This window comes from Streptomyces sp. CA-250714 (assembly GCF_050936705.1).
Taxonomy (GTDB): Bacteria; Actinomycetota; Actinomycetes; order Streptomycetales; family Streptomycetaceae; genus Streptomyces.
This window is the reverse complement of sequence record NZ_JBNJMI010000001.1, coordinates 623662-680529: the sequence shown is the minus strand read 5'-3', so window position 1 is coordinate 680529 and position 56868 is coordinate 623662. Positions and strand designations below refer to the sequence as shown.

Annotated in this window: 48 protein-coding genes and 4 pseudogenes (2 of these 52 cut by a window edge); 31 read left to right on the top strand and 21 right to left on the bottom strand. The window is 70.5% G+C overall.

Translation table 11 applies throughout. The features are described from left to right. The 8 genes and pseudogenes from ACQEU8_RS03245 to ACQEU8_RS03210 form a co-directional block, all read left to right on the top strand. Positions 1 to 629, top strand: partial view of a PIG-L deacetylase family protein gene (locus ACQEU8_RS03245; protein ID WP_433096569.1) — the 3' portion only. Its footprint begins 19 nt before the window's first position; the window shows 629 of its 648 coding nt (coding positions 20-648); the start codon falls outside the window, past its left edge; its stop codon occupies positions 627 to 629. A gap of 3 nt (positions 630 to 632) precedes the next feature. Further along, positions 633 to 1658: an NAD-dependent epimerase/dehydratase family protein gene (locus ACQEU8_RS03240; protein WP_433096567.1), complete on the top strand. Its 1026-nt coding sequence runs from the start codon at positions 633 to 635 to the stop codon at positions 1656 to 1658. Further along, positions 1655 to 2953: pseudogene (locus tag ACQEU8_RS03235) on the top strand (DUF4910 domain-containing protein); the annotation flags it as partial. The gene ACQEU8_RS03240 and the pseudogene ACQEU8_RS03235, both read left to right, overlap by 4 nt. A gap of 95 nt (positions 2954 to 3048) precedes the next feature. Then, complete coding sequence (locus ACQEU8_RS03230; protein ID WP_433096565.1) at positions 3049 to 4344, top strand: hypothetical protein; 1296 nt, start codon at positions 3049 to 3051, stop codon at positions 4342 to 4344. Further along, on the top strand, positions 4341 to 5288 hold the full coding sequence (locus tag ACQEU8_RS03225) for a glycosyltransferase family 2 protein (RefSeq protein WP_433096563.1): 948 nt from the start codon (positions 4341 to 4343) through the stop codon (positions 5286 to 5288). Before ACQEU8_RS03230 ends, ACQEU8_RS03225 begins: the two co-directional genes overlap by 4 nt. Next, positions 5285 to 6511 (top strand): polysaccharide pyruvyl transferase family protein, encoded by a 1227-nt coding sequence (locus ACQEU8_RS03220; protein WP_433096561.1) that lies wholly within the window; start codon positions 5285 to 5287, stop codon positions 6509 to 6511. The genes ACQEU8_RS03225 and ACQEU8_RS03220 overlap by 4 nt, the downstream gene beginning before the upstream one ends. Continuing rightward, positions 6508 to 7059, top strand: coding sequence for a dTDP-4-dehydrorhamnose 3,5-epimerase (rfbC, locus tag ACQEU8_RS03215; protein WP_433096559.1), 552 nt, complete (start codon positions 6508 to 6510; stop codon positions 7057 to 7059). Before ACQEU8_RS03220 ends, rfbC begins: the two co-directional genes overlap by 4 nt. A gap of 8 nt (positions 7060 to 7067) precedes the next feature. Beyond that, a complete protein-coding gene (locus ACQEU8_RS03210; protein WP_433096557.1) occupies positions 7068 to 8411 on the top strand; it encodes a glutamate-1-semialdehyde 2,1-aminomutase in 1344 nt (447 codons plus the stop codon). A gap of 7 nt (positions 8412 to 8418) precedes the next feature. Here the strand turns inward: ACQEU8_RS03210 and ACQEU8_RS03205 are convergent, their stop codons facing one another. Both ACQEU8_RS03205 and ACQEU8_RS03200 read right to left on the bottom strand, forming a co-directional pair. Continuing rightward, the gene (locus tag ACQEU8_RS03205) at positions 8419 to 9102 is read right to left on the bottom strand and encodes a phosphatase PAP2 family protein (protein WP_433096555.1); all 684 of its coding nucleotides are present in this window, start codon (positions 9100 to 9102) and stop codon (positions 8419 to 8421) included. A gap of 292 nt (positions 9103 to 9394) precedes the next feature. Then, a pseudogene (locus tag ACQEU8_RS03200) lies at positions 9395 to 9532 on the bottom strand (IS5/IS1182 family transposase); the annotation flags it as partial. A 562-nt stretch (positions 9533 to 10094) separates the two neighbouring features. On the opposite strand from ACQEU8_RS03200, the gene ACQEU8_RS03195 reads away from it, so the two are divergent. From ACQEU8_RS03195 to ACQEU8_RS03155, 9 genes are all read left to right on the top strand, one after another. Next, positions 10095 to 11114 (top strand): SagB/ThcOx family dehydrogenase, encoded by a 1020-nt coding sequence (locus ACQEU8_RS03195; protein ID WP_433096553.1) that lies wholly within the window; start codon positions 10095 to 10097, stop codon positions 11112 to 11114. 180 nt (positions 11115 to 11294) lie between these two features. Further along, on the top strand, positions 11295 to 12614 hold the full coding sequence (locus ACQEU8_RS03190; protein WP_433096551.1) for a cytochrome P450 family protein: 1320 nt from the start codon (positions 11295 to 11297) through the stop codon (positions 12612 to 12614). Between the two features lie 392 nt (positions 12615 to 13006). Then, positions 13007 to 14071, top strand: a complete 1065-nt coding sequence (locus ACQEU8_RS03185) for an ABC transporter substrate-binding protein (RefSeq protein ID WP_433096548.1) — start codon at positions 13007 to 13009, stop codon at positions 14069 to 14071. An 11-nt stretch (positions 14072 to 14082) separates the two neighbouring features. After that, positions 14083 to 15159, top strand: a complete 1077-nt coding sequence (locus ACQEU8_RS03180) for a FecCD family ABC transporter permease (RefSeq protein ID WP_433096546.1) — start codon at positions 14083 to 14085, stop codon at positions 15157 to 15159. Further along, on the top strand, positions 15156 to 15983 hold the full coding sequence (locus ACQEU8_RS03175) for an ABC transporter ATP-binding protein (RefSeq protein ID WP_433096544.1): 828 nt from the start codon (positions 15156 to 15158) through the stop codon (positions 15981 to 15983). The genes ACQEU8_RS03180 and ACQEU8_RS03175 overlap by 4 nt, the downstream gene beginning before the upstream one ends. Before the next feature lie 176 nt (positions 15984 to 16159). Beyond that, positions 16160 to 17578: an MFS transporter gene (locus ACQEU8_RS03170; protein ID WP_433096542.1), complete on the top strand. Its 1419-nt coding sequence runs from the start codon at positions 16160 to 16162 to the stop codon at positions 17576 to 17578. A 14-nt stretch (positions 17579 to 17592) separates the two neighbouring features. Beyond that, on the top strand, positions 17593 to 19419 hold the full coding sequence (gene asnB / locus ACQEU8_RS03165; protein ID WP_433096540.1) for an asparagine synthase (glutamine-hydrolyzing): 1827 nt from the start codon (positions 17593 to 17595) through the stop codon (positions 19417 to 19419). Positions 19420 to 19431: 12 nt separating this feature from the next. Continuing rightward, positions 19432 to 20676 carry a cytochrome P450 family protein gene (locus tag ACQEU8_RS03160; protein WP_433096538.1) on the top strand — a complete coding sequence of 415 codons (1245 nt, stop codon included), beginning with the start codon at positions 19432 to 19434 and terminating at the stop codon, positions 20674 to 20676. 144 nt (positions 20677 to 20820) lie between these two features. Beyond that, entirely contained in the window at positions 20821 to 21804 is a 984-nt protein-coding gene (locus ACQEU8_RS03155; protein WP_433096536.1) for an L-tyrosine/L-tryptophan isonitrile synthase family protein, read from the top strand. Here the strand turns inward: ACQEU8_RS03155 and ACQEU8_RS03150 are convergent. The 4 genes and pseudogenes from ACQEU8_RS03150 to ACQEU8_RS03135 all read right to left on the bottom strand — a co-directional run bounded on the left by ACQEU8_RS03150 (position 21773) and on the right by ACQEU8_RS03135 (position 23711). Next, on the bottom strand, positions 21773 to 22099 hold the full coding sequence (locus ACQEU8_RS03150) for a DUF1048 domain-containing protein (protein WP_433096534.1): 327 nt from the start codon (positions 22097 to 22099) through the stop codon (positions 21773 to 21775). The two genes, ACQEU8_RS03155 and ACQEU8_RS03150, sit on opposite strands and share 32 nt — an antisense overlap. 1 nt (position 22100) lies before the next feature. Beyond that, complete coding sequence (locus ACQEU8_RS03145) at positions 22101 to 22457, bottom strand: DUF1048 domain-containing protein (RefSeq protein WP_433096532.1); 357 nt, start codon at positions 22455 to 22457, stop codon at positions 22101 to 22103. Next, positions 22454 to 22585, bottom strand: a pseudogene (locus tag ACQEU8_RS03140) (PadR family transcriptional regulator); the annotation flags it as partial. The gene ACQEU8_RS03145 and the pseudogene ACQEU8_RS03140, both read right to left, overlap by 4 nt. A gap of 160 nt (positions 22586 to 22745) precedes the next feature. Further along, complete coding sequence (locus tag ACQEU8_RS03135) at positions 22746 to 23711, bottom strand: LysR family transcriptional regulator (RefSeq protein ID WP_433096530.1); 966 nt, start codon at positions 23709 to 23711, stop codon at positions 22746 to 22748. 101 nt (positions 23712 to 23812) lie between these two features. Here ACQEU8_RS03135 and ACQEU8_RS03130 point away from each other — a divergent pair, with 101 nt between their 5' ends. Both ACQEU8_RS03130 and ACQEU8_RS03125 read left to right on the top strand, forming a co-directional pair. Further along, the gene (locus tag ACQEU8_RS03130; protein WP_433096528.1) at positions 23813 to 25066 is read left to right on the top strand and encodes a M6 family metalloprotease domain-containing protein; all 1254 of its coding nucleotides are present in this window, start codon (positions 23813 to 23815) and stop codon (positions 25064 to 25066) included. 264 nt (positions 25067 to 25330) lie between these two features. Beyond that, complete coding sequence (locus ACQEU8_RS03125) at positions 25331 to 26596, top strand: alpha/beta fold hydrolase (protein WP_433096526.1); 1266 nt, start codon at positions 25331 to 25333, stop codon at positions 26594 to 26596. Between the two features lie 23 nt (positions 26597 to 26619). Here the strand turns inward: ACQEU8_RS03125 and ACQEU8_RS03120 are convergent, their stop codons facing one another. The 9 genes from ACQEU8_RS03120 to ACQEU8_RS03080 all read right to left on the bottom strand — a co-directional run bounded on the left by ACQEU8_RS03120 (position 26620) and on the right by ACQEU8_RS03080 (position 37140). Next, the gene (locus ACQEU8_RS03120; protein WP_433096524.1) at positions 26620 to 28056 is read right to left on the bottom strand and encodes an aldehyde dehydrogenase (NADP(+)); all 1437 of its coding nucleotides are present in this window, start codon (positions 28054 to 28056) and stop codon (positions 26620 to 26622) included. Between the two features lie 268 nt (positions 28057 to 28324). Then, positions 28325 to 29689 (bottom strand): amino acid permease, encoded by a 1365-nt coding sequence (locus ACQEU8_RS03115; RefSeq protein ID WP_433096522.1) that lies wholly within the window; start codon positions 29687 to 29689, stop codon positions 28325 to 28327. Positions 29690 to 29991: 302 nt separating this feature from the next. After that, positions 29992 to 30993, bottom strand: a complete 1002-nt coding sequence (locus ACQEU8_RS03110; RefSeq protein ID WP_433096520.1) for a proline racemase family protein — start codon at positions 30991 to 30993, stop codon at positions 29992 to 29994. Beyond that, positions 30993 to 31925, bottom strand: coding sequence for a dihydrodipicolinate synthase family protein (locus tag ACQEU8_RS03105; RefSeq protein ID WP_433096518.1), 933 nt, complete (start codon positions 31923 to 31925; stop codon positions 30993 to 30995). Before ACQEU8_RS03105 ends, ACQEU8_RS03110 begins: the two co-directional genes overlap by 1 nt. Continuing rightward, positions 31922 to 33424, bottom strand: a complete 1503-nt coding sequence (locus ACQEU8_RS03100; protein ID WP_433096516.1) for an FAD-dependent oxidoreductase — start codon at positions 33422 to 33424, stop codon at positions 31922 to 31924. The genes ACQEU8_RS03105 and ACQEU8_RS03100 overlap by 4 nt, the downstream gene beginning before the upstream one ends. Then, positions 33421 to 33891 carry a (2Fe-2S)-binding protein gene (locus ACQEU8_RS03095; RefSeq protein ID WP_433096514.1) on the bottom strand — a complete coding sequence of 157 codons (471 nt, stop codon included), beginning with the start codon at positions 33889 to 33891 and terminating at the stop codon, positions 33421 to 33423. Before ACQEU8_RS03095 ends, ACQEU8_RS03100 begins: the two co-directional genes overlap by 4 nt. Beyond that, positions 33888 to 35087, bottom strand: coding sequence for an NAD(P)/FAD-dependent oxidoreductase (locus ACQEU8_RS03090; protein WP_433096512.1), 1200 nt, complete (start codon positions 35085 to 35087; stop codon positions 33888 to 33890). The genes ACQEU8_RS03095 and ACQEU8_RS03090 overlap by 4 nt, the downstream gene beginning before the upstream one ends. A 58-nt stretch (positions 35088 to 35145) precedes the next feature. Next, entirely contained in the window at positions 35146 to 35403 is a 258-nt protein-coding gene (locus tag ACQEU8_RS03085; protein WP_433102109.1) for a helix-turn-helix domain-containing protein, read from the bottom strand. 765 nt (positions 35404 to 36168) lie between these two features. Continuing rightward, positions 36169 to 37140 carry a helix-turn-helix transcriptional regulator gene (locus ACQEU8_RS03080; protein ID WP_433096510.1) on the bottom strand — a complete coding sequence of 324 codons (972 nt, stop codon included), beginning with the start codon at positions 37138 to 37140 and terminating at the stop codon, positions 36169 to 36171. Positions 37141 to 37417: 277 nt separating this feature from the next. Here ACQEU8_RS03080 and ACQEU8_RS03075 point away from each other — a divergent pair, with 277 nt between their 5' ends. Beyond that, the gene (locus tag ACQEU8_RS03075) at positions 37418 to 38353 is read left to right on the top strand and encodes a Gfo/Idh/MocA family protein (protein ID WP_433096508.1); all 936 of its coding nucleotides are present in this window, start codon (positions 37418 to 37420) and stop codon (positions 38351 to 38353) included. 177 nt (positions 38354 to 38530) lie between these two features. Here the strand turns inward: ACQEU8_RS03075 and ACQEU8_RS03070 are convergent, their stop codons facing one another. Beyond that, entirely contained in the window at positions 38531 to 39067 is a 537-nt protein-coding gene (locus ACQEU8_RS03070; protein ID WP_433096506.1) for a hypothetical protein, read from the bottom strand. Between the two features lie 440 nt (positions 39068 to 39507). Here ACQEU8_RS03070 and ACQEU8_RS03065 point away from each other — a divergent pair, with 440 nt between their 5' ends. Beyond that, a complete protein-coding gene (locus ACQEU8_RS03065) occupies positions 39508 to 40557 on the top strand; it encodes a hypothetical protein (RefSeq protein ID WP_433096504.1) in 1050 nt (349 codons plus the stop codon). Between the two features lie 2 nt (positions 40558 to 40559). Continuing rightward, entirely contained in the window at positions 40560 to 41669 is a 1110-nt protein-coding gene (locus ACQEU8_RS03060) for a hypothetical protein (RefSeq protein ID WP_433096502.1), read from the top strand. Positions 41670 to 41765: 96 nt separating this feature from the next. Here the strand turns inward: ACQEU8_RS03060 and ACQEU8_RS03055 are convergent, their stop codons facing one another. Beyond that, positions 41766 to 42272, bottom strand: a complete 507-nt coding sequence (locus ACQEU8_RS03055) for a polyketide cyclase (RefSeq protein ID WP_433096500.1) — start codon at positions 42270 to 42272, stop codon at positions 41766 to 41768. 529 nt (positions 42273 to 42801) lie between these two features. Between ACQEU8_RS03055 and ACQEU8_RS03050 the strand changes: the two genes are divergently transcribed. From ACQEU8_RS03050 to ACQEU8_RS03035, 4 genes are all read left to right on the top strand, one after another. Continuing rightward, on the top strand, positions 42802 to 44271 hold the full coding sequence (locus tag ACQEU8_RS03050; protein WP_433096498.1) for a Y4yA family PLP-dependent enzyme: 1470 nt from the start codon (positions 42802 to 42804) through the stop codon (positions 44269 to 44271). Next, on the top strand, positions 44268 to 45587 hold the full coding sequence (locus tag ACQEU8_RS03045) for a pyridoxal-phosphate dependent enzyme (RefSeq protein WP_433096496.1): 1320 nt from the start codon (positions 44268 to 44270) through the stop codon (positions 45585 to 45587). Before ACQEU8_RS03050 ends, ACQEU8_RS03045 begins: the two co-directional genes overlap by 4 nt. A gap of 1 nt (position 45588) precedes the next feature. Continuing rightward, positions 45589 to 46806, top strand: coding sequence for an aminotransferase class V-fold PLP-dependent enzyme (locus ACQEU8_RS03040; protein ID WP_433096494.1), 1218 nt, complete (start codon positions 45589 to 45591; stop codon positions 46804 to 46806). A 94-nt stretch (positions 46807 to 46900) separates the two neighbouring features. After that, positions 46901 to 47674: a methyltransferase domain-containing protein gene (locus ACQEU8_RS03035; protein ID WP_433096492.1), complete on the top strand. Its 774-nt coding sequence runs from the start codon at positions 46901 to 46903 to the stop codon at positions 47672 to 47674. Between the two features lie 41 nt (positions 47675 to 47715). Here ACQEU8_RS03035 and ACQEU8_RS03030 read toward each other — a convergent pair whose 3' ends face one another. Next, the gene (locus ACQEU8_RS03030) at positions 47716 to 48189 is read right to left on the bottom strand and encodes a nuclear transport factor 2 family protein (protein WP_433096490.1); all 474 of its coding nucleotides are present in this window, start codon (positions 48187 to 48189) and stop codon (positions 47716 to 47718) included. 222 nt (positions 48190 to 48411) lie between these two features. Between ACQEU8_RS03030 and ACQEU8_RS03025 the strand changes: the two genes are divergently transcribed. The 4 genes from ACQEU8_RS03025 (at position 48412) to ACQEU8_RS03010 (ending at position 52574) form a co-directional block, all read left to right on the top strand. Beyond that, on the top strand, positions 48412 to 49959 hold the full coding sequence (locus tag ACQEU8_RS03025; RefSeq protein ID WP_433096488.1) for a protein kinase domain-containing protein: 1548 nt from the start codon (positions 48412 to 48414) through the stop codon (positions 49957 to 49959). A gap of 567 nt (positions 49960 to 50526) precedes the next feature. Then, the gene (locus ACQEU8_RS03020) at positions 50527 to 50925 is read left to right on the top strand and encodes a glyoxalase (protein ID WP_433096486.1); all 399 of its coding nucleotides are present in this window, start codon (positions 50527 to 50529) and stop codon (positions 50923 to 50925) included. Positions 50926 to 51233: 308 nt separating this feature from the next. After that, on the top strand, positions 51234 to 52088 hold the full coding sequence (locus tag ACQEU8_RS03015; RefSeq protein WP_433096484.1) for a hypothetical protein: 855 nt from the start codon (positions 51234 to 51236) through the stop codon (positions 52086 to 52088). 318 nt (positions 52089 to 52406) lie between these two features. Further along, positions 52407 to 52574, top strand: a complete 168-nt coding sequence (locus ACQEU8_RS03010; RefSeq protein ID WP_433096482.1) for a hypothetical protein — start codon at positions 52407 to 52409, stop codon at positions 52572 to 52574. A gap of 372 nt (positions 52575 to 52946) precedes the next feature. On the opposite strand, the gene ACQEU8_RS03005 is transcribed toward ACQEU8_RS03010, so the two are convergent. Next, positions 52947 to 53162, bottom strand: a complete 216-nt coding sequence (locus tag ACQEU8_RS03005) for a heavy-metal-associated domain-containing protein (RefSeq protein ID WP_433096480.1) — start codon at positions 53160 to 53162, stop codon at positions 52947 to 52949. A 210-nt stretch (positions 53163 to 53372) separates the two neighbouring features. Here ACQEU8_RS03005 and ACQEU8_RS03000 point away from each other — a divergent pair, with 210 nt between their 5' ends. Continuing rightward, positions 53373 to 54344, top strand: a complete 972-nt coding sequence (locus tag ACQEU8_RS03000; protein WP_433096478.1) for a hypothetical protein — start codon at positions 53373 to 53375, stop codon at positions 54342 to 54344. 273 nt (positions 54345 to 54617) lie between these two features. Here ACQEU8_RS03000 and ACQEU8_RS02995 read toward each other — a convergent pair whose 3' ends face one another. After that, on the bottom strand, positions 54618 to 55868 hold the full coding sequence (locus ACQEU8_RS02995; protein ID WP_433102107.1) for an MFS transporter: 1251 nt from the start codon (positions 55866 to 55868) through the stop codon (positions 54618 to 54620). A 53-nt stretch (positions 55869 to 55921) separates the two neighbouring features. Next, positions 55922 to 56868 (bottom strand): annotated as a pseudogene (locus ACQEU8_RS02990) (PLP-dependent cysteine synthase family protein); it runs 195 nt beyond the window's last position.

The window sequence follows — 56868 nt, the reverse complement described above, 5'->3', positions numbered from 1 at the left end:
GGCCCCTGGACCGGATCATGGCGGTGGGCGCGCACTGCGACGACATCGCCATCGGCGCCGGCGGCACGCTGCTGACGCTGTGCCGCGCGCGGCCGGGTATCCGCGTCGACGCGCTGGTGCTCTCCGGCGGTGGCAGCGAGCGGGAGCAGGAGGAGCAGGCCGCGCTCGCCGCCTTCTGCCCGGGCGCAGACCTGCGGCTGACCGTGCTCAAGCTGCCGGACGGCCGGCTGCCCGTGCACTGGGACGAGGCCAAGGCCGCAGTCGAGGATCTGCGTGAGCGGACCGAGCCGGAGCTGATCCTGGCCCCGCGCACCGACGACGCGCACCAGGACCACCGCCAACTGGCGCAGCTGATACCCACCGCCTTCCGCGACCACCTCGTACTCGGCTACGAGATCGTCAAGTGGGACGGCGATCTCGGCCGTCCGGCGGCGTACCAGCCGCTGTCCCCGGAGATCGCCGAACAGAAGGTGCGGCTGCTGCAGGAGCACTACCCCTCGCAGCGCCACCGGCCCTGGTACGACCGCGAGGCCTTCCTCGGCCTGGCCCGGATCCGCGGCATCGAATGCCACGAGCGCTACGCCGAGGCGTTCGCCGTCACCAAACTCACGCTCACTCTGGGGGGATGAACCTTGCGCGTACTGCTCACCGGACACCAGGGCTACCTGGGCACCGTGATGGCCCCGGTACTCACGGCCGCCGGACACGAAGTCGTCGGGCTGGACGCCGGCCTGTTCGCAGACTGCGTCCTCGGCCCGACGCCCGCCGACCCGCAGGGGCACCGGGTCGACCTGCGCGACGTCACGGCCGAACACGTGGCAGGGGTGGACGCCGTGATCCACCTGGCCGCGCTCTCCAACGATCCGCTGGGAGCGCTGGCGCCGGAACTCACCTACGACATCAACCACCACGCGTCCGTACGCCTCGCCCGGCTGGCCCGCGACGCCGGAGTGCGGCGCTTCCTGTACGCGTCGACCTGCTCGGTCTACGGCGCCGCAGGCGGCGACGAGTTGGTGGGCGAGGACGCCCCGCTGCGGCCAGTGACGCCGTACGCCGAGTCCAAGGTGCGGGTGGAGGACGACCTGCACGCGCTGGCCGACGGCGACTTCACCCCCGTGTTCATGCGCAACGCCACCGCCTTCGGCTTCTCGCCCCGGCTGCGCGCCGACATCGTGCTGAACAACCTGGTGGGCCACGCGCTGCTGTCCGGCGAGGTGCTGGTGCTCTCCGACGGCACCCCCTGGCGCCCGCTGGTGCACGCCGCCGACATCGCACGGGCCTTCACGGCCGCGCTGACCGCGCCGCGCGAAGCCGTGCACGACCGGGCTTTCAACATCGGCAGCGAGATCAACAACGTCACGGTCGCGGAGATAGCCGAGCAGGTCGCGGCGGCGGTGTCCGGTTCGAAGGTGGTGATCACGGGGGAGACCGGTGCCGATCCGCGCTCGTACCGGGTGGACTTCTCCCGCTTCCGCGCCGCGATACCCGGCTTCGACTGCGAGTGGACGGTGAAACAGGGCGCGCTCGAACTCGCCGACTCCTACCGTCAGTTCGGCCTGACCCGGGAGGGCTTCGAGCAACGCTTCACCCGGCTGGCCGTGCTGCGCGCGGCATCCGAGGCCGGTGCCGTGGACGACAGCCTGCGGTGGCGCCGATGACGGCGGCCGGCGAACAGCCGATAATGGCGGCCGGCTTCGGCGAGGAGATGTACGCGCTGGTTGAGCGGCTGTACCCGCCCTGCCGGAGCATCACGGGCGACGGTGTGCGCGCCACCCTGGAGATCGTCGGCGAATACGTCCCGCTGCAGGTGCACGAGGTGCCGACCGGCACCCAGGTGCTCGACTGGACCGTGCCGCAGGAGTGGAACATCCGCGACGCGTACATCGCCGACTCCACCGGCCGCCGGGTCGTCGACTTCACCGAGTCCAGCCTGCACGTGCTCGGCTACAGCGTGCCGGTGTCGGCGACCATGCCGCTGTCCGAGCTGCGCGCGCACCTGCACACCCTGCCGGACCACCCGTCCTGGGTGCCGTACCGCACCAGCTACTACGAGCCGGACTGGGGATTCTGCCTGGCCCAGGAGACCTTGGACGCACTGCCGGACGGCGAGTACGAGGTACGCATCGACTCCACACTCGCCGACGGTCATCTCACCTACGCCGAGCACGTGCTCCCCGGCCAGGTCGCCGACGAGGTGATCGTCTCCTGCCATGTCTGCCACCCGTCGCTGGCCAACGACAATCTGGCCGGCATCGCGGTGGCGACATTCCTGGCCCGGGCCCTGGCACAGCAAACGCCGTACTACACCTACCGGTTCATCTTCGCCCCCGGCACCATCGGCGCGATCACCTGGCTGGCCCGCAACGCGGAGCGGAGCGAACAGGTCAAGCACGGCTTGGTGCTGGCCTGCGCCGGAGACCAGGGATCGCTGACGTACAAGCAAAGCAGACGCGGCAATGCGGAGATCGACCGCGTGATGCGGCACGTGCTGGCCGCCTCCGAACGCCCGCACCGTATCACCGAGTTCACTCCGTACGGCTACGACGAGCGGCAGTTCTGCTCGCCCGGTTTCGATCTCGGCGTGGGCTCGCTCAGCCGGACCCCGTACGCCGGCTATCCCGAATACCACACCTCGGCGGACAACCTGGACTTCGTCACCCCGGAGGCGATGGCGGACACGCTCGCCGTCTGCCGTGAGGCATTCGCCGTCCTCGACCGCGACCGGCGGTACGTCAACCTCAGCCCCTACGGCGAACCACAGCTGGGCCGACGTGGGTTGTACGACGCGCTCGGCGGCCGCAGCGACGCGAAGCAGGCCCAGATGGCCATGCTCTGGGTGCTCAACCTCTCCGACGGCGAGCACAGTCTGCTGGACGTCGCCGAGCGGTCCGGGCTGCCGTTCGGCACCGTCGCCGCAGCGGCCGACGCCCTGAACGGCGCCGGACTACTGCGCATTTCCGGGGGACGACCCCCGGACCCCCAGCCGGAAGCGCGACCCGGGGCCGAGAGCGGGCGCGGGCTCACGCGGCAAGACTCAGAGATCAAGGCATGACGCCGATGCCCACCGAGGAGGAGACGAGACCGAAGGCGGCGACCGCCCGGCGGGCCATCGCCGGGCGGCTGTCCTGGGGACTGGCCGACCAGGCGGCCTCCAGCATGAGCAACTTCGTGGTGGGCATCTACGTGGCCCGCTCGCTGGGGGTGACCGCCTTCGGTGTGTTCAGCCTTGCCTGGGTCACCTACGGCGTGGTGCTCAACGTCTCCCGCGGACTGACCACCGACCCCCTCATGGTGCGTTTCAGCGGCGTGTCGGACGCGGCCTGGCGCGGCGCTGTGGCCCGCTCTTCGGGTGCCGCACTCGGCGTCGCTGCCGCCCTCGGCGCGGCGTGTCTGGTGATCGGGCTGGGGCTCGGCGGCCGTATGGGCACCGCGTTCGCCTGCCTCGGCGTCGTACTGCCGGGGCTGTTGCTGCAGGACGCCTGGCGGTTCGCGTTCTTCGCCGCGGGCACCGGGCGGAAAGCGTTCGTCAACGACCTCGTGTGGGGCGTCGCGCTCGTCCCGGCCATGGTGGTGGCGGCCCGCGCGGGCAACGTGGCCGCGTTTGTGCTCGCCTGGGGCGCGTCCGCCGCGGTGGCCGCGGTGTACGGCTGCTTCCAGTCCGGGATCCGGCCCCGCATGACCGGAGTGCGCGAGTGGCTTCGCGCGCACCGCGACCTCGGCTATCGGTACCTGGTCGAGAACACAGCCGTCAGCGGCGCGAGCCAGCTGCGCGCTTACGGGCTCGGCGCGATCGTCGGGGTCGGCGCGGTGGGTGTGGTCCGGGGTGCCGAGCTGCTGCTCGGCCCGTTCCTCGCGGTGCTGATGGGTCTTTCGCTGGTCACCGTCGCGGAGGCGGCACGGGTGCTGCGGCAGGCCCCGCACCGGCTTGGCACGTTCTGCCTCCTGCTGGGCGGCGCACAGGCCGCCGCCGCGCTCCTGTGGGGCGCTGCACTGCTGCTGGTGCCGGACCGGGTCGGCGAACTCGTACTCGGCGGCGTCTGGCACTCCGCCTCCGAGCTGATCGTGCCGGCCACGCTCGGCGTCGCGGGTGCAGGGCTCGGCACCGGCGCGGCGGCCGGGCTGCGTGCACTCGGCGCGGCCCGGCGCAGCCTGCGCAGCCAGCTGTTCGCCTCCGCCTGCTACGTCATCGGCGGGCTCGGCGGCGCTGCCGTGGCCGGCACGGTCGGCTCGGCCTGGGGCGTCGCCGCCGCGACCGTCTGCGGCTCGGCCGTGTGGTGGCTGCACCTGCGGTCAGCCCTGCGCGAGCGCCACCAGAATCCCCTCCCCGAAGTGAGGACGCCATGACCGCCCAACCCCGGCTGAGCATCGGCCTGCCCGTATACAACGGCGAGGAGTACCTCGCCGAGTCGCTCGACGCCCTGCTCGGCCAGACGTACGAGGACTTCGAGCTGGTCATCTCCGACAACGCCTCGACCGACGCGACCCAGGACATCTGCCGCAAGTACGCCGCGCAGGACTCACGCATCCGCTACCTCCGGCTGCCCCGGAACATCGGCGCCGCACCGAACCACAACTACGTCCTCACCGAGTGCCGCGGCGAACTCTTCAAGTGGGCCTCGCACGACGACTTATACGCCCGCGACCTGCTGCGGCGCTGCATTCAGGCGCTGGACGAGCAGCCGCACGTGATCCTCGCGCACTCCGACCAGGCCGTCATCGACGGCGACGGTCAGGTGAAGGTCCCGTACGAGTACCGGCTCGCCACCGACTCACCGCACGCGCCGGAGCGCTTCCGCAGCCTGCTGTTCGAGCCCGGCGGCGACGACTTCTACGGGGTGATGCGCGCCGACATGCTGCGCCGAGTGAAGCCGCACGACAGCTACCACCACGCGGACCGCACATTCGTCGCCGAGATCGCCCTGCACGGGCCGTTCCACCAGGTGCCGGAGCTGCTGTACTTCCGCCGCGACCACCCCACCCGCGCCGAGCGGGCGAACCCGTCCAAGCGCTCCCGGTGCGTCAACCTGGACCCGCGCCGGGCAGGCCCGCTGCACCCGACGCCCCGGCTGCTCGCCGAGTACGTCTGGGGCTTCGTCGCCGCGATCCGGCGGGCGCCATTGTCCGCGGCCGACCGGCGCGCGTGCTACCGCCACCTGGCCGCATGGATGGCCAGCCGGGCCCGCCCTGGCGCCGGTGAGCGGGTCGAGGACCGCGCCCCGGTCGACCCGGGGCGGCTCACCGTCTCCGTCGACGCGCTTGTCGCCGGTCGTGAGGGGCGGCGGGCATGACCCCGGTGCGGGTGGGGGTGTTCGGCCTGCTCGGCTCCGGCAACCTCGGCAACGACGGGTCGCTCGAAGCCGTGCTCGGGTACCTCCGTGCCGAGCACCCTCAGGCAGTCGTGGATGCGCTGTGCGGCGGACCCGAGGTCGTTACGGCCCGGTACGGGATCCCCGCGACGCGGCTGCACTGGTACCGCGGCGAGTACCGGACGGCCTCCCGCGCGGGCGCGATCGCGGCCAAGGGTCTGGGCAAACTCGTCGACGTCGTCCGCACCGCCGCCTGGGTGCGCCGGCACGACGTGGTGATCGTCCCCGGCATGGGCGTCCTGGAGGCCACGCTGCCGCTGAGGCCGTGGGGCTTCCCGTACTCGCTGTTCCTGCTCTGCGCGACCGGCCGGCTGTTCGGCACCCGGGTCGCGCTGGTCGGTGTCGGCGCGGACGCGATCAGCAACCGGCCGACCCGGACCCTGGTGCGCTGGTCGGCGCGGCTGGCCACGTACCGCTCGTACCGCGACACCCTCTCCCGCGACGCGCTGCGGCAGATGGGCGTGGACACCACACACGACGAGGTCTACCCGGACCTCGCCTTCGCCCTGCCGACACCCCCGGCCACCGAGCCCGCGGGCACGGTCTGTGTCGGCGCCATGGCCTTCCACGGCGGCAACGACGACCGCGCCCGCGCCGACGAGATCCACCAGCGCTACCTCGACGGTGTGACCCGCTTCGTCCGCGCGCTGGTCGAGGACGGCAGACCGGTCCGGCTGCTCACCGGCGACGAGTGCGATGCGCCGGTGGTCGCCGCGATCCTCAACGCGGTGGACTCGCCGCTGGTCACCGCTGCCGAGGCGGCCTCGCTGACCGACCTGATGAAGGAGATGGCGGCTGCCGACACCGTGGTGGCGACCCGCTACCACAACCTGATCTGCGCGCTGAAGGCCGGCACGCCGACGCTCGCACTCAGCTATGCGGCGAAGAGCGACGCGCTCATGGAACGGATGGGTCTTGGCGCGTACTGCCACCCGGCTCGCGGGGTCGACGCCGACCGGCTGCTCGAACAGTTCCGTGCGCTGGAGAAGCGATCGGCGGAACTGCGGCAGACCCTTGCCGAACGCAACGTGGTCGCCGCCCGGCAACTCAAGGGCCAGTTCGCCGAGTTGACCGCGGCTCTGTTCCCGGCGACCGCCTACACCCACACCCACGCACACGCCCGCGCGTATCGGGAGGCTCCATGAAAGCGACCGAGGTCCCGGCAATCGCCGGTGCGTACCTCTTCGAACCGACGCCGTACGCCGACGAACGCGGCTTCTTCTGCCGCACCTTCGACGCCGACGTGGTCCGCTCGGTGGGCCTCGACCCGAACGCCTTCGTCCAGGACAGCCTGTCCCGCTCGGTACGGGGCGTGCTGCGCGGCCTGCACCTGCGCGCTGGCGCCGGCGAGGCCAAGCTGGTGCGGTGCTCGTACGGAAGGATCTTCGACGTCGTCGTCGACCTACGGACGGACTCGCCGACCTACCGCAACCGGGCGTTCTTCGAACTGTCCGACGAGACGCAGACGACGCTGTACATCCCGGCGGGGTGCGCGCACGGCTTCCAGGCGCTCACCGAGACCGCCGACACCTCGTACCGGATCGACCGCCCGCACGATCCGGCCGAGGACGTGACGATCGCCTTCAACGACCCGGAACTCGCCATCCCCTGGCCGCTGCCGGTCACCTCGATGTCCCGGCGGGACCGGGAGGCGCCGAGCCTCGCCGAAGTCCTGAAGCACAGAGAGAAGTGAGGGTCGGCGTGGACACCCAACACACCGAAGACACCGAGGAGTTCTCCCTGCCTCGATCACGGATGGCGAATGAGCGGCTGCACGCCCTCATCCCCGGGGGCGCGCACACCTACGCCAAGGGTGACGACCAGTACCCCGAGAACCTCGCCCCTGTTATCAGTCACGGCCACGGTGCCCACGTGTGGGACATCGACGGCAACCGCTACCTCGAGTACGGCTCCGGCCTGCGGTCGGTCAGTCTCGGCCACGCCCACCCGCGCGTAACCGAGGCGGTGCGGCGGGAACTCGACCGCGGCAGCAACTTCGTCCGGCCGTCCATCGTGGAAGTCGAGGCCGCTGAACGCTTCCTGGCCACGGTGCCGACCGCCGAGATGGTGAAGTTCGCGAAGAACGGCTCCGACGCCACCACCGCCGCCGTACGCCTCGCCCGCGCCGCCACCGGACGCCCGCGGGTGGCCATCTGCGCCGACCATCCCTTCTTCTCCACCGACGACTGGTTCATCGGCACGACGCCGATCTCCTCCGGCATTCCGGCGGCGACCACCGACCTCACCGTGACATTCCCGTACGGGGACCTGGCCGCCACGGAGGAACTGCTCACCCGCTACGAGGACGAGGTCGCCTGCCTGATCCTCGAACCCGCGACCCACACCGAGCCCCCGCCCGGCTACCTCGCCGGTCTGCGCGAACTGGCCGACCGGCACGGCTGCGTACTCATCTTCGACGAGATGATCACCGGCTTCCGCTGGTCCGAGGCAGGCGCCCAGGGCCTGTACGGCGTCGTCCCCGATCTCTCCACGTTCGGCAAGGCGCTGGGCAACGGATTCGCCGTCTCCGCGCTGGCCGGGCGCCGCGACCTGATGGAGCGGGGCGGGCTGCGTCACTCCGGCGACCGGGTGTTCCTGCTGTCCACCACGCACGGCGCGGAGACGCACGCGCTGTCCGCCGCGATGGCCGTGCAGACCACCTACGTCGAGGAGGGCATCACCGCGCGACTGCACGCCCTCGGCGAGCGGTTGGCCGCCGGTGTCCGCGACGTCGCGTCCGGCATGGGCGTCGGCGACCACATCGTCGTCCGGGGCCGGGCCAGCAACCTCGTCTACGCCACCCTCGACGAGAACCGGCAGCCGTCGCAGCAGTACCGCACCCTCTTCCTGCGCCGGCTCCTCGCAGGCGGAGTGCTGGCCCCGTCGTTCGTGGTGAGCAGCGCGCTCAGCGACGCCGACATCGACCGCACCGTCGATGTGGTGGCCCAGGCCTGTGCGGTGTACCGGAAGGCACTGGACGCCGCCGACCCCACCGCCTGGCTGGCCGGACGGCCGGTGAAGCCCGTATTCCGCCGGTTGGCATGACGTGACTTCAGCGGAGCTCCTGCCCACGGGGGTCGACCGTCCGACCGACTAGTCGGTCGGACGCCCGGTCGACCAGCCATGCGGTCGCCGGCACCACCGCCAGCGCGGTGCACCAGCCGCCGAGAACGTCGGTCGGGTAGTGCGCGCCCAAGGCGACCTGCGCCCAGCCCATAGCGGCACCGGCAACCAACCCCGAGGCGAGCACGAGCAACGTGCCGACCGTCCTGCCGAGCCCGAGCCGGCTCGCCGCGATCAGCGCCACCACGAGGGCGAGCGCGGTGAGGAAGGCGGTGTGCCCGCTCGGGTAGGACAGGTTGCCGTCGCCGTGGATGGTGCGCCCCACCAGGTGCTTGAGCAGCTTCGCCGTCCCCACTGTCAGACCGACCCCGACAACGCTGAGCACCGCTGCGCGAGGACACCGAAGCACCAGGCACCCCGTCACGGCAGCCACAACCAGCATCACCGCTCCCACAGGCTCCCCCAAGAAGTCCGTGCCCAGAGCGACGTACCGCCACGGCGGCCCCACACCTTCCACCACCGCCCAGATCCGCGCATCCACCACGCCGGGCTTGCCATCGCCGGCATACAGAACCCCAAGCACAACAACCACCAACGCGCCGAGCGCCGCAGCCACCCCGAGCCACCCTCGCAGCAATGAGGGCAGCACCGCCCGCACCGACCGACCGATCACCCGCCCACCACGTCCGGTCGACGGCGTCCGCGGGATGTGGAATCGGATACGCGGACGACGGTTCGGCAGCTATCGGGCTCGTGCACACTGCCACCCCCCGGTGCGGTTCGCTACACGGCAACTGGTGCGCGATCCCAGGGACAGCATCCGACGTTGTATCGGCCCGCCCCCTGAGCGCCCCGCCCTGCAACAGGACGTGCCCCCCTTGGCCCTTGCCGCCTGGGACTGGCCAGAAGCTTACGCTCGACAAGAGCCCCCCGTGTACCCCGGCGAAGCCCTGCCCCGGTCTGCCTCACCCGAGCGCGAAGCAGGTGGCGATGCCTCGCCACGGCTTCAGACGGTCGATACACCGCTCGACGCTGTTTCCCTGCTTGTAGGTCTCGCGGTCGAACGCTGGTGGCCGGCCGCCCCGGCTGCCGCGTCGCAGCTGGGTGGGTTGTGGCTGGTCGCTCCCCCAAGTTCTCGGCTTCGCTCGAACAGGGGGACCCCCATCTGCGGCGGAGCCGCACATGGACACAGCCCCGAGCCCCTTTGGGCACCCGCGGAGAATGCCCCTGAAACATGAGAATGCGTGATTCATTCATAATGGCGATCTGTGAGGCATTTGGAGATCCGCAGGTCCCCCCGTTGGGCAGGCTGCCCCCCGTGCGCCTGATCAGGTCCGGCGCGCTGTCCGTGCAACGAGTTGAGGGGAAGTGACATCGCATGCGAAAGGTCGCGATGAACGCGCAGCCGGCAGTCCGGAAGGACCGGCGGGCTGGGTACTACATCTTCAAGTTCCAGGGCGGCACCGCGAAGTGAGCTCGCCTGGGGCGGGCAACGGCCGTGCCGCGGCGTAGCTTGCACGTCCGTAGCCCGCCCCTCCTGATCCCCTCTCGTCTGCTGGAGCTGCTGTGCGCTACCGACGTTCCCGCTGTCTGACCTGTTATTGGCGGGAGGGGACGTTCGTTGTCCATCACTATCCTCACGGCACTCCCACCTCGCTGCATCCGGTGGCCGCCGAGATTCTCTCCGTATTCGAGGACTGGACCGAGCCGGCCGGCGCCGCCAAGACGCTGGACCACCTCACTCCCGAAACTGTCGCCGAGGCCGTGTCGGCCCTCACCGAGGCCGGCGCACTCCTGCCGGAAGGCAGCCCAGAGGCCCACCACGACCAGGAGATCGACCGTCATTGGTCTGCCTGGGCCCCCGAAGCGTCGTTCCTCCACTACGCCACGCAGAACGACTACCTGGACAGCGAGATCAACACCCAGGAACCGGACCGTGCGCCGGACCTGGCGCAGATGCCGCCACTGTTCACCACCTACGCGAACGCGCCCCGGCAGCTGCTGCCACGCCCCCGGGCCGAGCTGCGAATTCCGTACGACCAGGTCCTCTACGGCCGCCGCACGCACCGCGACTTCACTTCCGACGCGGTGTCGCTGGAGACGCTGGCCACACTGCTCTGCACCGTGTTCGGCCCGGTCGACTTCATCGACAGCGGCCACGGCGCGCTCTACCGCCGTACGAGTCCCTCCGGCGGTTCCCGCCAGGAACACGACGCCTACCTCGGCGCTCTCAACGTTACGGGGCTGGCTGCCGGTTGGTACCACTACAACGGCCTGGAACATTCCCTGGAACTGCTCAGCGAGGGACTCGCGCGTCACGAGGCCGCGCATCTGTGTGCTGACCAGGACTGGGCGGGCGAAGCCGCGTTCCTGGTCGTGCTCGCCGCCCGGCTGGAACGCATGAGCGTGAAATACCACACGCCCCGCTGTTACCGCATCTGTCTGCTCAACGCCGGCCACCTGGGCCAGACCTTCGCGCTGACCGCTACCGCGCTGGGCCTCGGCCCCGCCCAGACCGGTGCCTTCAACGATCCGCTGATCTCAGAACGTTGCCGCCTGGACAATGCCGGACACACACCCCTCTACGTCCTGCTCGCCGGTCACCCCAGCCCCTCCGGTTCCCGTCGACCGCCACCGGCTTCGCTCACCGCCTTCGCCGGCACACCGCTCCACGCGACCAGGTGATCAGGACAGGGACCGGAACCCTGAACGGGCCTCTCCGGCCGTCGGCCTCGTTCAGGTTCGCGTTCCCGACGAAGTCCCATAGGAGGAGCAGCGCCGGGTGTCAGCACTGCCCTCCGCAGGCGCTCAGCGCTATGGGCGAGACACCGCCGTGTCCCTCACCGACCAGGAGGAGAGCACACCATGGAGAACAGGCCCGCCGCGCCCACACCGCCTCCAGGCCTCCCGCCCTCCATGCAGGACCTCATCGGCAAGCACCCAGGCGAGCCGAACGTCATGGACCCGGAACTGCTCGCTGATCCGTTCGGCGGCTACGGCCGGCTGCGCGAGAAGGGCCCCGTCCTGCGGGCACGCTTCATGGACGACACACCCATCTGGCTGGTGACGCGCTTCGAGGAAGTGCGCGCCGTCCTGCGGAACCCGTGCTTCGTGAACAACCCGTACTCGATTCCCGGACACACCGGCCCCGACCCGCGCACCCGGCTCATGGAAGTGCTCGGCATTCCCCGGGAGTACAGCGTGTACATCCTGGAATCGGTCCTCACCAGCGACCCTCCGGACCACGCCCGGCTGCGCCGGCTGGTCTCCCGCGCCTTCACCGCCCGCCGCGTCCCCGAGTTGCGGCCGCGTGTCGAGGAGATCACCGACCATCTCCTCGACGAACTGCCCGCACACTGCGACGAGCACGGAGTGGTCGACCTCATCGAGAACTTCGCCTACCCCCTGCCGATCAACGTCATCTGTGAGTTGGTGGGTGTGCCCGAGGTGGACCGGCCACGCTGGCGGGACTTCGGCGCCGACCTCGCTTCGCTGGAGCCCGAGCGGATCGGGGCTTCCTTCCCGGCCGTGGTCGACCACATCCACGAGTTGATCGACGCACGCCGCGCGGCCCCTCAGCACGACCTGATCAGCGCGCTCATCCGCGCCCGGGACGACGGCGACCGGCTCAGCGACACCGAGATGGTCACCCTCGTGATGGCGCTGGTGCTCGCCGGACACGAGACCACCGCCCACCTCATCGGCAACGGCACCGTCGCCCTGCTCACCCACCCCGACCAGATGCGACTGCTCCAAGAGGACTGGGAACTGCTGCCGCACGCCGTTCACGAACTGATGCGCCGGTGTGGTTCGGTCCAGATGACCCAACTGCGCTATGCCGCCCAGGACGTCGTACTCGCGGGCGTCCGGATCCGCCGGGGCGAGGCCGTCCAGCCCGTCCTGGTCTCCGCCAACCACGACCCGCGCCACTACGACGCCCCCGAACGCCTGGACCTGACCCGGCAAGCGGGCCGCGGCGAGGACCATGTCGGCTTCGGCCACGGCATGCACTACTGCCTGGGCGCTCCACTCGCACGCCAAGAGGCCGAGGTGGCCATCGGCCGCCTGCTGCAACGCTATCCGGACCTCTCCCTGGCTGTAGCCCCCAACCAGCTCAAGACCAAAGTACGCCGCCGCCAACCCGGCGCCTGGCGCCTCCTCCAACTCCCGCTACGCCTCACGTAGGCGCCATGAGCACAGCTCTACGGGATACCTGGCTCGGCGCCTCCACTCCGCGCCCCGACACCCACGGAGCGGAACAGTCCGTCTTGCATCTGGGCTTCGGTCATGGTGATCGGTTTCGGCTGGAATCCCGGCGGCGGTTTCGAGGCCGAGCAGCCCAGGAAAGCCGAACAGGCGCCGGCCGTGGACATCGCGCGGGAGTCCGGCGTCGGCACCGAAGCCACCGTGCGCAAGCCTTCCTCCGCGTGCTTGCAGATCTCGCCGCTCGACTGCCGGGAACGGTTATCCGGAGCCGTCGCCGCCAACTCGACGGGAACTCAATCGCGGTTCGTCCCGACTTCTGGACCGGGTGACGGAGGTTCGCCCGTGTACCGAGTGGGACCTGGAGACTTTCGATGCGTTCTCGTGTGTGGGGCGGTACGGCGGCTGTCGTACTCGGCGGTCTGCTGGCGGCGGGCTGCGGCGGTGGGGGAAACGGCGCGGCTGACGAGAGTGCCGGCAGGGCCGTCTCCGGGGACCATCCGGTGTCCGTCACCGACTGCATGGGCGCCAAGACCACCTTCTCCGCCGCCCCCGAGAAGATCGTCACCAGCAACGCCTCCAGTCTGGAGTTGCTGCTCCGGCTCGGCGCAGGCGACCAGGTGATCGGTACCGGCTTCCCGCCCGGCAAGGGCACGCTGCCCGGCGCGCTGGACACCGAGGCGCAGAAGGTGAAGGTGCTCAGCAAGAGCGTGATCCCGAAGGAGAAGCTCCTCGGTTCCGGTGCCGACCTGTACATCGACACCTTCGCCAACATGAAGATGGGCGGCGGGATGGGCGACGCGCCGACCGAAAAGGAGTTCAAGGCGGCCGGGATCAAGCACGTCTATCTGAAGTCCACCGCCTGCGCCGCGCGGAGCAAGTCCCCGATGACCGACTTGTCCGCCGTCGAGGCCGACATCACCTCCCTCGGCCAGGTCACCGGCACAAGTGCCAAGGCCAAGGAGCTCGTCGCCGGTATGAGGGAGAAGACGGACGCCGTCCAGAAGGCGGTCGGCGGCATGGCGAAGAGCGCGCGGCCCACGTACTTCTTCTTCGACTACGACGCCGGCACCAAGCAGCCCACCGTTGTCTGCAATCGCCAGGTCGCCAACGCGGTCATCACCCTGGCCGGCGCCCGCAACGTCTTCGCCGGCTGCGACGGCGACTACAAGCAGGTCGGCTGGGAGGACGTGGCCGCCAAGAATCCGGACTGGATCCAGCTCGGCGTCCGGGACCGGGGCAGCGCGGCGGCGAACAAGAAGGCGTTCGACGAAGCGGAGAAGTGGCTGAGGTCCAACGCGGCCACCAAGGGCCTCACGGCGGTCAAGAAGGGCCGCTTCCTGCGCATCGGCTCCGAGCAGACCACCATCGCCGGGGTCGAGAACGCCGACACGGTCGAGGAGATCGCCAAGAAGCTCCACCCGGACAAGGTTGGCTGACCATGGCCTCCATGCTGTCCGTGTCCGGCCGCAAGGCCGCGGACGTGAGCCGGGACGACGCGCGCAGCGTGCCCGCCGGGCCGCTGGCGGTGGTCCTCGGTGTGGCGCTTCTCGCCGCGCTGACGGCGGCGGTGGCCTGGGGCTCGACCTCCATCCCGCCCGGCGAGGTGTGGGGCGTGGTATGGCGGCGGCTGTCCGGCGAGGCACCCCGGCCGGGCACCAACGACCTGATCGTCTGGCAACTCCGGCTTCCGCGCGCTCTGTTGGCGGCGCTCGTCGGTGCCGGGCTCGGTCTCGTCGGAACGGCCGTGCAGGCCCTGGTGCGCAACCCGCTGGCCGACCCGTATCTGCTGGGCATCTCCAACGGTGCCTCGCTGGGCGCGGTCGCCGCGATCGTGCTCGGCCTCGGGGCCGGCGGTGCCCTGGGGCTCGGGCTGTCGGGCGCGGCCTTCGCCGGAGCGCTGGCCACCTTCGCGCTGGTGTGGGCCGTCGCCCGGCGCGGCGGAGGATTCGCACCGCTGCGGCTGGTGCTGGCCGGGGTGGCGATCGGGCAGTTCCTGTCCGGCTTCACCAGCTACCTCGTCCTCCAGGCCGGGGACGAGCAGCAGACACACAGCGTGCTGTTCTGGCTCATGGGCAGCCTCAGCGGCGCGAACTGGGAACTGCTCGCCCTGCCCGCCATCGCCGTACCGGCCGGGTGGCTGTGCCTCCAGGCGCGCGCCCGGGGCCTCAACGCCTTGCTGCTGGGCGACGAGACCGCGGCCGGGCTAGGCATCGATGTCACCCGGCTGCGCCGCGAACTGTTCACGCTGACCAGCGTGCTGACCGGCGTACTGGTCGCCGTGTCCGGCGCGATCGCCTTCGTCGCGCTGATGGTGCCGCACGTGTGCCGCCTGGTCGTCGGCGGTGACCACCGCCGTCTGCTGCCCCTGTCCGCACTGTTCGGGGCGCTGCTGCTGCTGGTGGTCGACATCCTCTGCCGTACGGCGATGGACACGCAGGAGCTGCCGGTCGGCGTGGTCACCTCGCTCATCGGGGCTCCGGCCCTGCTGTATCTGCTGGACCGGCGGCTGGGGAGCGGCAGTTGAGGATCGACATCGAAGACCTGTACGTCGCCTACGCCGGCCGTACGGTCGTGGCGGGCGCCCGACTGATCGCGGCCGAGGGCGAGATCACCGGGCTGGTGGGGCCGAACGGCAGCGGCAAGTCGACGCTGCTGCGCACGGTCTACCGGCACCTGAAACCCACCTCCGGGCGTGTGTTGCTCGCCGGTACCGACCTCCGGGAGATGACCCCGGTGCAGTCGGCCCGGCATGTGGCCGCGCTGCCGCAGGAGCGGGGCAGCGACTTCGAGCTGACCGTGCGCGAGGTCGTCGCCATGGGCCGCACCCCGTACAAGCGGGCCTTCGCCGGGGAGGACGCCACCGACCGGGACATCGTCGCCCGTGCCCTGGTCGACGTCGGCATGGACGGCCACGCCGGGCGCAGATTCACGGCCCTGTCCGGCGGCGAACGCCAACGCGTCCTGCTGGCACGGGCATTCGCGCAGCACCCGGATGTCCTGGTGCTGGACGAACCGACCAACCACCTCGACGTCCGCCACCAGGTCGAACTGCTCGCCCTGCTGCGCGCTCAGCGCCGTACGACCCTGGTGTCGCTGCACGACCTCAACGCCGCCGCCTCGGTCTGCGACCGGCTGCACGTGCTGCACGCCGGGGCCGTGGTGGCCTCCGGGCCGCCTCGCGAAGTGCTCAGCCCGGCCTTGATGGCCCAGGTGTTCGGCGTACGGGCAGCTGTGATCGACCACCCCCTCACCGGGGATCCGCTGATCGCCTTCGACCACCAGGCGCCCGCCGACGCGGAGCCGGCCAAGGCGGTGGAGATGCACACTGACGTGCACAGCGGCGTGTGAACGCCCTATCGGGCCGGCTGCCGACACGTCGCCGTGGACAGCGCGTGCCACGGCGTCGCAGACACTGACCGTGGCCCCGGGCAGTTGCCGAGGGCCGGGAACTGACCCAGGTTTCCGCCCGACTTGTGGGACGAGGCTGCTGTCCGGCAGCCGACCCCGCGACGGTGAGGTGCAGGGTGAGACACCACGGTTCCGGTTCGGAACAGCCGGGCCACAGATCCGTCGGCTCCCGTGGCGAGGACCGCTGGCTGCTGGTGGCCGTGGCGGGCGTGCTGGCGTTCGTGGCGATGCTCGACATGAACATCGTCAATGTAGCCCTGGCGGACATCGCCAATGGTCTGCAGGTCTCCGACGCGACCGCCCAGTGGGCGGTGCTGGGGTACCAACTACCGGTGGTGGCACTGCTGTTGCCCGTCGGCCGGTGGCTGGACGGGGCAGGGCTGCGCTCGGCCGTGCTGTCCGCGACCGTCGGCTTCGGCCTGTGCAGCGCCCTGGCCGCCGCCGCGCCCTGGGCGGCCTGGCTGATCACCGCTCGCCTCGCGCAGGGCGCGTTCGGCGCGGTGCTGTTCGTGCTGATGCCGGTGCTCGCGATCCGCTCCGTGGGGCCGGAGGCGCGCGGGCGGGCGATGAGCGTGCCCGCGACCCTGGGGCCGCTGGGCGCGGTGACCGGACCCGCCGTGGGCGGACTGCTGCTGGACCAACTGGGTTGGCGCTGGGTCTTCCTCGTCAAGATCCCGTTCTGCGTACTCGTCCTGATCGTCGCCTGGAAGGCGATGCCACGCGACGCCAGGCTGCGGTTGCCCGACCGCCGCTCGGTAGCCGACGCACTGCTGGTGGCCACCGGGATCGCGGTCTTGCTGCTGGCGTTGACGGCGGCGCCGAACGGTCTGTCATGGCTGGCGCTCGCGGTCGTCGCCGTACCGCCGCTGTGGTGGTGGCTGCGCGGTCCCGGCGGCCGTCCGGTGACCGGCGTACTCCGGACGGCGGGGCTGTTCCGGGCGCACGGGTCGGTGCTGGCCCTCGCCACCGGATTCGCCGCCATGCACTACGTCGTCGCCCTGCACCTCCAGCGTGACGACGGCTTCAGCGCCACCACCACCGGCCTGACCGTCCTCGCCTTTCCGCTCGGCATGGGGCTGGCAGGACCGCTGGGCGGACGCCTCGCGGACTGGGTAGGCGCCCGGCCGGTCGCCGTCGCCGGGGCCGCGCTGACCGCGGTCGGCCTGCTCCTGCTCATCCCGCTCGGCGACGGCTGGTCCCCGGCGGACGTGGCCTGGCGGCTGGCACTGGCCGGCCTCGGCATGGGGCTGAACGGCGGCCCCACCCAGGCCCTGGTGATGAGTACCGCCCCACCGGCCCGGGTCGCGACCGTCGGCTCGACGGTGCAACTCGCCCGCAGCCTCGGCTTCACCCTCGGCCCTGCCCTGGCCACCGCCGCCTGGGGACTGACCGGACCCGAAGAAGGCGCACGGGCCGGGCTCGCCCTGGCCGCCACCGCCGCCTGGCTCGCCGTACCCCTGATCGCACTGTCCGGCACAAGGCCCGCACCGGTGCCCGAGAAGACCACCGACGAGGCGTCCGTCGCCCACCACTGACCCAGGAGGCACGTATGTGCGGAATCACCGGCTGGGCGTCCTTTCACCACGACGCCCGTCCTCAGGCCCCGGTCATCGAGGCCATGACCGCCACCCTCACACCCCGCGGCCCCGACGCGGGCGACGTCTGGCTCGGCGAGCACGCCGCGCTGGGCCACCGCCGGCTGGCCGTCATCGACCTGGCCGGCGGCACCCAGCCGATGGCCGACCGGCCCGACGAACCGGCCATCGTGCTCAGCTACAGCGGCGAGGTCTACAACCACCACGCGCTGCGGGCCGAACTCCGCGGCCGGGGCCACGTCTTCCGCACGCGCAGCGACACCGAGGTGGTGCTGCGCGCCTACGCCGAGTGGGGCGAGCACATCGCCGACCACCTGGAGGGCATGTTCGCCTTCGCGGTCTGGGACGAACGTGCCCAGCGGCTGCTCCTCGTCCGCGACCGGCTCGGTGTCAAACCGCTGTTCTGGGCGGCCGTCGACGGGGGCGTGGCCTTCGCCTCCGAGCCCAAGGCACTGTTCGCCCACCCGGAGATACGGCCCCGCGTCGACGCCGACGGGCTGCGGGAGGCGTACAGCCTGCTGTTCAACACCGGGCCGACGGTGTGGTCCGGCGTCCGGGAGGTCGAACCCGGCGGCCTGCTCGTCCTGGACCGCGACGGTATCCGCGAACGCCGCTACTGGCAGTTGGAGATCGGCGTCCACGACGACGACCAGGACGCGACCGTCGAGCGGATCAGTGACCTGGTCGGCGCGGCCGCACGCAGCCAGCTGGAAGCCGACGTCCCGCTGTGCAGCCTGCTGTCCGGCGGCATCGACTCCACCGTACTGACCGCCCTGCTCGCCGACGAACTGCGGCTGCGCGAGGGCCCGGACGCCCGGCTCCGCTCGTACGCCGTCGACTACAGCGACCAGGCGTCGCGCTTCACCGGAGATGTGCTGCGCACCGGTCACGACACCCCGTACGCGATCGAGGCCGGCGCCTTCATCGGCACCGACCACAGCACCGTCGTACTCGACCCGCGCGCCCTGCTCGCCCCCGAGCACCGCAAGGCCGTCGTGGTGGCGCGGGACTCGCCGATCGGCGTCGGCGACATGGACACCTCGCTGTATCTGCTGTTCGGCGAGATACGACAGCACTCGACCGTCGCTCTGTCCGGGGAGGCGGCGGACGAGGTGTTCGGCGGCTACCCGTGGTTCCACAACCCGAAGGCGCTGGCCGCGACCACCTTCCCCTGGCTGCTGGTGACGGGCGACGAGGCGGCCATGCCGCTCAACCCCGAACTCGACCTGCGCATCGCCGAGTTCCGCGACGACACCTACCGCACCGCCCTGGCCGCCGTACCCCATCTGGACGGCGAGACCCCGGCCGAACACCGGCAGCGCGAGATGCAGCACCTGTCCCTGACCCGCTGGCTGCGCCAACTCCTGCACCGCAAGGACCGGCTGAGCATGGCGCAGGGCCTGGAGGTCCGCGTCCCGTACTGCGACCACCGGCTCGTCGAGTACGCGTTCTCCACGCCCTGGCAGCTGAAGAGCTTCGACGGGCGCGAGAAGAGCCTGCTGCGGGCAGCGGGCTCGGGCCTCGCGCCCGACTCGGTGCTGCACCGGCCCAAGAACCACTACCCGGCCACCCACCACCCCGACTACAACCGCGGCCTCCAGGATCTGGCCCGTGAGGCCCTGGCCACCGACCAGGTCCGCGCCCTGGCCGACGAGACCCGCATCAAGCCCTGCCTGGACACCCCGCCCGGCCAACTGGAGTGGGGCCACCGGCTGCGGCTGGAACGCGTCGTCGACCTCGCCCTGTGGCTGGACCACCACCAGCCCGAACTCGCCCTCTGAGGAGCCCCGTTCATGACCATCCAGCAACTCGGGACGACCACGGACCCGGTCCCTCTCATGGGCTGCCCCTACAAGGCCGACCCCTACCCCCTGTACGAGGAGCTGCGCGAGGCCGGCCCCGTCCATCGCGTGCTCTTCCCCAGCGGCGTGCGGGCATGGCTCGTCACCGGTTACGACGCCGCCCACGCCGCCCTGAACGACGATCGCCTCGGCAAGAACCACGACCGCGGCAACGACCGCTGGCGGGCCCGCGCCTCGATCATGCCGGAGCCCCAGCACTCCCAGCTCCAGGTGCACCTCCTGCACCAGGACCCGCCCAAGCACACCCGCATGCGGCGCTTCGTCACGGACGCCTTCACACCGCGCCGTATCGAGAGTCTGCGCCCCCGTTTCCAGGAACTGGCGGACACCTTGACAGACGCCCTGCCGGAGAGCGGTCCTGCCGACCTCGTCACCGGCTTCGCCGCCCACTTCTCCTTCCAGGTCCTCGCCGAAGTCATCGGCCTCCCACCGGAGCCGGCCGCCCGCTTCGACCGCGACTGGGGCAAGGTCGTCCAGCCGGTCGGCCCCACTGATCCCGGACGGCCGCTGTACGAGGCCCGCCTGCACGGCCTCCAGAGCTACATAGCCGAAGTCGTCGCCCACAAGCGCGACCACGGGGAGGACGATCTGCTCAGCCACCTCGTCGTGGCCCGCGACCGGGGCGAGCTGTCGCAGGAGGAGCTGGACTCCATGATCTTCCAGCTTCTGGTCGCGGGCCAGGAACCGGTCACCAACCAGATCACCACGGCCCTGATCGCCCTGTTCCGCAACCCTGAGCAGCTCGCCCGCCTCCGCGAGGCCCCTGCCCTGCTGCCGCGCGCGGTCGAGGAACTCCTCCGCTACGACAGCGCCTTCGAGCTGACCACCTGGCGTTTCTTCGACAAGGACAGCGACCTGCACGGCACCGAGGTACCGGCCGGCGACTCCGTGATCGTCTCCCTGTGCGCGGCCAACCGCGACCCGCGCCGCTTCCCCGACCCGGGCACCCTGGACTTCGACCGCTCGCCCAATCCCCACCTGGCCTTCGGCCACGGCATCCACTTCTGCCCCGGCGCAGCCCTCGCTCGCGCCGAACTCCAGATCGCCCTGGGCACCCTCCTCGCCCGGCTGCCCGGCCTCCACCTGGCGATCAGGGACGAGGACCTCGAGTGGATCCCGGCCGTCCTCGGCCGCGGCACCAACCACCTGCCCGTCGGCTACGACCGACGCCTCTGAACGCGACTTCCGGTTGACCGGGTCGGGCAGTAGCACCGCCCGACGACCCGTAGCCGGCTGAACGACCCGCTCGGCAGACGGCGCCTGGCCGCAATCGGCCACGGCGCCATGCCGCCATGCCCACACACCTCACGGAGGAACGACATGCCACTGACGACCGCGCCCGACACCCTCCCCACGAGCACCAGCGCCGCGATCCTGAACCTGCTCCTGCCGCACCACCGCACCACCGACCAGGCCCCCGCCTCCGCTGAGGCGTTCCCACATCAACTGCGCCAGATCGGCGACTTCGTGCGCGCGGGCGACCCCCTCACCTTCACCCTCCCCGGCTTCCCCTGCAAGTCCCCGAACCCCGCCAAGGTCCTCGGCCGCCTGCCCGACATGGGAGAACGCCTCTCGCTCACCTTCCTCCATACCTTGTGCAGGGAGATCGAACGCGTCTACCCGCCCGGCGCCCATCTGGTCGTCTGCTCCGACGGCCACGTCTTCGGCGATCTCATCGGCGTCCCCGACGAACACATCGACGCCTACGCCGACGAACTCCGCGCGCTCATACGCGACATGGGCTTGGACCGACTGTCCGTCTTCGACCTGCGCGACGTACTCGGCGACCTCCCGCACGACACCAAACGCACCCACATCAACGACCGCTACGCTCCCACCACGGACGCCCTGCGAGCAGAGATCCGCACCGACGACCACGCCCTCGCTCTCTACCGCGGCATCACACGCTTCCTCGTCGAGGACACCGCCGACTACCCCGGCACCCGATCCGCCCTCCAACGCGAATGCCGACGGCGCGCCTACGGCGTCATCCAGCGCAGCCGCGCCTGGGGCGACCTCATCGCCGACCACCACCCCCGCTCCGTACGCCTCTCCATCCACCCCCAGCCGATCGGAGCCCCCAAGTTCGGCATCCGCCTCCTCGACGCCCCCGACGCCTGGACCACTCCCTGGCACTCGGCGGCCCTGCACCGCACGGATGGCACCTGGACCCTCATGCCCCGAACCAAAGCCGCCCAGCTGGGCCGCCTGATCCACCGCAACGGCAGACCCAGCCACTTCAGCTCAGGACACACTGGCATGAGCGCGGGTGTTACTTCTCGGCCGTACCGCTCTGCCTGCTGATGGACTCCTGATAAACGTCCGCATAGGTGCGTGAGTCCTTGACCAGGTCGTCGCAGAACGCGGCGACGTCATTGCCGATGAGTTCCAAGACCCCCTTGCCCGCGGCGGCACCTTCCTCGAAGAAATCAACGATCCCGGGAAGCAGAGGCCCGTCAGGCAGGTCGATCGGCCCGACCTTGAACAGGTACTTCTGCATCTCCTTGTAGACGATCTGGTAGTCCTGCGGGAGCGCCTTGACCCGAGCCATGTGCGCACGCCACTGCTTCTTGCCCTCGATGATGTCCTGGATGCCCACGTCAGCCTCCCAGCCGGCTCAATTTCCTTGCGACATTCCTGTTCAACTGCTCGCGCCACCGGTCGCGATAGGTTCGGGCCCCTTCTCCACCGGCCAGCGCCGCGCAAAAGCCTCGGATGTCGTCACCGAGGACCTCGTGGACGCTCTGCCCGTCCGCCGCTGTTTCTTCGAGCAGCCCCAGGGCGGCATCGAGGATCGGCGTCAGGTTGCGGCCGGTGAAGTCCCCATGGGGAAAGAGGTGACCCTTGATCTGTCCCCACGCCGCCCGGTAGTCGTCCGGCAGGGCCTCGGCCCGGGCTTCGAACGCCTTCCAACCCCTGGTGAGATCGCTGCCTGTGATGGTCTCCCAGAAGTTCATCTCCCGCCCTCCTTGAGCTTGTCGATGCGTGATGAGACGTACTGCCATTTCGTCCAGAACTTCGTGAGTTCCTCGCGTCCGGCGTCGTTGAGTGCGTAGAACTTGCGCGGCGGACCGACCCCGGATGGTCCCAGACGATGACCAACTGGCCGACCGGCCCAATGCGACCCTGGGCTGCGCCTCGTTCGTGGGCATCCTAGGCTGCGCCTCGTTCGTGGGTCGGTGATCGCGCACGTCATCCGGGGTGCCCACGGCCCATGGACGAGTCCGGGGCACCCAGCCACCGGTTCAGACCATCAGCCGTGCCGCCTTTGGAAACCGCTGCTGCCAGCGGGCGTACGTGGGGCTGTTGGAGCAGGCGTTCAGGTAGCCGTCGCGGACGTGGCGCAGGATGGCCTCGCCGTGTGGGGTGAGGGGGCCGTCGTGGTGCCAGGCGAGCACATGGCGGTACCAGAGGGGGTTGCCGGCCAAGGGGCGTACGGCGACGCCGGGGACTTCGATGAAGGTGGCCTGGCACAGGCTCACGGCCAGGCCAGCGCGGACGATCTCGACCAGCTGCCGTCCCTCGGCCTCGTACGGGATATGGGGATGGTGGTCCGTACGGGAGAAGACCGACGACCAGTACTCGCGGGTGCGATCGCTGTCCGGGCGGGGCGCGGCCCAGTCCTCCCCGGCGAGCCGGGCGAGGTTCACCTCCTCGTGGGCGGCCAAGGGGTGGTCTGCGGGCAGCAGCGCGAAGACGGGCTCGGTGACGAGCGGGTGCAGGAGGACGCCGTCGTGCGCCGTCAGCTCCTGGCCGGGATGGTCGCCGAGGATGGCCGCTTCCAGCCGGCCGGCGCATACGTCGTCCAGGAGCGGGGCGGGGGCGTACTGGCAGCGGGACGTCAGCTGTGCTCCGGGCAGCAACTCCCGTAGCGCGGTGAGGAGATGGCCCAGGAGGGGCGCCCCCACCGAGCCGACGCGCAGGAGGGCGGGCGCTGCGGCGCGGCGGGTGGCCCGGGCGGTGTCGGCGAGGAGTTGGTCGATGCCCGGCAGGATGCTGCGGGCGCGGGCCAGCACCAGCTCGCCCAGCGGGGTGGGCGTGGCCCCGGCCCGCCTGCGGTCGAACAGCGCACCGCCCAGCAGGTTCTCGATGCGCCGCAGTTGGGCGCTCAGGCCGGGCTGCGTCATGCGCAGCCCTGCGGCGGCCCGGGTGAGGCTGCCGGCGTCGGCGATGGCGCACACCACACGCAGGTGCCGTATCTCCAGATCCATGGCGCGGATGTTATGGACCGGCGGGAGGTTCCCGACAGGGTGCGTCACCCCTCAGTCTCATATGAAATGTCACACGCCACTTGCCGGGAGGCATCGAACCCATGAGGACGTTCCGTGCTACTCGCTGGGGACGGGTATCGCTCCTGTCCGCAGCGCTCGCGTTGCTGCTCCTCCTCTTCGCCGGGACCGCCGGGACCCCGCACGCCGAGGCATCCCTCGGGACCGCCAAGCCATCCCTCAAGACCAAGCCGTCCCGCAGCGCCGCCGACTGCGCCCTGCCCGCCGCCACCGCGGGCGACCAGGCCGACGAGGGGAACGAGGGCCATGACACCGACTACTCCGTCTTCCAGCGCCCAGCCGGAAACCTCAAGGTCGGCATGGTGTTCGTGGACTTCGCCGACGCCCCGGCCACCGAGTCCCCGACCGAGGACGCGGCCCAGCTCACGCCCGGCGCCGACTGGCTGCGGAAGGCGTCGTACGGGAAGGTGCGGCTCGACATCACTCAGCACCGGCGCTGGGTGCGGATGCCCCGCAAGTCGACGGACTACGGTTTCGAACGCGGCCTGAGCCACGAGACGCACGAGGCATACATCAAGGACGCCGTCACCGCCGCCGACCCGGACGTGGACTTCTCCGCGTACGACACGCTGTACGTCGTGCCGACGGAGAACGCCAAGGCCATCTCCTTCTCGCCCGCCTACATTTACGCGCCGGGCACGGACGGCGTCGTTGCTGACGGCAACCGCATCGAGTGGAGCGTCACCTTCGGCCAGGACATGTGGCGCTGGGGGCCCAAGGTGGTCGCTCACGAGACCGCGCACACGTTCGGGCTGCCGGACCTGTACGCCTTCGAAGCGGGTGACGACGGCCACCGCTTCGTGGGCGGGTGGGACGTGATGGGGCTGATCAGTGGGGCCGGACCGCAGTACACCGCCTGGCACTCGTGGAAGCTCGGCTGGACCGGCGACGGTCAGGTGGGCTGCCGGACCTCGGCGGGCAGCGACACCGTACGGCTCACCGCCGTCGAGCAGCCCGGCGGCACCAAGATGGCCGTGGTCCGCACCGGGCCGACGACGGCATATGTGGTCGAGTCGCGCCGTGCGGTCCGCGCGGATGAAGGGCTGTGCGCGACCGGTGCGCTCGTCTACAAGGTCGACTCGTCCGTCTCGACCGGCAAGGGCCCGATCCGGGTCATGGATGCCGAGCCCGACGCCACCCCGGAGGATGGGTGCCGTCCCTTGGACGACGCGCCATACAAGGTGGGTGAGTCGTTCACCGACGCGGACGCGGGGGTGCGTATCGACGTACTGAGCGCGCGCGACAACGGGGACACCGTGCGGGTGACGAAGTCGTAGCCCGCGTGCTGCCGGACTGGTTGCGCCCTGGTTCCGTGGTGCCTCCCACGCAACCAGGGCACAACCGTGCAGGGGGCCGGGATCGCTTGGGCAGAACGCCGCCACGTTCCCCATCTCCCCATAACGCGGCGTTATGGAAAGTCGGGGGTTTCCACTGCCCGCTGCTGACCACAAGACTGATCAGCGTCAGAAAACGCCACCCCTCGCGACGCGTCTGCTCCACCACGGCCGCGGACGCCGCGCGGCCGGTAACGGAAGAACACCATGAACCCCGCGTACGCGACCGTCGATCACCTCTTCACGGTCCCTTTGGACCACTCCGCGCCCGGCGGAGAGACCATAGAAATATGCGCCCGCGAAGTCGCCGACCGCTCCCGCGCCGGCGAAGAGCTGCCGTGGCTGCTGTACCTCCAGGGCGGCCCGGGCGGCAAGTCCCCCCGGCCGTCGGGCGCGGCGCCCGGCTGGCTGGCACACGCGCTGCGAACCCACCGCGTGCTGCTCCTCGACCAGCGGGGCACCGGCCGGTCCACCCCCATGACCGCGCGGGCCGCCGCCCGCTTCCGGCATCCGGCTGAACTGGCAGCCCACCTCGCCCACTTCAGGGCGGATTCAATCGTCGCGGACGCCGAACTGATACGGCACAGGCTGTGCGGCGGGCAACCCTGGGAGACACTCGGCCAGAGCTATGGCGGCTTTGTCACCCTCACCTACCTCTCCCAGGCCCCGCACGCACTCAAGGCGTGCTACGTCGCCGGTGGCCTGCCGGGACTGACCGCCACGGCGGACGATGTGTACGCCCGCACCTCTCCGCGCGTACGCGACCGGGTTCACGCGTTCTACGCCCGCTATCCGGACGATGCCCCGCGGCTGCGTCGTATCGCCGATCTGCTCGCGGCACGGGACGTGCGGCTGCCCGACGGCGATCGACTCACGGTCCGCCGGCTGCGCACCCTCGGTCTCATGCTCGGAAAGGGCGACGGGTTCGAGCGTCTGCACTGGCTGCTCGACGAAGCCCTCGATGCTGACGGCGAGTTGACCGACACCTTCCTGTACCAGGTGATGGACCTGACGGGCTTCATCGACAACCCGCTCTTCGCCGTCCTCCAGGAGACCCTGTACGGACAGGGCGCCGCCCCGACCGACTGGGCGGCCGACCGTGCACTGGCCGCCTTCCCCGAGTTCGCCGAGGACGCCGACCCGTTGCTGCTCACTGGCGAGATGATCTACCGCTGGATGTTCGACGACATCCGCGGCCTGCGCCCCTTCGCAGCCGCCGCGGACCTTCTCGCCCGGCGCACCGACTGGCCGCCGCTGTACGGCCTCGACCGCCTCGCCGCCAATACGGTCCCGCTCGCCGCGGTCGTCTACCACGACGACATGTATGTGGACGCGGGCCTGTCGTTGGACACCGCCCGGGCGGTCGGCTCCACCCGGGTCTGGGTCACCAACGAGTGGGAGCACGACGGGCTCACCGCCTCCGGCGGCGCGGTGCTCGCCCGCCTGATGCACCTCGCCGCCGGCCGTGCCTGAGCTCCGGACCCATCGGACAGGACCTACGGGCGAACGCGCTGGGGTACGCGCCACGGGTTGTCGTCCCGGAGCGGCGGCGGGAGCAGCGGCTCGGGCACCGACTGATAGGACACCGGGCGCAGGAACCGATCGATGGCCGCCGTGCCGATGGAGGTGATCGCGGGTGCGGTCGTGGCGGGGAACGGGCCGCCGTGCTGCATCGCGTGCGTGACCGAGGCACCGGTCGGCCACTCGTTCCACAGCACCCGGCCGCTGCGCTCGGCCAGTGCCGCGGTCAGATCGGCGAGTTCGGCCGCCTCGGCGGGCTCGCCGTGCACCGATGCGGTGAGCTGGCCGGGCAGCGCGGCCATGACGGCGGGAAGGTCCTCCGGCTGCTCGTACGTCACCACCAGGCCGAGCGGGCCGAAGCACTCCTGCGCCGCCGCCTCGATGTCGGTGGCGAACGACGCCAGATCCGTGCACAGCAGCCGCGGTGCCACTGACGCCGCGTCATCCGGCCACACCAGCCGACTCGTCGTGGGGCGGTCGGCGAGTCGGCGTGCGCCCTCGACGTACGCGTCGGAGATCCACGAGCCGAGCATCGGCGCACTCGGCACCTCGCGCAGCAGCCGCACGATCTCGTCCACCAGGCCGCTGCCGGCGGGGACGAACAGCAGTCCGGGCTTGGTGCAGAACTGGCCCGCGCCGAGCGTGAGCGAGCCGACGAAGCCTTGCGCGATCTCCGCGCCTCGGGCGGCGGCCGCGGCCGGGGTTACCACGACGGGGTTGACGCTGCCCAGTTCCCCATAGAACGGGATGGGCTCGGGCCGTTCGGCGGCGATACGGGCCAGGGCCAGGCCGCCGCGCTCGGAGCCGGTGAACGCGGCGGCGCGCAGCGCCGGGTGGCGCAGCGCGTCGATTCCGGCCTGCTGCCCCTCGATCAGCCCGAACACGCCGTCCGGCGCGCCTGCCTCGGCCATCGCCTTCTGGATGATCTCCGCGGTGCGGCGGGACAATTCGGGGTGGCCCGGGTGCGCCTTGACGATCACCGGGCAGCCGGCCGCCCAGGCGGAGACGGTGTCGCTGCCTGCCACACTGAGGGCGAACGGGAAGTTCCCGGCCGCGAACACCAGCACCGGGCCGAGCGCGGTGCGGTAGCGGCGCAGTTCGGGCCGCGGACCGGTGGGCCACTCCGGGTCGGGCCGGTCGATACGGACATCGAGGTACGCGCCCGCACGCACCTCCTCGGCGAAGAGCCGCAACTGGAAGGTGGTGCGGGTCAGTTCGCTGTTGAGGCGGGCCGCACCGAGGTTCGTCTCGGCGCCGGCGAGCGCGACCAGCTCCGCGCGCTCGGCTTCCAGCGCCTCGGCGACGGCTTCCAGTGCGTATGCGCGGTCTGTCGGCGCCGACTCGGCCCAAGCCCGGGCCGCGGCGGCGGCAGCGGCCACCGCCCGGTCGGGTTCACGTGCGACGGTGTTCATGGGGTTTCCTTCTTCTTCCCGTGGAGCGATGTGCTTCATTCCGTGGAGCGATGGGCGTCGGCCGTCACGCGGCGTCGGGGAGCATCGAGCGTCGGCTGGTCTCCGTCATCCGGGCGATGACCAGCAGCGCCGCGACGGAGACGGCGACGACGTACCACGCGGGGGCGATGGTGATGCCGGTCTGCGGTCCGCGGGTCGTGCCCGTCCTCCGTTCCGCCGACGGCGCCCGAGCGGTCGGCGTTGGAGCGGACGGCGGCCGGTTCGGTGGTCATCGGGGGCCTCCATCGCTCTGTGCGGGAAGCTCGTCCTGCGCCGACGCTCGGAGCTTGTTCTCCTCCGAGTGACGGACGCCGAACACGAAGTAGACGATCAGTCCGAGGCCCATCCAGCCGGCGAACCGCACCCAGGTCACCCAGTCCAGATTGGCGATCAGCCAGATGGAGAAGGCCACGCCGATGGCCGGGACCAGCGGCACCAGCGGGGTGCGGAAGGAGCGGGGGAGATCGGGCCGCGTCCTGCGCAGTACCACGACGGCGATGGCGACGACGGTGAAGGCCGCCAGGATGCCGATGTTGGTGAGGTCGGCGGCCTCCCTGATGGGCAGAAAGCCGGCGATGAACGCGGATCCGACGCCCACCGGCCAGATCACCCGGGTCGGCACATGCCGTCTGGGGTGGTTCTTCGCGAAGTAGCGCGGTAGCAGCCCATCGCGGCTCATGGAGTACCAGACCCGGGAGACCGCGAGCATATTGGCGAAGGCCGAGGTGGTGATGCCGATGATGGCGCCGACCGCGACCACGATGCCGAGGCCGCCCAGGCCCACCGCGCCGAGCGCGCTGGAGAACGGGCTGTCCGTGTCGATGTCGCGGTAGTCCTGCATACCGAGCAGCACCACACAGACCAGGAGATAGACAACCGCTGCGATGGCGAGCGAGATCACGATCGCCTTCGGCAGCACCTTCTTCGCCTCGGCACTCTCCTCCGCCGCCGCGCTCATCGCGTCGTAGCCGTAGACGGCGAAGAATGCGGTCGCGGCACCGGTGAACGCGCCACCGATCCCGAAGGGCAGGAACGGCGAGTAGTTGCCCGAGGAGATGTGAAAGGCGCCGGCGACGACCACCAGGGCGACGATGCCGAGCTTGACGACCACCAGGACGGTCTCGAAGCGGGCCGACTCCTTGGTGCCGCGGGAAAGCACGAAGGCCAGCAGCAGGCACAGCAGCGCGGCGAACAGATCGACCTTGTGGCCCGATCCGGTGCCCGGCGCGCCGAGCATCCAGGATGGCAGGTCGAGGCCGATTCGCTCCAGGATGTACGAGAAATAGCCGGACACGGCGATGGCCACCACCGCGACGATGGCGGTGTACTCGAGCAGCAGGTCCCAGCCGATCAACCAGCCGACGACCTCGCCGAGCGCGGCATAGGAGTACGTATAGGCGGAGCCGGCCTTGGGGATGGTGCCGGCGAACTCGGCGTAACACAGCGCTGCCGCGGTGCTGGCGATGATGGCGACGAGGAACGAGATCATCACCCCGGGCCCGGCGTCCTCGTGTGCCACGACACCGGCGAGCGAGAAGACTCCCGCGCCGACCAGACCGCCGAGACTGAGCGCGACGAGCTGCCACAGACCCATGGTCCGGCGGAGCCCGCCAGCGCTCTCCTCCTCGGAGGAGTCGACGGGCTTCAGACGAAAAATGCCCTGTCGGGAGAACAGCCCCCCGACGGGGCCCGTTCTTTCCCGGGGTATGACTGGAGCTGAACGGGACATGGCGGTCCCTCCGATGGTCGTACGAAGTGAAGGGGGAGTGCGGGGCGGGGGGGTGCGCCCCGAAGGGGCGCGGGACCGAGACATAGGCGGCTCCGCCGCGTGGGCGCGACCAGCCACGACGAACCCGCGGCCGAAAGCGCACCGACGGCGGCACCGCCGGCGCAGCGCTAGAGCACGAACCCGTGCGGAAACGGATCCCTCGGGTCGAGCAAATAATTCGCCGTGGCAGTGATCCACGCCCGGCCGGAGAACTCGGGGACGACGGCCGGCAGCCCGCCGGCCTCGGTGGTCTCCAGCAGCCGACCGGTGAAGCGGGTCCCGATGAACGACTCGTTGACGAACTCGGTATCCAGCGGCAGTTCACCACGCGCGTGCAACTGCGCCATCCGAGCAGAGGTGCCGGTGCCGCAGGGGGAGCGGTCGAACCAGCCGGGGTGGATGGCCATGGCGTTGCGCGAGTGCCGGGCCGTGGAGTCGGGGGACAGGAACTGCACATGTTTGCAGCCGCCGATGAGCGGGTCGGCCGGGTGCACCGGCCGGTTCTGCTCGTTGACCGCGTCCATGATCGACAGCCCGGCGGCGAGGATCTCGTCCTTGCGCGCGCGGTCGAACGGCAGCCCGAGCCGGTCGAGTTCGACGATGGCGTAGAAGTTGCCGCCGTACGCCATGTCGTAGCGGACCTCGCCGAGGCCCGGGACCCGCACCGCCGCGTCGAGTTCGAGCGCGAAGGCGTCCACGTTTCGCAGGGTGACCTTCTCGGCGCGGCCGTCGACGACCGTCACCCGTGCCTCGACCAGCCCGGCGGGGGTGTCGAGACGGACCGTGGTCTCCGGCTCGCTGACCTCGACCATCCCGGTTTCCACGAGGACGGTGGCCACCCCGATGGTGCCGTGGCCGCACATCGGCAGAAAGCCGCTGACCTCGATATAGAGCACGCCCCAGTCGGCGTCCGGGCGGGTGGGCGGCTGCAGGATCGCCCCACTCATCGCGGAGTGCCCGCGCGGCTCGTCGACCAGGAACCGGCGCAGCCCGTCCAGATTCTCCAGCGCATAGCGGCGGCGCTCGGCCATGGTGGCGCCCGGGATGGGGCCCACCCCGCCGGTGACGACGCGGGTGGGCATGCCCTCGGTGTGTGAGTCGACGGCGCTGATCGTACGGGTCGACCGCATCAGACGGACTGCCTCTCGAGTGCGGAGATGGCGCGGGCCATGTCGGCCTTGACCTGCTCGTGCATCTCAGGCGTGAGCGGGCCGCGCGGCGGGCGGCAGGGGCCGCCGAACCGGCCGACTTCCTCCATGCCGAGCTTGATGGCCTGGACGAACTCGGTGCGCGAGTCCCAGCGGAAGGCGGCGACCAGCGGCTCGTACAGCGCGCGGGCCTCCTCCACCTTTCCGGCGACGGCCAGGTCGTACAAGCGTGCCGACTCCGCGGGGAAGACGTTCGGGAAACCGGCGAACCAGCCGGTGGCGCCCATCAGCAGGCTCTCGAGCACGACGTCGTCGGCGCCGCTGATGACCTCCAGCCTGGGGGCCAGCTCCCTGATCTCCAGGACGCGCCGGACGTCGCCGGAGAACTCCTTGACGGCGACGACATTGTCGATCCAGGCGATCTCCGCGATCAGGTCCGGGGTGAGATCGACCTTGGTGTCGATCGGGTTGTTGTAGATCATGACCGGCAGGCCGACGGAGGCCACGGCCTCGAAGTGGGCGAGGACCTCACCTCGGTTGGCGCGGTACATGGTCGGCGGCAGACACAGCAGCCCGTCGGCGCCGTCCTCGGCCGCGACCTCGGCCCAGTGCTTGGCCTGGTGCGAGCCGACGCCGTGCACACCGACGACCACGATGCCCGAGTCGCCGACCGCCTCGATCGCCGTCCGCGCGGTCCTGCGGCGCTCCTCGTCCGTCAGCGAGGAGTACTCGCCCAGCGAGCCGTTCGGGCCGACGCCGTGGCAGCCGTTCTCCACCAGCCAGCGGCAGTGCTCCGCGAATCGGTCGTAGTCCACGGCCAGCCCGGCCGGTGCGGACGCGTCCTCGTAATAGGGAAGCGCTGTGGCCACGACCACGCCGCCGAGGGACAGGGGAGTGTTCCGGGTGTCGCTCATGAACTCGGCTCCTGGAAAGGTGAGTTGGATGGGTGTGCGGAGTCGGGCGGTTCGGGGGAGGCGGCGGCCAGTTCGCCGAGCCGGATCGGCTGGGCGACCGGGCGCCGGTGCGGTACGGGTGCCGGCAGGCCCTCGACCGGCCGGTCGGCGGGCTCACCGGACAGCCGGGCGGTCAACTCGGCGACCGTGGGCCCGCAGATCCGGGCCTGGCACGGGCCCAGGCCGGCCCGGGTCTCCAGTTTGGCGACCCGCGCGGCGGCGCTCGCCTGATCGGCGGCGGCCCGGCACAACGAGGCGTAGTCGGTCTCCTCGCAGCGGCAGACAACGGTCTCGGGACGCAGCCACTGCGGCCAGGCCGCGCCGATCGGATGCGCCCGGGCCAGCCGCTCGGCGAACGCGCGGCCCTGGTTCCGGCTGCGACGCAGATGACGCAGCGCTCTCGCATCCGGGTCGCCGCCCGCGGCGAGCCAGCCGGCGAGCGCGCCCTCGGCCCGTGCGGCCGGGGCGCCCGCGATGCCGGTGATCTCACCGGCCGCGTAGACGCCCGGGCAACTGGTGGCCTGGTCGTCGTCGACGTCCACGAACTCGCCGGCCGGTGTGGGGCGCAGGGCGCACCCGGCGGCCACCGGCAACTCCAGTTGCGGGCTGAAGCCGTGCGTGACACACGCCGCGTCGGCCGCGACCGTACGCTCGCTGCCCGGCACCACCGACCAGTCCGCGCGCAGCCGTGCGGTGACGACCTCCTCCACCCGGCCGTCGCCGCGGACCTCGACTATGGCGCGGCCCGTACGGAGGGGCACCCGGTGGCGGAGCAACAGGGCGGTGTACTCGGCGAGTTCACCAGACTTGCCGGTCTGCGCCGCGAGCTGCCACGGACGCCGCGACCAGCCGCGGGCCACGGTGCCCGGCGTGTTGGCCTCCAGCACCTCCAGTACCCGGGAGCCGGCCTCCAGCAGCGAGGCAGCCACCGGGAGCAGGAACGGACCGGTTCCGGCGACCACGGCCCGGTCACCGACCACGACCCGCTCGCCCTTGGCGAGCGCCTGGGCCGCACCGGCGGTGAACACGCCGGGCAACTCCCAGCCGGGGAACGGCAGGACGCGATCGTGCGCGCCGACGGCGAGCACCAGCGCATCGGGACGGAGCGTGCTGCGGTGCCGCCCGTCACCGTCGGCCGGACCGCGCAGCAGGTGCACGAGCGGTACTCCCGGCTGCTCCGGTTCCGGGCGCTCCAGCGCCCACACCGAGGTCTCGGACCACCAGGCGCACCGCGGGTGGGCGAGCACCCGGCGGCGGCGCCGGTCGAAGGCCCGCCAGCCGTGTTGCAGTGCCTCCGGGCGGGCCGCGTCGTACGCCTCGGGCAGCATCCGGTGGTACTGGCCGCCGGGCTGGTCCGCCGAGTCGATCAGCGTCACCCGGGCACCGGCGCTCAGCGCGGCCTCCGCAGCGGCCAGCCCCGCGGGCCCGGCGCCGACGACCGCGACATGGCGCTCCGTCATCGCTTCTCCGTTCCCGGCTGGTCGGGCGCCCCAGGGGCGGCCCGGCCAGGGTCCTGACCGGGCTCCCCCGAGGAGCGGCCGGACTCCCCCCGGGCAGGCGCGGTGCCCTGGACGGTCTCCGGATCCGGCGACGTGCGCATCTCCGCACCCCGCGACCCGTCCGGCACCGGCTCCCTGGTCTGCGTGGCCACCACGTCGCCGTCCCGGGCCCGGCGGCGGCAGGCACGCACATCACACTCATCGCCCACCGTCACCAGACAGTCGAAGCAGACGCCGATCCCGCAGAACACCCCGCGCGGCGCACCGGAGCGTCCCCGGCGCCAGGCCCGCCGATCGGCGGCGAGCAGGATTCCCGCGATGGTCTGGCCCGCGATCCCGTCGACGGGCTCACCGTCGACCGTGATCCGCAGCGGCCGGTCCTGCCGCCCGACCGCGTCGGACTCGGCGCGGACACGTCTGGGGCTCATGCCGTCTCCTCACTCGCAGGGTGTGCGCTCTCGCCGAGCACGGCAGGACGGTCCACCCGGAACGGGGCGGCGTCCATGTCCGTCGGCTCGCCGAGCATCAGGTTCCGCAGCAGCTGCCCGGTGCCCACCGACAGCCCGATCCCGGCGCCTTCGTGGCCGCTCGCATGCCACAGACCGGCCAGTCGGGGATCCGCGCCGATGACCGGCAGATGGTCGGGGACGTACGGCCGGAAGCCGCCGTACGCACGCATCACCGGCACCCCGGCCAGCGTCGGGAACAGCCGTAGCGCCTTCGCGGCGACGGCCGACAGCACCTCGGGACGCAGCCGGTCATCGAAGCCGACCCGGCGGCGTGAGGAGCCGATGAGCACGCTGCCGCCGTGGGTGGACTCCACGACCGCGGAGGTCTGCAGATCCTCGGCGCTGCTGCCGACGGCGCCCACGTAGTCCGCGTCGTAGACCTTGTGGAAGACGGTGGGCGGCAGGGGAGTGGTGACCAGCACGTCGCCGCGGCGGGGCCGTACGTCCACCGGCGCGCCGAGGCGGGCGGCCAGCTCGCCGGACCAGGGGCCCGCGGCATTGACGAACCAGTCGGCCGCCAGCAGCCCCGACGAGGTGCGGACCCCGGTGATCCGGCCCGCGCGGGTGACGGCGCCGAGCACCTCGCAGCCCGTGCGCAGGGTCGCGCCCGCGGCGAGCGCGTCGCCGAGCAGGGCGGCGGCGGCTCCGGCCGGCTGCACCTGGGCGTCCTCGGGGTAGTGCAGGGCCGCGGTGTGCTCACGGGTGACGTACGGCTCGGCCTCGGCCAGCTCTTCCGCGTCCAGCACCTCGGCGCGCACCCCGGCTGCGCGCTGGTCGGCGGCGAACCGGGACAGCCCTTCGGCGCCGGTGCCGGTTGTCGCCACGACGATGCCGCCCTTCGGGTCCCACTCCACCGCGCGCGCCGCGTGCGGGGAGCGCGCGGCGACGGCGGCGAGCACCTGCGGCCACAGCTCGCGGGAGAGTTGGGCGAGTTCCAGCTCCGGGCCCGGGCCCTTGTCCGAGACGAGCACGTTTCCCTCGCCGTGAGAGGTGGTCGCCGACGCGGGCGCACCGCGGTCGACGACGGTGACCTCAAGTCCGGAAAGCGCCAGCTCGCGAGCGCAGGCGGCGCCGACGATCCCGGCGCCCAGCACCGCCACCCGCGTTCCGTGCATCGAACCTCCTCGTTCGATAAACCAAACGCTGGAAAGCTATGACGCGGCGCTGAGCGTGTCAACGGTCAAGCCGAGTCGACCCGCTGGAGGGGCCGCAGGTCGACGCCCGCACCACTGAGCACCTCGGCCTTCTCGACCCCGCACAACGGTGAGGCCGCCGGCGGTCCGGGTGTCCAGGAGCCGTCTCGATGGTGGGGTTGCCCGCGCCCGACTCCAACTGCGACAGCGTCGCCTTGCCGATCTTCGAGCGCCGGGCCAACTCGGAGATCGACAACCTCCGTTGGGCCCTCGCCCGCCGGAAAATGCCGCCCAGCATGCCCCGTGTCGACCCCTCGGAGACGCCCACGTTCTCCCCCTTCTCGCTGGTCGTCGTTCGGTATAGCGTACGGCCTGAGGGGGGCCCGTTCACTAACCCGATCAGGATCGGGTCACGCCTGCGGTATGGCAAGCAGCCGAGAGGAGCTGGGGTACGCAGCGACCCGACTCCTGGTCGCCGCCAGACGCAGGCACGAATGGTCGCCGCCAGACATCGGCACGAAGTCCTGGAGTGCGCCGGGCGATGACCAGGTCCTCTTGATGCAGGCGCTCGCAAGCGGCGAACAGGTGGCGGGACATGCCGAGGTAGACCTCGGTCCCGGGGATGCGGCAGGTGAGGAAGTCGTCCAGGCCCATCGAACGAACGCCCGCGCGAAGGATGTGCTGCTCGGCCTGGGCCCCTGCGCCGCGGGCGCTCGCCCGTAGGGCCTGGGTAAGTTCGTCCCGTTCCAAGGGCGTCGTCAGTCCGGTGCGCCGACGGCGCGAGGCGCGGTCGGCGGGCACGGGCACGGTCCGCAACAGCGAGGCGGGCGCGGAGCGCAGGGCAAGAATGGTGCGTGCTTGGCCGTGCGCCACTGCGTGCGGGGCTTGTCCGCGGGCCCGTCGCGGAAGAGAACCGGTATGTCGAAGCTGTCGGCGTAAACGAGCGGCGGCGTGTCGGGCACGTGCACGGGAATCACGGGGGATCACTCTGGCACGCGTAAGGAGCGCACTGCCTTCATGTGCCGACGCGTACGGCGCCCCTCGCTGTGCCTGCGGCGCGGGATCACGGCTCCTGGAATCGGGACAAGGCGTGGGTGGTGCGTTCGGCGAGGGCGCGCATGTGCGGGGCCAGCTCGGGTGGGTCCAGCAGGGTGTAGTCGAGTGGGAGCTGGGTGACGCGGTAGGCCAGGTAGGGCGGGGAATCGGGGCTGGTGAGCAGGAGGCACGAGGTGTCGTCGTGCGGTTCCAGGTCGCCGTGCCAGGACGGGACGATGCGGCGGGCCTCCTCGTAGGGGGCGTGGAGCAGGAGCCGGGCGCTAACTGTTCCGCCGCGCTTCAGCGACCGGGCGACCCAGGTGGCGGCGTCCATGCCGTCGGGCAGATCGCGGGGCGGGACGCGCACGCCGGTGGGGAAGACGTCGCCGATGCGGTCGAGGCGGAAGGTGCGCCAGTCATCGCGGTCGAGGTCGAACCCCACCAGGTACCAGCGGCGGCCGGCGGTGACCATCTGTTTCGGTTCGACCAGGCGGCGGGTCAGGTCACCCTCGGCCTTGCGGTACTGGAAGCGGAGCTTCTCGCCTGCTCGGCAGGCCGAGGCCAGGGCGGCCAGCGTCTCGGGAGCGGCGGAGGGGGCCTCGCCCTGGTGGAGCGGTACGGCGCTCTCGGTCAGCGCGGTCAGGCGGTGCCGGAGGCGCGCGGGGAGGACTTGTTCGAGCTTGGCGAGCGCGCGCAGTGAGGTTTCGGCGATGCCGGTGACGGGCGCGGCGGTGGCAGTGCGCAGGCCGACCGCGATGGCCAGGGCCTCTTCGTCGTCCAGCAGCAGTGGAGGCATGGCGGTGCCCGATCCCAGCCGGTAGCCGCCGGTGTTGCCGTGCGTGGCCTGCACGGGATAGCCCAGCTCCCGCAGCCGCTCGACGTCGCGGCGGATGGTGCGAGGGGTGACGCGGAGGCGGGTGGCCAGTTCGGTGCCGGACCACTCGCGCGGGGTCTGGAGCAGCGAGAGCAACTGAAGCAGCCGGGCGGATGGGTCACGCATGCCTCCAGAGTGTCCTGCCAATAGGACGTTTGCTGTCCTATTGGCCGTTTAGCGTCGAGACGTCGCTGCCGGTGCGGGCGCAGCAGCCCTCCGCCGCTTCCACTCCAAGGTGACGTCCCCCGTGGGGCGTCAACCAGAGCACGCAAGGCGGCAACCGCTTCGGCCTGTTCTCCATCCCCGCCACCACCCGGATCGCCTGACGTAGCACCAGCAGAACCAGCAGAACCAGCAGAACCGGAAGCACCAACAACGCCAAGAAATCGAAGGACGGGACACGATGAAGATCGCACTGTTGGGGACGAACTTCGCTCAGGCGCACGCCGCCGTTTACGCCCAGCGCGGGGACGTCGAAGTGGTCATGTTCGGGCGGGACGCCGACAAGACCGTGAAGACCGCCGACCGGTTCGGATTCGCCTCCTCCACGAACACGGACGAGGCGTTCGACGGCGACTACGACCTGGTGGACATCTGCCTACCGGTCGAACTGCACGCACCGTACGTGCTGCGTGCCCTGGAGGCGGGCAAGCACGCCCTGGTCGAGCTGCCGCTGGCGGACAGTGTGGACGACGCCCGGCGCGTGGCCGAGGCCGCCGAGGCCGGCGACCGGCAGGTCTTCGTGGACATGTTCGAACGCTTCATCCCCGCCAACCGGACACTGCTCGACGCCGTCCGCGACGGCACCTACGGCCGCCTGGAGCAGCTCACTCTGTGGAACCTGACGGCCCACCTGTGGCCGGGTTTCTCCCTTGGCCTGGAGGTGCTGCCGATCGAGGCGATGCACAGCGACATGGACCTCATCACCAGCGCTCTCGGCAAGCCGAACGCCCTCGACATCACCACAGTGGCCCGCGACGAGCACTCGGCGGCGATCGACGCCACGTTGACGTTCGACGGTGCGTTCGCCCGCGATTCGGTCTCCTCACTGATGCCGAAGGCGTGGGGGGCACGCGGCGGGTACACCGCCTCTTTCACCCACGGCGTGCTGGACGCCTCGTCCACGATGGGCTTCGACGGCAAGCCGACCGGCACCGTCACCGCCTACACCGAAGACGGCGCGCGTGAGCTGGATCTGCCGCCTGCCGACCAGTACACCGACATGCTCGACCACGTACTGGCCTGCCTGCGAGGTGAGAGCGAGAACACGATCGCACCGCACACCGTGTTGGACGCCCTGCAGCTCACCCTGGACATCCACCACAGGGTCAACGGCTAGCACCATGGCGTCCGATTGACGGCAGGGCAGCGCAGTGCGGACAGGAGTCGGGCCGGCCCAACAGCCCCCAGAAGTTCGAGCGGCATGAGCGCCGGGCAGGTCGTAGCGGTCATCGGCGATCACCTGACCAGTGTTTCCGTGTGGTGCGGGCCGGTTCCGGGTGCCCGGCCGACGACGTCAGTCCTCGTCCGAGCTCGACAGCGCTTTGCTGATCAGCCGGGTGGCGAAGTCGCGGTCGTCGGTGAGTCGGTTGATGTGCTCCGCGAGCAGGAAGGCCGTGGCTTCCAGGGGGTTCATCTCGCCGGTGGTCCAGTCTCCGTACTGCTTGCGCCACAGGCTGGGGCTCAGACCGGTGCCGGCCGCGACGAGCAGGCCCGCCATGGTGGGGATCGCCTCGGGACGGACGCTCTTGGGCATCATGCGCATCGTGGCCACAAGGCTGGGCACCACGTACTCGATGACGTCCTTGTCGTGGTCCTCGTAGGCCATCCGCAGCCACTTCATGAACATGAAGATGAGCGTGCACGTTCCGTCCACCACGTCATGGAATTCCTTGGCGCCCATGGACGCGGTGAACTGGTCGGTCAGCCGCTTCTGTTCGGGGTCGGCCTCGGTCCTGCCGTCGTAAATGGCTTTGAGCCGAGAGTCGATCACCATGAGCGCTGTACCCACATCGCCGGCGGGAGCGTACTGGGGGTCGCAGGGCGATGACACAGGATCCTCCTCATGTGAGCGCGGCACGGCGCGGCATGCCCGTACGGTAGACCGCCGATCAGACGAGGGGCTGGCAATTCCCGATGGTGGGCCTCTTAACCGACCGAAGGTGCCCCTCCACTCTCGAACTTTGATGGCACAGGGCACCCACTGTGCGATTCCGATCGCCGACGAGGAGGGAGCGGTACGGCGAGCGAACGACGTACCGTCCGGTCGGTCAGCGTCGGTACGTACCGAGAGCGCTCGCCGCGGTGGCTGCGCAACGTTCGCGTACGGCCGAAGTACGACGGCACCGACCACACGCCCATCAGCGTCGCCCCAGCTCAGCTGCCCGTCGACAGGAACTGCGCCCAGCCGCGATCGGCCGAATGCCGCCTGTTCACGGTGTGTGAACGCCAATATGCTGTGCGACCTTCACGCTCTTGGGGGGCTCGTGACTCGTGAACAGTCTCCGTGCGGTCATCATCTGCCTTGTGATCATGTGCGCCGCGTTGGCGTCACCCGCCGCGGCTGTGACGCCGAGTTGGTCGGCGCTGCCGGTGCCGGCGGCGGCCCCGCCGGTGACCGTTTCCGATCTCGCCGCCCGCGGGCCGGGCGAGGCGTGGGCGACCGGGTACGAGCACGCCGCCGATGGACTGCGGCCGATGCTGTACCGGTGGGACGGCACGGCGTGGAGCCGGGACACGACCTTCCCCGGCGCCGATGAGCTGGGCTGGATCGGCAAGGTTCAGTTCGTCGGCGACGAGGTGTGGATCTTCCACAACCGCGGGGGAGCGGGGGAGATCCTGCGCCGGTCGGCGGGAGAGTGGAGTACCGTCCCGCTGCCGCAAACTCTGTGGACCTACCAGGACTTCACCGCGGTACCGGGTGCCGCGTGGGTGGTCGGTGAGGACGACACCGGGCTGAAGGTGTTGCACTACGACGGTTCCGGCTGGACCACCCAGTCAACCCCGGACGGCGTGCGGTACCTGATGGGGATCACCGCGCGGACTGCCGACGAGGCCTGGGCTTGGGCGGACACCGACACCGGGACCACCATCCTGCGCTGGAACGGCACGGTGTGGCGGGACGCGAAGGTGCCGCTGCCGTCGAGCAGCAACGTGCACACGATGCTGCTCGAACCATCCGGCCGGGTCACGATCGGCGGCAGCCAGTACACAGACGGCGTGGCTCGCACCTACCTGATGACCTGGAACGGGCGTGCCTGGCGCACCACTTACCCACCGCTGGGCGACACCTACACCGAGGCGATGGTGCGCGGACCGGACGGCGCGCTGTGGCTGCCGGTGCGCAGCGACCGCGCGTTCCAGTCGAAGTACGCGCGGGTGGACGGCCGCCGTACCACCTTCTCCTACGGCCCGGAGCGCAGCGACGCGATCGACGTCAAACCGCGGGCACTGGCGAAGGCCGGGTCGGCACTGCTGTCCTTCGGGACCGCCGAGATCTACGGCTCGAAACCGAACCTGATGAGCGAGCGGCTGGGAGGCTGACCATGGTGCGCCGACTTGTCGTCGCGGCCCTCGCCGTCGCGATGACCATCGTGACCGTCACGACCCCGGCCGCGGCGGAAACCCAGTCCTGGCAACACGTTCCGGTCCCGGCCCAGGTTCGCCCGCAGGCCGGGCTGAACGAAGCCGTGGCGTTCGGCCCTGACCGGGCGTGGGCGGTGGGTGCCGACGCCGTCGGCCGTGAGGCGCCGGGCTTCCCGCTGTTGCTGCGCTGGGACGGAACCGCCTGGCAGCGCCAGAGCCTGCCCGGGAACCGCTGGCAGGGAGAGCTGCTGTCCATCGCGGGGACCTCAGCGAAGGCGGTCTGGGCGGTCGGCCGCGACTCGGCGGGCGGCGCCCGCCTGCTCCGCTACGACGGCACCGCCTGGCAGGAGAGCCGCCCGCCGCGCGGTGTCGTGCTGACCAAAGTCGTCACCGGCGGCGGTGAGACCTGGCTGATCGGTTCGCGGGACGGCGCGCAGGTATTGCTGCGCCGGGACGGGCGCGGCTGGCAGGACATGCCGGTGCCGCCCGGAGCCGTGTATGGCCTGCACATCAAGGCGGCCGACGACGTCTGGGCCGCGGGCGAGACCAACTCGGGTGCGGCCGTGTCGCACTGGAACGGGCAGGCGTGGGAGCAGACGATCGTCGACGGGTTCCCACGGTCGGCCGTGGGCAGCGTGCTGGCGGTCTCGCCGACGGAGGTGTGGGCGGGTGGCACCGCCGGGTTCGTCGGCGGCCCGCCGGGGCGGCCGATTCCGCCACTGCTGGTCCGCTTCGACGGGGAAAAGTGGAGCCGGGTGACCGTGCCCACCGACTTCGGCGGAATCACGTCACTGGCGCCCACCACGTCCGGCGAGCTGGGCTGGGTCTCGGTGGCCCGCTCGCAGAAGTGGGGCCCGCCGGGCAGCTCTCCGCCGTGGGTCCCCGGGCCGGATTTCCTTGCCTGGAACGGAGAGTCGTTCACCGAGCACAGCGAACCGGCGGTGTCCGGGGAGGGGCGCTCAAGGACGCTGCGGCTGGCGCCGGTACCGGGCACGGGAACGGTGTGGTCGGTCGGCAGAGCCGACGGCCCCGAGGGCACCTTCGCCCCGCGCATCCTGCGGTTCGGCTGAGAGGACGAACGGGGCTCCGTGCGAAGTGGACGGAGCCCCGCCGGATGGCTGCACGATGTCGTAAGGCCGACGTGGGGTGAGAGCGGCGCCGGACGGCTACGGATTCCCGCCAGGCGTCGAGGCCCGGGACGTCGGTGCGGCAAGCTCGGCCAGGTGGTGCAGCGAGTTGGTGAGATGCTCGGGCCCGAACGGCGGGAACTGGATGTACTCCCGGAAGGACTGCGGCACCGCCGACCAGTCGTACATGAGCGTGACTTCGGTCTCGGACGGACCGAGCGGCGCGAGGTCGTAACGCCAGCTCCAGCCGCCGAACTCCAGGTGACCGTCCTCCTTCTCCTGCCCAGTCAGCCAGCCGATGGCGCGCGGCGGGTCGAGCACCTGGACCTTGTTGGCCACCTGGTAGTCACCGTCCGGGTGGTTGGCGTGATACATGTCCATCCGGAAAATCTGCCCCACCTCGGCCAGCGGCGCCCGCTCGACAGCTGCCTGAACCCAGCCCGTGCCGTCGATCGAGGAATGGGTCGTCGGATCTGCCAGCACCGCGAACACCTTCGCGGCGGGCGCGGCAACAGTCAGGGTGGCGCTCACGTTCTCCTGGTCCACGGTGTGCACGCTCCTTGTCATCTCATCTCGGGCCTCCGCAGGGCGCGGAAGGGGAAGTCCCCAACATGCAGACGACCCGACGAGGCGGAACTCATCGGTCGTGCGACTGGCGATGTTCTCCTGGGCCGCTGGCCAACCCAGGGCGTGCCCGGCGGACCTTGCGTACCCGGACTTCGCAACGCAGGGGGACGCACGCCTCGTCAGGGGCGCGGGGAACTGCGCGACCAGCCACGACGAATCCGCAGCCCGCAAGCGTCGGACAGGGGCACCCCCATACCGGAACAACGGAAAGGGCCGACCAAGGTCCGCCGGACACGGCGTGGACCTTGGCCCTGGCTGCGGATGGAGCCACGGCGGCGGGAGCCGCAACCTGCCGGGTGCCCATCTGAGCGCAACGCGTCCCCGCACCACCGGCTTGGGGCGTAAATCGCGCATGTGGGGGAAAGGGGCTATACGGCGAACCGCAGGAGGAAGTGTCGGCCGTGCTCGGCATGCCGGGCCTTGGCGTTCTCGGGCGGAGGGACCACGCATGGGCAGGCCGTTGTATCTGGAACCCCAGCTCGGTCCCCGGTTGCAAGCCCTGCTGAAGGCCCCCGCGTTCTTGCGCATGCTCGCCGGCGCGCTGGGATCACCGGTCAATGTGATCGTGCCCGAGCAGATCGCGGAAAATCTGGAGCGGTTCCGGTCGGTCTACCGCAAGCACCACTTGTCCGGCCAGGTGTTCTTCGCCCACAAGGCCAACCGGTCCAGTGCTCTGCTGCGGCGGCTCGCCGCAACAGTCGCGGGCGTGGACGTGGCGTCGCTGGGGGAGTTACAGCATGCGCTCGGCGCCGGTTTCGTGTCGGACCGGATCGTGGCCACCGGGCCCAAGAACCCGGAATTCCTGTGGCTGGCCGCTCGCGCCGGGGTCACCGTCAGCGTCGACTCGCTCGGCGAACTGGACCAGCTCGCCGGCCTCGTCCGCAAGCACGCCCTCCCGCGAGCCCGCGTACTGCTGCGGTTGTCGGGCTTCGAGGCGTCCGGCGTCAGGGTGCTCAGCCGGCGCAGTCGCTTCGGCTCGCCCGTACGGGAAGCGGACAGCCTGCTGGAGGCGGTCGAACGGCACGGCGACACGGTGGAACTGGTCGGTGTGTCCTACCACGTGGACACGACCAGCCTCACGGAGAAGGCCACGGCCTTGGAGAGCTGTCTGAACATCCTGGAGCTGTGCCGGAACCGTGGCCTGCGGCCGCGGGCCGTGGACATCGGCGGCGGATTCGGCATCAACTACCTCGCCGACCAAGGGCAGTGGGAGCGGTACACCACCGAGCTCACCGGTGCCGTGCTGGGCAAGCGTCCGCCCCTGACCTGGCAGGGGCACGGTTACGGGCTGCGCAACGAGGGCGGCACCCTGCGCGGAACGCTGGGGCTGTACCCCTCCCACCGGGCGGTCGCCGGGGAGCGCTACCTCGATGAACTCCTGACGCACCCGGCCGCCTCGCTGGAGGGCCGGCCGCTGGCCACGCTACTGCTGGAGCACCTTTACGACCTGCACATCGAACCCGGCCGGGCCCTGGTGGACCAGTGCGGGCTCACGCTGGCCACCGTCCTCGAGGTACGTGATTCCGGCGCGGGCGGTGATCTCCTGGTACGGCTGGCGCTGAAGGCCGACGACGTGGCCCTCGAAGAGCACGGGGTGCTGATGGATCCCGTCGTCATTCCCAGGGAGGGCGCTGGATTCCGCAACGGTGCCGGACCCGTCGGTGTCCATCTCTTCGGCAGTCTCTGCCTGGAGAGCGACATGATCACCCGGCGGACGGTCTTCCTGCCGCACCGGCCGGAGCCGGGCGATCTGCTGGCCTTCGTGAACACCGCCGGCTACTGCATGGACTTCCACACCAGCCGGGCACAGCACCAGCCGGTCGCCCGCAAGGTGGCCGCCTGGCAGGACGGGGGCTCATGGCGCTGGAGCCTCGACGAACAGTACTGGCCGACCATGCCCTCGGGGGGACACCAGTGAGGTACGACAGCATCACCGAGGCCATAGGAAACACCCCCCTGGTGCGCATCGACCCGGCCGTCACCGGTCTGCGGAACATCGACCTGTTCGCCAAACTGGAGATGCTCAACCCCTTCGGCTCGGTCAAGGACCGGGCCGCCTGGAACATGGCGCGCCCCCACCTCGCCGACGCGGTGGAGCACACAAGCCAGCTCGTCGAACTCTCCAGCGGCAACACGGCCAAGGCGCTGGCGGTCATCGCCGGGATGCACGGCCTGACGTTCAAGAGCGTCACCAACCGCATGCGGGTGCCGGAGCTCAAGGACCTGCTTCTGCTGCTGGGCGCGGAGATCGAGGAGCTGCCGGGCCAGAGCGAATGCCTCGACCCGACCAACACCGACGACCCGCTCACCCTCTTCCACCGCACTCTCGCCGAGTCAGGCAGCGCCTATCTGCACACCGACCAGTACTTCAACCCCCGTAACACCGAGGCCCATCTCGCCGGTACGGGACCGGAGATCGTCAAGGACCTCGACGGCAGAGCCCCGGACTGGTTCATCGCCTGCGTGGGCACCGCCGGCTCCTCCACCGGCGTCGCCAGGGTGCTACGGGAGCACGACCCTCGGGTCCAGGTTGTCGGCCTCGTCGGGGCCAAGTCCGACTTCATCCCGGGCATCCGCACCATCGACGAGGTCCACGAAGTCGGGCTGTTCGACCCGGACACGTACGACACGATCCGGACGGTGAGTGCCGACGAGGCCATCGACGGCATGCTCACCCTGATCCGCCGCTGCGGGATGCTGGCAGGACCCACCGGCGGGGCCGCCTACTTCGGAGCGGTCCGCCACCTGCGCGAGATGGACGCTGGACTGGCGGAGCGCCGGTCGGCCGTCTTCATCGTCTGCGACCGTGTCGAGAGCTATCTGAGCTACATCCGGCAGCAGCGCCCCGACCTGCTGGGCCGGCCCTGCCGGAGGAACTCGGTGGCCGACCTGTCCGCCGCCGAAGTGCGGGCCGCCCCGGCCGTGAGCGTGGCGGAGGCTCAGCAGTGGATCGCCACGGACCGGCCGCTCGTGGTCGACCTGCGCAGTCCGTTCGCGTACGCGGCGCTGCACATCGACGGGTCGATCAACATCGTCGACGAGCTGTTCGGTGAACTCCTGCGGGGCGGCCTGCCCTTCAGCCGCAGCCGGCAAGTGCTCCTGGCCTGCCCGGTGGGCGAGAAGTCAGCGCAGTACGCCGCGCTGCTGACCCGGATGGGACACCCGGACGTCCGCAGCCTGGCCGGCGGCATCGTCGCCTGGCGCGATGCGGGCGCGCCCCTGGTACGGGACTGATATGGCCCCCACATCGGCCCGGAACAGCGGCACGGTCTTCCCGGAGGACCTGCGGGACTGGCAGCGCGAACTGCGCGCCCAGTTCCCGATCATTACCGGGCACCCGGAGCTCGCCTACCTGGACAGCGCGGCCACCGCCCAGAAGCCGCAGACAGTGCTGGACGCCGTCCAGACCTACCTCACCACAGCCAACGCCAACGCCGGCCGCGGCACCTACACCTGGGCCAACCGGACGACGGAACTGGTGGAGGAGACCCGGCAGCACGTCAAGGCGTTCCTGGCCGACCCGGCGCCGGAACGCTCCGGCGTGCACTTCACCAGCGGCACAACCGATGGACTGCGTACGATCGCGCGCGACTGGCTGACCTCGTATCTCACCGACGGGGACGAGATCGTCATCCCCGCCGCCGATCACCAGGCCAACATCGCGCCATGGCTGGAGACACAACAGCTCCTGGCCGGTCAGGGGGTGCGCATCCGCATCCGGCAGATGCCGTACCAGCCCGTGTCGTACGACTACGACCACAACGCGCTGGCCGCACATGCCGGCCCCCGGATACGGTTCGTCGCCACCACGCACGTACACCATGTCTACGGCGGGAACATGAATATCCACCGCATCCGCCAGGCGGTCGGCCCGGACGCGGTCATTTGTCTCGACGCCGCGCAGAGCATCGGTCATCTGCCGGTGTCCGTGGCCGATCTGGATGTGGATTTCGTCGTCTTCTCCGGGCACAAGGCCCTGGCCCTGCCCGGCACCGGAGCCGTTTGGGCCCGTCAGACGCGCGGCCCCGCCTTCACACCCGGCGGGTGGAGCGGCACCCCGAACACCGCGGGAATCGCCTCGCTGGCCGCCGCGCTGGACTGGCTGGAGTCCGCCGGGACCGACCGGATCGAGCGCTGGACAGTGGCCCTGGCAGCCCGGCTCACCGAAGGACTGCGCCACTTGGACGCGTACGAGATACTCGGCTGCCACCTCAGCCTGGCCGTCGACTCACCGGTCCAGCAGCGGCAGGGCATCGTCACCTTCCGGCACCGCGACATCCCCTCCGGCGACCTCGGCTTCATTCTCTTCAGCGACGGCTTCATGGTCCGCTCGGACAACCATTGCCAAGGCAGCGCGGGAGAGTCCACCGGCTCGGTGCGGGTCAGCGTTCACGTCTACAACACCCCTGAGGAAATCGACCGGTTGTTGTCCGTGCTCGCCACCCTCCGGTGACACGCCTCCCAGTCATGAATGGGAACCGTTTTCACCTGTAGGGTGCGGGCGTTCCCCGGTAGACAGGTATCAAGGGCGAGGGTGGCGCGGCCGGATGGGGTTGAGCATGGCGACGGCCGAGATGTGGGTGGAGCGCTGGGAGCGCCAGCAGCAGCGGTACGCCGTCGGCCGCGAGGAGCGGTTCACCGTGATCGCTGATGTGGTCGAGCACATCACGGCCGACCGGGCGGCCACGCCCCTCGTACTCGACCTCGGCTGCGGCCCCGGATCACTGGCAGCCCGGCTGGCCCGGCGGCTTCCGGACGCGGAGATCGTGGCCGTGGACATGGACCCCCTGCTGCTGGAGCTGGCCCGCACCCATCACGGCGCCGCCGCCCGCTACATCGAGGCAGTCGTCGGCGAGCCCGGCTGGATCCAGGCCCTGGGGCTGGACCGCCCGCTGGACGCCGCCGTCTCCACGACCGCGCTCCACTATCTCCCCCCGGACACTCTCCAGCGCACGTACCAGCAGCTCGCCGAGGCGCTGCGCCCCGGCGGCGTCCTCGTCAACGGCGACCACCTCCCGCCGGAGGGCAGCCCCCAGGCTGCCGGGATCGTCGCCCACATCGCCCGCCGCCAGGCGGAGCGGCAGCAGGCATGCGCCCACGAGGACTGGGACTCCTGGTGGGCGGCCGTGGCCGACGACCCCGAACTGGCCGACCTCCTCGCCGAACGCCGCCGCCAGCTGCCGCGGAACGGTATGGGCGCGGGAACCGGACCCGGACTGCCCCTGTCCACACACGTACGACTGCTGCGGCAGGCAGGGTTCACACATGCCGGGCCGGTCTGGCAGTACGGCAACAGTTACGTCGTGGTGGCGACCCGTTAGGCCCGCTGCCGGTGAGGGCAGCGGGCATGAGCTGAGGGACCTCAGACGCGCTCGACGTAGGGAGCCCGCCATTCCGGAGAGGGGTCCGCTCCCAGCTCCGTCCAGTACTCGCGGCCGCTGGTGACCAGGCCGTTGTTGACAGTCCAGAAGGACGCCACCCGGAAGATGCCCATCGTGTCGTGGGGCACCTCGACCTCGGAAACGACTTCGTCTCCGGACGACAGGATCCGGAGGACTTTGATCGACCACCCCTCCGGATACTCGGCGTTGACGCGTACATAGTTGTGCCGGCCGCGGATGCGTTCACCACTGACCGGCCATTCCACAACCACATCGTTCGCCAGCAGCTCGCCGACACTTGCCCAGTCCCGGGCCTGTATGCGGTCCCAAAGCGTCTGAATGGTTTCTGAAGGCTCCATGACCACATCCTGCACGAGTCGGCGCCGGTCCCCGATCAGCGAGGGTGTGACGATCAGTGGACCGGTGACGCTGTGGAGGGTGAGCCGACTGGTCATCGGCGAGCCGGATCCGCGGGTTCCCCCCGTGCTTGCGGATCCGCCCCGGCGCGGGCGAGGTTGAGCCCCGCCCGCGCCGGGTCCTGCGGGCGGGGGAGCGCGCCGCCGTCGAACGGCCACCCGCAGGGGCAGCTACGGCGCCGGCCGGGGCGAGGCCAGCGTCCGGATCGGTACGGTCAGCCGTCACGCGTACGGCTCCGGAGCAGAGAACGGTGTGAAGTCATGCTGGAGGCAGGGCAGTATCGGTTGGTCGAGGTACTCGGCCGCGGTGGTACGGGCGAGGTCTGGCTCGCCGAGGACACCACGCTGGGCCGAGAGGTCGCCGTCAAGCTGCTGCGGGACGAGATCGCCGCCCCGGGGGCCGTGGAACGCTTCCGGCAAGAGGCATGGGCTGCCGCGGTACTGAACCATCCGCATGTTCTGTCGGTCTACGACTTCGGCCAGGACCAGGGCCGCTGCTACCTGGTGATGGAGCTCGTGCGCGGACGCAGCCTCAGGGCTGAGCTGGCCGAGACCGGCGGCCCGCTGCCGGTGGAAGAGGCGTGCCGGTACGTGCGGCAGGCCGCAGCGGGCCTCGCGGCGGCACACAGCGCCGGGGTCGTGCACGGCGACGTCGAGCCCGGCAATCTGCTGCTCGCCGAGAGCGGTGTGAAGGTCGCGGACTTCGTGCTCGCCCGCGCCGCCGGCCAGGCCGATGCGGCTTCGTCCGACAGCGGGGACTCGCTCGAAACCAGCTCCTACCTGGCACCCGAGTGCGGCATGGGCGCCTCCGCCGCTCCCGCGGCCGACGTGTACGGGCTGGGCTGCGTGCTGTATGAACTGCTTTGCGGAAGGCCGCCGTTCACCGGGAAGGCCTCCGCTGTGGCCGCTCAGCACATCGAGGCTGCCCCCGTTCCTCCCCGGCAACCGCGCCCGGAGATATCCGCTGGGGTGTCCGCGCTGGTCCTCGAGATGCTCGCCAAGGACGCCACCGCGCGTCCGACCGCGGCACAGGTCGCCGAGCGTCTAAGGGCGGAGCACCTGGGCGGCGGCACCCCCACTGTCCAGGAGGCCCCGGCCGAACCGCTCGCCGCCCGATCCGACGAGCTGTCGGCCGCCCGACGGCAGCCCCGGCGCACCGCCGCGCTCGTCGCGGTCTCCACTGCCGTTGTCGTCGCCGCCTCGGCCGCCGTTGGATACGCCCTCTTCGAGTCCGCCGACAAATCCCCGGCCTCCCGCCCCGCCCCCGGCACGCGCCACTCCCCACCCCCCGAATCCACCACTTCACCGAAGCCCGAGGATTCGCGGCCCGCGACATCACCGACGACGCCTGGCCAGGACGAGAGGGCTGAAACGGCCGAGGGCGAGAAGAAGGCACGGGAAGTACGAGAGGCCCGGAAGAAAGCGACGGAAGCTCGGCCTGAATCAGCCGCGGAAACACCGAGTCCGCAGAATGAAGCCGCGGAAAAGCAGCGGAGGGGCGCCGCCAGAAGGCCTCCAAGGGGCCACAAAAGCGGCAGGAGAAGCCCGAGAAGAAGGCGGACGAAAACGCCACTGAACGGGGCGAGGGCGCCGCAAAGGCTGTGCCGTAGAGGCCCGTTCAGCGCGCGAAGCCGACGGCTGCGCAGAAGGAGCGCGGCGGACCGTACTCCTCTTTCTTCTGGTCTTTCGACCGCAGTGACCTGCGGAGCGCTACCCGAATTGTCCTCTGTGTCGGGAAGGGGGTCGCGCGTACACACTCCGTCGATTTGCCCCGGGACGGCCGGTGGCGAGAGCCGGGGCGGCTCGTGAACCGCACCGCGCCCGCGCAAGAAACACATGCAGCCGGGGCCGCCACCCCCCACAGGAGAAGACCCCGGCTGCACCCCATTCAGCGACAGAACCCGCCGATTCGTTACCGCTCTCACCTTGTTCGAGCTGGCAGTGAAGATTGTGAAACGGACCTGGAATATCCGTGATGACTGATGAGCGAACAAAGGATTTCGCCGGACCTTCCGTTGCTGCCGGCAAGGGAGGAGCGGGCGACATCGTCCGGGCTCACCTACCGCGCCCGCACACCCCCAACCTTCTCGGCTGGGCCGTGTCCGGCGGATCTTGCGCACCCCGCAATGGGGTGCCCAAGCACAGCAGGGGGACGCGCCCCGAAGGGGCGCGGGGAACTGCTCCCCCAGCCTCCGGCCGGGAGGTGCCCCCACAGCCACAACGCAACCCGCAGCCCGCAAGCGCCGACAGGGGCACCCCGTTATCGAACAACGGACAGGGCCAGTCAAGATCCGCCGGACACGCCCTAGCCCGCCCATTTCCCCCAACCCTGATGAACAATGGGCCAGTTGGACGCAACCCGCCGAGGAGGTACCGATGACCAACCGAGCTGATGACTCCTTCTCTTTCTCCCGCCTGCATCATGTGCAACTCGCCGTTCCACCGCGCTCCGAGGACAAGTGCCGCAGGTTCTGGGGCGACATTTTGGGAATGACGGAGCTGGAGAAGCCGTCTGTGCTCGCGGCGCGCGGTGGCTGTTGGTTCCGTGGCGGAGGTTTGGAGATTCATTTGGGAGTGGAAGAGGACTTCACTCCTGCGCGCAAGGCGCATCCGGGAATTCTGGTGGAGAACCTTCACTCCCTGGCCGCCCGGCTGGAGGCTGCGGGCATGCAGGTGATCTGGGACGGAGAGTTCCCCGGGCACGAGCGCTTCTACTCGTACGACCTCCTGGGAAATCGACTCGAATTCATGGAACCGCACGGTCGTCAGGGGTGACGGAAGAGGGCTCGACGGGACCCGGCGCGCACCTCCCACGAGCCTGCTGCCTGACCCCTCGCGCCCTCGCACGGACCGGTCTCCGGCGGGAACGCACAGGTCGGGCGCTCCCTGCCGTGACGGCGCTGCGCCGGCAACTCCGCTCCCGCGGCCGACAGGGCGCGGCACCAGCCGCGGGCGGTCTGAGCAGTACGTCGCATGCCGGGCGCACCAGCTTCTTCTGTGCTGTGTCACGAGCAGGTATACGTCTCGCAGCGGACGTCCACCTGATGAAGGTGAGGGAATCCGGTTCGCTTAGAGTGCCGATCATGTCTCAGTCAAAGATTCTCGACCGCCCTGCTCAGCACGAGCAGTCCACCCGGATACCGTCCCGGCGAAAGAAGGCAACCCTGATCGCGGCCGTCGGTATCGGCATGGCCCTCGCGCTGAGCGGGTGCAACGAGACCGGCAAGTCCAAGTCCAAGGACAAGGACACCGACGCCGCTGGATCGAAGCAGCCCTCGGCCAAGTCGAAGGCGCCCTCGGAGGGGTCGTCCAAGTCCCCTGGTAGCCCCTCCGGCAAACTGCCGTTGGTCAAGGGATGGCAGACGCAGACCAGCCAGAAGCACCACTTCCGCTACGACGTTCCTGGCAAGGCCAAGAAGTGGAAGATCCTTGAGGAGAACACGGCCCTCTCCTACACGGGCAAGGACGGCAAGCCGATCGTCGTCATGACCGCAGCCGGGAACTATCGGGAGGGCGGCTGCGCGTCGAGTCCGAATCCCAAGGCGATCGGTGAGGCGGGCAAGGGACAGCTCGCCACCGTCGGCACCACGGGCGGCGGCAAGACCGGCAGCCTGCAGGAGAACGCTCGTAACTGGGCGGGCAACTGGGGCTTCGCCGCGTACGGCGGTGAGGACCACAAGCCCAAGATCAAGGTCACCAAGGCCAAGCCGTGGAACAAGGGCGGTATCAACGGCTACACCGCGACCGCCGAGGTCACCGTCACCCACCGCCCGGGCTCGTGTGTCCCGCCGAAGGCAGTCGTGCACAGCATCGCGCAGAAGCTGCCCGACGGCACCATGCACGGCTGGGTGATCTACGCGGACCAAGGAGTGCCGAAGGCGCTGAAGGCCGCCGAGATCAAGAAGATCATGAGCACCGTCCGCTCCACGGACGGCTGACACCTTTCGGTCCGGCCCCTGGCGAACACGGCGTTCGTCCTCGTCCAGCCCGACGAGGACGCTTTCCGGTCCGGTTCGCCTCGGTGGCCATGCTCGACGGAGAACGAGCGCGCGCCGCGGTCCGTGGCGGGTTCAGACCGCATCGACGGCCGTTCACGGTTGCACTTGCACTGACGACCCGCCCGCCGCAGCCACCAGTCGACGCGGCCCTCACGCCCGGCCATTGGCGCCTCCGGTGATCACGGAGCTGCGCTGCCCCGCAGCGGCCGGGGGAGGGCTGCGACGTTCCCGGCGAAGGCTGAACATAGGTCGTACTTGATGGCGCCGAGGGGCCTGCGGCAGTGGCGCACCGCGTCGGCGGAGGCACTCGCTGACGCCGTCCCCGACCATGGCGGCGCTGCGGCCTTCGGCCGGGAGCTTCCTCACGACGTCGAGACCCTGTCCTGGGTCATGGCCTCGGCCATGACGTCCTCGACGCCGATATAGGTCGCTACGGCGGCCCGGCGATGGCCTTGTTGCCGCCGGTCAGGAGGACGCGGGCGAGACGGAGCGCTTCAACCGCCCGATGACTTCGGCGACTTCGAGAAGCGCCCGTCCTTCCCCGTCACCCCACGGCGATTGTGCCCGGCCGTCTCAGCCTCGTGCCGGGCGCGGGCCAGGTCCGCCAACAGCCCATCGCCCACTCCGTGAGCAGCTGAGCGCTGCCGACGAGGACCGCACGGCCTTCGACAATTCCCTGGAAGCCGGGAACGGTCACATTCGCGAAGTCCTCAGGTAGGGGCTGGGGGAGGGCTGGGCCCCTGCCGGGCACCGGCCGACGCCCGGCGTCAGGCCCGACCGACGTACTCGTATCCGCCCTCAATGGATCGCTGCCGCGATCACTCCATCCTCCGACTCTCCGGCTGTGGTGACCGTGACCCGGCCGGTGCCGATGTCGACGTCGACGGACAGCATGCCGTCGAGCTCGCTGAGCACCTCGGTGACGATCCCCTCGCAGCGGGCGCTGCCCACGCCGCTGACCTCGTAGACGGTGGTGCGGCCGTCGGCGACCGCTGTGCCTGGCTGCGGACTCACCCGAAGTCGGTGTGGCAGCTGCTGTCCGGTGTACAGCACGAAGACGCTTTCCTCCCATGACAGTTGATACGGGCGGGGTAACTGTGGAGCGCCACGATATATACCCCCTCCCTGTATCTGCGCAAAAAGCGGAGCGGCTTGACTTCTTACCCCCTAGGGGTATGTTGAAGTGCGTGGCCGCGGTCGGGCGGCCCTGACGAGGGAGTGATCATGCACACTGGTCTCAAGATCACCGTTTTCGCCGCCGCACTCGCGGCCACCTTCGGAACGGCCTACGGAGCGGGACAGGTCCTGGACCCGGTGACCGGGGAAGCGGAACCGGCCGAGCACTCTGCACACGGCTCGCAGCAGCGGAAAGCCGACGGGCACGAAGGGCACGCCGAGCACGGGGGCGGGCCCTCGGAGGCTCCCGGAGGCCTTCAGGTCTCCGAGAAGGGCTTCGCCCTCGATCTGAAGACTCCCCGTGTCGAAGCCGGCAAGGACGCCGAACTGCGGTTCGCCATCGTGGACGAGGACACGGGCCGCAACGTGACCGCCTTCCGCCGGGAACACGGCAAAGAACTGCACCTGATCGTCGCCTCGCGCGACCTGGCAACTTACCGGCATCTGCACCCGGTTCGGGCCGCGGACGGCACCTGGTCCATATCCGCCGAGCTCCCGAAGGCAGGTGGATACCGGGTCTTCGCCGACTTCACGCCCCAGGCCAAGAGCGCCAGTGGCCTCACGCTCGGTGCCGACCTGGAAGTCTCCGGGAAGTCGAAACCGGAGCCGCTTCCTGCGGCCGACAGGACGGCGACCGTCGACGGCTACGAGGTCACCCTCAACGGCCGACTGCGCGCGGGCACCGGGAGCGAGCTGCGGCTCGACGTCTCCAAAGACGGCAAGCCCGTCACGGACCTTCAGCCCTATCTCGGCGCCTACGGCCACCTCGTCGCGCTGCGCTCCGGGGACCTCGCCTATCTGCACGTCCACCCCAACGGCGAGCCGGGTGACGGAAGGACGAAGCCCGGCCCTGAGGTCTCGTTCACCGCGACCGCACCCAGCAAGGGCGCCTACCGCCTCTTCCTCGACTTCCGGCACGACGGCAAGGTCCGCACGGCAGCGTTCACCGTGCATGTGGGCGAAGCCTCTGAGCGGCCGACCGACCCGGAGGGGCGGAAACCGGCCGAGCACCAGCACTGACCGAACCGCGCCCCGAAGGGGCGCGGGGGAACTGCTCCCCCAGCCTCCGGCCGGGAGGTGCCCCCAGCAACCACAACGGACCCGCAGCCCGCGGAAGACGGACAGGGGCACCCCCTCCCCGGAACAACGGAGAGGCCCGCTCAAGATCCCCCAAACACGCCCTGGTTGCCCGGGGGACGCACCAACAGGTACGTCCCCCGAGGCCTCGCTACGCGCCCGCTCGCGCCGGCCGCAGCACTGCCGCGCACACCCCTCCCGGAGCAGCCCAGTCCATCACGCGGTGGTCGGTTCCGGCCGAACCGCCGGGGCCGGCGGCACCAGTCGACCCGTGCGGTGCAACCCGTACAACGCCGCACCGCAGCCCAGCCCGAGAACGCACAGAGCGATCCAGGGAAGGGCCGACAGTCCCGCGGCGCGTGCCGCGTCCAGGGAGGCGCCGGTCAGCAGATTCCCGAGCGTGATGCCGACGCCGCAAATGGTGTTGTACAGCCCGTAGTGCGTCGCGACGAGCCGGTCGCCCGAGAGCCGGACGATGGTGTCCATCTCGAAGGGGTAGGCGATCATCGTCCCGAGCGCCAGCAGCAGTGCGGCGAGCGCCGGCGGCACGGCCGCCGACACCCACAGCCCCACTCCGCTCTCCGGTACGGGCAGCGCGGTGGCCGCCAGCAGGGGGACGAACGCGAGCCCCATCGTCAGCAGCCCCCACGTGAGCGCCTGCCCCGGCGCCATGCGGGCCTTGCACCAGGCGGTGAGCCTGGTCTGGCCGAAAATGGTGCTCAGTCCGGAGACGGCGAAGAGCAGGGCGACCGCGGCGGTACCGAACGTCCCGTCGCCGCCGACTCGTCGTACCTCCAACGGGAACGCCAGATAGACCTGGAACTGCATCACGTAGAAGCCGACCATGGCCGTGGAGAAGAGCAGGAACCTCGGGTTGGCGACGACGGTCCGCCACTGCGCCAGCACACTTTCCCGACCGCTGTCCGTGCCGTCGCTCGCATCGTTGCGCCGGCGGGCGGGCAGAGCCCGGATCTGGACGATGCTCAGCAGCGTGAATATCGCTGCGGAGACCAGGCAGGTGAGGCGGAAGTCCAGGTCCGTGAGCAGCATGCCCACCAGCGGCCCGAGCAGGATTCCGCCCTGGTAGTAGATGTTGAACAGCGCGAACGCTTCGACGCGCCGCTCGCCCGCGTCCGCCGCGAGATAGGCGCGTACGGCCGGATTGAACAGCGCTCCGGCCAGTCCGGTCGCCGCGGAGGCCGCGAGCAGGGCGGCCACGGAGTCCACCAGGCCGAGGGTGGCGAAGCCGAGCGTACGCAGTACACAGCCCGCGACGATCAGCGGTTTGTAGCCGAGCCTGTCGGCGAGGGTGCCGCCCACGAGGAACATGCCCTGCTGGCTGAAGTTCCGTATGCCGAGGACGAGGCCGACGATCCAGCCGGCCAGACCGAGCGTTCCGGACAGATGCGCTGCCAGATAGGGCATCAGCATGTAGAAGCCGAGGTTGATGGTGAACTGGTTCACCATCAACAGCTGCACACTGCGCTCGTAGGAGCGCGTCTGCGCGATGAGTGACAGCTTCACCGGTCACCCTCCTTCAGCTCGGCCGGTTCAGCCGGCAGAGGCACCGTTTCGCAGGGCCCGGGCTCCGTCGGCACAGCCAGCGGGTCGGCCACGCTGGTGCAGCGGGTCCAACGGGTGACCTCCTTCTCGTCCGGGCGGCCGATCACTTCGGGTTCGAGCGGGGGAGGGGAGTCGAGCAGGCCGTGCTCGGCGCAGTACTCGTCGTCGAAGACGGTGCTCAGGTAGCGCTGCGGCCCGTCCGGGAAGACGGCGGCGATGTGGGTCTCCGCCGGCAGGGTGCGGGCCAGCCAGCCGGCGACCAGCGCCACCGCGCCCACGCTCCACCCCCGGTCGCGTAGTGCGAGGCCGCCAGTTGACGCGCTGTCCAGACCGCCTCCGACGGTGCGACCCAGTGCACCTCGCTGAAGTGGTCGTAGGCGACATTCCGCGGATGAATGCTGGAGCCCAGGCCCCGCATCAGCCGGGGCCTGGCAGGCTGGCCGAAAATGGTCGAGCCGACGGTGTCGACGCCGATCAGCCGCAGACCGGGATACAGCTGACGCAGCACACGGGAGATCCCGGCGGAGTGGCCACCCGTGCCCACGCTGCACACCAGTACGTCGATATGGCCGAGCTGGGAGGCCAGTTCCAGCGCGAGTCGGGTGTAGGCGGCGACGTTGTCCGGGTTGTTGTACTGGTCGGGGCACCAGGACCCGGCGGAGGCGGCGAGCAGTTGGGCGACGCGCTCCCTGCGGGCCTGTTGCCAGCCTCCGGTGGGGTGCGGTTCGTCGACGATCTCGATCCGGGCTCCGTAGACGGACAGCAGCCGGATCATCGACGGCTCCAGCCCCGGGTCGGTCACCAGGGTGACGGGATGGCGGTGGACGAGCCCGGCCAGGGCCAGCCCCAGTCCGAGCGTTCCGCTGGTGGATTCGATGACGGGGCCACCGGGACGCAAGTCGCC

What these genes read in the sequence shown, in the direction of transcription:
- ACQEU8_RS03230 (WP_433096565.1), top strand. Translation starts at nt 3,049, where the DNA reads ATGACGCCGATGCCCACCGAGGAGGAGACGAGACCGAAGGCGGCGACC.
- ACQEU8_RS03225 (WP_433096563.1), top strand. Translation starts at nt 4,341, where the DNA reads ATGACCGCCCAACCCCGGCTGAGCATCGGCCTGCCCGTATACAACGGC.
- ACQEU8_RS03220 (WP_433096561.1), top strand. Translation starts at nt 5,285, where the DNA reads ATGACCCCGGTGCGGGTGGGGGTGTTCGGCCTGCTCGGCTCCGGCAAC.
- rfbC (WP_433096559.1), top strand. Translation starts at nt 6,508, where the DNA reads ATGAAAGCGACCGAGGTCCCGGCAATCGCCGGTGCGTACCTCTTCGAA.
- ACQEU8_RS03190 (WP_433096551.1), top strand. Translation starts at nt 11,295, where the DNA reads ATGGAGAACAGGCCCGCCGCGCCCACACCGCCTCCAGGCCTCCCGCCC.
- ACQEU8_RS03185 (WP_433096548.1), top strand. Translation starts at nt 13,007, where the DNA reads ATGCGTTCTCGTGTGTGGGGCGGTACGGCGGCTGTCGTACTCGGCGGT.
- ACQEU8_RS03180 (WP_433096546.1), top strand. Translation starts at nt 14,083, where the DNA reads ATGCTGTCCGTGTCCGGCCGCAAGGCCGCGGACGTGAGCCGGGACGAC.
- asnB (WP_433096540.1), top strand. Translation starts at nt 17,593, where the DNA reads ATGTGCGGAATCACCGGCTGGGCGTCCTTTCACCACGACGCCCGTCCT.
- ACQEU8_RS03160 (WP_433096538.1), top strand. Translation starts at nt 19,432, where the DNA reads ATGACCATCCAGCAACTCGGGACGACCACGGACCCGGTCCCTCTCATG.
- ACQEU8_RS03155 (WP_433096536.1), top strand. Translation starts at nt 20,821, where the DNA reads ATGCCACTGACGACCGCGCCCGACACCCTCCCCACGAGCACCAGCGCC.
- ACQEU8_RS03145 (WP_433096532.1), bottom strand. Translation starts at nt 22,457, where the DNA reads ATGAACTTCTGGGAGACCATCACAGGCAGCGATCTCACCAGGGGTTGG.
- ACQEU8_RS03135 (WP_433096530.1), bottom strand. Translation starts at nt 23,711, where the DNA reads ATGGATCTGGAGATACGGCACCTGCGTGTGGTGTGCGCCATCGCCGAC.
- ACQEU8_RS03130 (WP_433096528.1), top strand. Translation starts at nt 23,813, where the DNA reads ATGAGGACGTTCCGTGCTACTCGCTGGGGACGGGTATCGCTCCTGTCC.
- ACQEU8_RS03125 (WP_433096526.1), top strand. Translation starts at nt 25,331, where the DNA reads ATGAACCCCGCGTACGCGACCGTCGATCACCTCTTCACGGTCCCTTTG.
- ACQEU8_RS03120 (WP_433096524.1), bottom strand. Translation starts at nt 28,056, where the DNA reads ATGAACACCGTCGCACGTGAACCCGACCGGGCGGTGGCCGCTGCCGCC.
- ACQEU8_RS03115 (WP_433096522.1), bottom strand. Translation starts at nt 29,689, where the DNA reads ATGGGTCTGTGGCAGCTCGTCGCGCTCAGTCTCGGCGGTCTGGTCGGC.
- ACQEU8_RS03110 (WP_433096520.1), bottom strand. Translation starts at nt 30,993, where the DNA reads ATGCGGTCGACCCGTACGATCAGCGCCGTCGACTCACACACCGAGGGC.
- ACQEU8_RS03105 (WP_433096518.1), bottom strand. Translation starts at nt 31,925, where the DNA reads ATGAGCGACACCCGGAACACTCCCCTGTCCCTCGGCGGCGTGGTCGTG.
- ACQEU8_RS03100 (WP_433096516.1), bottom strand. Translation starts at nt 33,424, where the DNA reads ATGACGGAGCGCCATGTCGCGGTCGTCGGCGCCGGGCCCGCGGGGCTG.
- ACQEU8_RS03095 (WP_433096514.1), bottom strand. Translation starts at nt 33,891, where the DNA reads ATGAGCCCCAGACGTGTCCGCGCCGAGTCCGACGCGGTCGGGCGGCAG.
- ACQEU8_RS03090 (WP_433096512.1), bottom strand. Translation starts at nt 35,087, where the DNA reads ATGCACGGAACGCGGGTGGCGGTGCTGGGCGCCGGGATCGTCGGCGCC.
- ACQEU8_RS03085 (WP_433102109.1), bottom strand. Translation starts at nt 35,403, where the DNA reads ATGCTGGGCGGCATTTTCCGGCGGGCGAGGGCCCAACGGAGGTTGTCG.
- ACQEU8_RS03080 (WP_433096510.1), bottom strand. Translation starts at nt 37,140, where the DNA reads ATGCGTGACCCATCCGCCCGGCTGCTTCAGTTGCTCTCGCTGCTCCAG.
- ACQEU8_RS03075 (WP_433096508.1), top strand. Translation starts at nt 37,418, where the DNA reads ATGAAGATCGCACTGTTGGGGACGAACTTCGCTCAGGCGCACGCCGCC.
- ACQEU8_RS03060 (WP_433096502.1), top strand. Translation starts at nt 40,560, where the DNA reads ATGGTGCGCCGACTTGTCGTCGCGGCCCTCGCCGTCGCGATGACCATC.
- ACQEU8_RS03050 (WP_433096498.1), top strand. Translation starts at nt 42,802, where the DNA reads ATGGGCAGGCCGTTGTATCTGGAACCCCAGCTCGGTCCCCGGTTGCAA.
- ACQEU8_RS03040 (WP_433096494.1), top strand. Translation starts at nt 45,589, where the DNA reads ATGGCCCCCACATCGGCCCGGAACAGCGGCACGGTCTTCCCGGAGGAC.
- ACQEU8_RS03035 (WP_433096492.1), top strand. Translation starts at nt 46,901, where the DNA reads ATGGGGTTGAGCATGGCGACGGCCGAGATGTGGGTGGAGCGCTGGGAG.
- ACQEU8_RS03030 (WP_433096490.1), bottom strand. Translation starts at nt 48,189, where the DNA reads ATGACCAGTCGGCTCACCCTCCACAGCGTCACCGGTCCACTGATCGTC.
- ACQEU8_RS03025 (WP_433096488.1), top strand. Translation starts at nt 48,412, where the DNA reads ATGCTGGAGGCAGGGCAGTATCGGTTGGTCGAGGTACTCGGCCGCGGT.
- ACQEU8_RS03020 (WP_433096486.1), top strand. Translation starts at nt 50,527, where the DNA reads ATGACCAACCGAGCTGATGACTCCTTCTCTTTCTCCCGCCTGCATCAT.
- ACQEU8_RS03015 (WP_433096484.1), top strand. Translation starts at nt 51,234, where the DNA reads ATGTCTCAGTCAAAGATTCTCGACCGCCCTGCTCAGCACGAGCAGTCC.
- ACQEU8_RS03010 (WP_433096482.1), top strand. Translation starts at nt 52,407, where the DNA reads ATGGCGCCGAGGGGCCTGCGGCAGTGGCGCACCGCGTCGGCGGAGGCA.
- ACQEU8_RS03000 (WP_433096478.1), top strand. Translation starts at nt 53,373, where the DNA reads ATGCACACTGGTCTCAAGATCACCGTTTTCGCCGCCGCACTCGCGGCC.
- ACQEU8_RS02995 (WP_433102107.1), bottom strand. Translation starts at nt 55,868, where the DNA reads ATGGTGAACCAGTTCACCATCAACCTCGGCTTCTACATGCTGATGCCC.